The organism is Brevibacillus porteri (genome assembly GCF_003013475.1).
Classification (GTDB): Bacteria; Bacillota; Bacilli; order Brevibacillales; family Brevibacillaceae; genus Brevibacillus; species Brevibacillus porteri.
In genome coordinates, this window is record NZ_PXZO01000021.1 from 56,278 (window position 1) to 100,854 (window position 44,577).

Consider the following 44,577-nt stretch of genomic DNA (forward strand, 5'->3'; position numbering starts at 1 on the left):
CGTTTCTGTGGAAGCTTGTAAAAACGAACGTCTCCAATTCTTTTGAAAATGTTCGTCTAAATATGGCTCATGGGGACTGAAATCGATCTCAACCTTTCGACTATCTTTGTCTCCGAACCAACCGTGCAAATGACCGATTGTAGCGTTTAATAAAGGCAATTCGGGGGGGACAGGTCCTTCGGTCGCAACATCCTCTGATGGACGCGTTGCATACGTCCATTCGCTCACTCTAGTCCCGCCGCGACGTGAGGTTACCGTGTATCCGCGGCTGAATAACTCCTCATAAACAATCTGTATGGTGGAACGGGAAACGCCAATTAAAGAAGCGAGTTCGCGGGAGGGGAGCAGCAATTCACCTGGCTGCCATTTTCCAGTGGTAATATTATGGATCGCTTGGTCCAGCAGTTGCTGCCAGATTGGACGCTCGTCATCTCGGTTTACTGTTAGCATTCATTCACCTTCAGTGTTTTTGTTGGAATGATAGATTTGGCTGATATGCTATCATGGCAATCGTTTCTTTTGCAACAAGAGAGTTGGGGGACGACTTTTTCTTATGGTCTTTTGCAGTTGTCACAAATCGTTTCTATTTCCTGTGACCAGAATCACATGTGTAATTCTGAACCTCCCGTACACTTGAAATATAGAAAGAACGAAGCACTTCAAGGAGGTTCTACGATGTTAAGCCCAAAAACCATTGAAATCATAAAATCAACCGTTCCTGTGCTAGAGGTACACGGAACTGCCATTACAAAACGTTTTTATCAAATGATGTTTGCTAAGCACCCTGAGCTTCTCAATATTTTCAACCACGCCAATCAAAAGCAGGGAAGACAGCAAACAGCTCTGGCAAATGCGGTGTATGCTGCGGCTTTGTATATTGATAAGCTGGAAACGATTTTGCCTGTAGTGAAGCAGATTGGACACAAGCATCGCAGCCTGGGAGTGAAGGCTGAACACTACCCAATCGTCGGGGAAAACCTGCTTGCTGCGATCAAAGACGTACTTGGCGATGCCGCTACAGACGAGATTTTACAAGCATGGGCGGAAGCGTATGGCGTCATTGCGGATGCTTTTATTGGTGTAGAACATGAAATGTATGAAGAGGCGAGCGGGCAGCCTGGAGGATGGGTAGATTTCAGAGAGTTTATCGTCCAGCGCAAGGTGAAGGAAAGCGACGTGATCACTTCCTTTTATCTGGTTCCGGCGGATGGCCAATCGATTTCCAGCTATGAGCCAGGGCAGTATGTCAGCGTCAAGGTAGAATTACCGGGCGAGCAATTTACGCACATTCGCCAGTACAGTCTCTCAGATGCGCCAGGGAATGCGTACTACCGCATTTCTGTCAAACGCGAGGACGCGATGCAAGATAAGCCAGCAGGAAAAGTATCCGTTTATTTGTCAGAGGAAGTGAAGGAAGGAGATAGCCTGCAGCTGTCTGCTCCGGCTGGAGATTTTACCTTACAGCAAGAGGACAGCCGTCCGGTTGTGCTGCTCAGTGGTGGTGTAGGATTGACCCCCATGATCAGCATGCTAAACACACTGATCAAATCGGGAACAGACCGTCCGATCACCTTCATTCACGCAGTCAAAAACGGAAATGTGCATGCCATGAAGCCGGCAGTAGAGGAGCTGGCCGCAAAACATCCGCAGCTCTCTGTTCACTGGTGCTATACACAGCCGACCGAGCAAGATCGAGTGAACGGTGCATATCAAAAAGAAGGCTATATCGACTTGCCGTGGCTGCAAAAGGTCATCGATACAAAAGAGGCAAGCTACTATTTCTGTGGTCCAATTCCATTCATGAAGACGATCAACGGTGCTCTGTTGGAATGGGGAGTGCCAGCTGACGATATTCATTTTGAGTTTTTTGGTCCGGCAGCGACCTTGGCATAAAGAGTCTCTCACGAAAAAAAGCGCAAGCTTACTCGCGATTCGCAGCTTGAGCGCGCAGCAACCGATTTACCGTCTCGCGGCGAAGCCCGATGAGCTGACCGATTTCATCCTGAGTCAGCAAGTCTGAAAGCGAGGCGACAGGAATGAATGTCTGAAACCAAAGCTGGAGCTTGCGCAGCTTTTCAGCAGGAGAGACTTCGGTCAGTTGGTCGATACGCTGCTGCATCATCCGCAGCTTCCCTTGCAGCTGTAGCGCGATATCACGACACTTTTCAGGATTGTCATCCAGACGGCGATACCAATCCGGGGCAGACAACACTTCGACCTCACAGGTCACGAGAGCGATTGCTGTCCCGTAATAGGGATTCGGGCTCATCAACGAATGATGCGGGATGATCTCATCCGGAACGATGATGTTGACCAGCGTCAATGCTCCGTCTGCATGTACCCGAACGATTTTTAACAGACCGCTCTTCAAATGATAGAGCGGTCCAGATTCTCCTTGTCGAAACAGGACTTCTCCCTTGTGCAGGATCATGGGTTTCTCCTCGATTCTCTACGTTTTTCTCTAGCAATTATAGCAAGCTCGGCAGGAGGAAGTAAGCAAGTGTAAAAAGCAGTTTGCCGCTTTTTTAGGCTTGCTACAGCAAGGATGCCTTTTGCTATAATGGGGAAATCACAGCTAGATAAAGGGAGTTGTCTGATGCTCAACTTTGTTACATGGGTAGGCTTCATAGTGGGGGGACTCCTCATCGGATTGATTGGCTATGTGGCTTACCGCTACTGGTACCATATGGGGCAGCTTCCGAAGCCGGAGTTTCGTCATCTGGATACAAAAAAGCCAATGCCTGCCGACTGGAGTCATGATGAGGTTACATTTACATGGATCGGTCACTCGACGATTCTGTTGAATATGTTTGGTACGAAAATACTGACGGATCCGGTTTTGGGCGAGAAGCTGGGGATTAAGCTTGCAGGTGTCCATTTTGGTCCCAAACGCTTCACACCTCCTGCCCTCGACTTTGCTGAAATTGGCGAGGTAGATATCATCTTGCTATCGCATGCCCATTTGGATCATGTCGATCTGCCTACCTTGCAGAAAATAGCGAATCGCTCCACACATGTCATTACGGCGTACCAGACGAGCAAGCTGTTCAAGCATATGCCGTTTGGTTCGTATGAGGAAATGCAGCCGGGAGAAGCGATTACAACCAAAGAAGGAATGACGGTTACTGCGATTCCTGTTCGCCATTGGGGCAACCGCTTTCCATGGAATCATGAGTATGGCTACAACGGCTATATGATTGAGAAAAATGGCGTGCGCATTCTCTATCCAGGGGATACCGCTTATATCTCCATGGAAAATTTGCCGAAGCAATTCGGGCCGATCGATCTGGTGTTCATGCCGATTGGCGCCTACAAGCCAGACGCGTATCAAGCAGCGCATTGTACGCCAGAGCAAGCATGGCAAATGTTCAAGGAGACCCAAGCCAAGTGGCTGGTTCCTATTCATTGGAATACGTTTGTGCTATCGCGTGAGCCAGTTGATGAGCCGTTCGAGCGTCTGTTGGCAGCAGCGGGGGACGAGAGGGACAGGATCGTTGTTGAAAAACAAGGGGAGACGTTTTCGATCCCTGTTCAATCGATGTGAAAAGCTGGCGACTGCATACATGGCAGTCGCTTTTTACGTTGATATGAATAAACGGGGAAGGAATAGCTACCTTATTATAGAAATATTTTTATCGAAGGAGTTTTTGGAGGAGGGGTACATATGTCAAAAGCATTGCCACAACGCTGGGATATGGATGTGATTTTTCCTGGTGGTAGTGAATCGGAGGATTTTCTGGCGTTTTTAGGGACGTTGGAAGGGGATATTGCGAACCTGAAGGCACGGTTGGAGCAATCTGGCGCAGGTTTGCGTGAAACAGCGGCTTTTAAGGAAGTTATTACTCATGTCCAAAGCATTGCCGTGCGGGTGAGACAAGCAGGTGCATTCATTTCCTGCCTGACAGCTCAAAATGTAAAGGATGAGCCAGCCAAACTGCTGGGTGGGCGTGTAAAGAGCATCTCGGCTGCGTTTGGTGCAGTATTGACGCGCTGGGAAGAACAGCTGCTGGCTGTCGACGAGGCTGCATGGGAGAAGCTGTTAGCAGACGAAGAATTGCAACCGCTTGCTTTTGTGCTGAATGAGCGCCGCCGCCGTGCACAGGAAAAGCTGTCCCCTGAACAAGAAGTGCTGGCAAACGATTTAGCCGTAGACGGGTATCACGCTTGGCAAGATTTGTACAATACCGTCGTGGGACGTATGACCATTGAGGTTGAGGTCAATGGAGAGACGAAGCAGTTGTCCGTCGGGCAAGCTTCTAACCTGATGAGCAGTCCTGATCGTGCTGTTCGTGCCCATGTTTTTGAAAAGTGGAAAGAAGCTTGGGGCAAGGAAGCGGAGTTGTGCGCGCAGGCGCTGAATCACTTGGGTGGTTTCCGTCTCTCTCTGTACCGTCATCGCGGCTGGGATTCTGTCCTGCGTGAACCGCTGGATATTGGACGGATGCAGGAAAAAACACTCGACGCGATGTGGCAGGCCATCGACAATCGCAAGGATCGCCTGGTTGCCTACCTGGAGCGCAAGGCAAAGCTGCTCGGTGTAAACAAACTGAGCTGGTACGATGTAGGAGCTCCAGTCGGTAAGGTACATAAAGAAGTGTCTTACGATGAAGCAGCTGCCCTGATCGTTGAGCACTTCAACCGCTTCAATCCGAGCATGGCTGAGTTTGCGCAAAAGGCATTCGATGAGGGCTGGATCGAGGCAGAGGATCGTCCTGGCAAGCGCCCAGGCGGATTCTGCACGAGCTTCCCGGTCAGCAAGCAGTCCCGTGTGTTCATGACGTATGCTGGAAGCGCAAGCAATGTATCCACACTGGCACATGAGCTGGGGCATGCGTATCATCAGCAAGTCATGTGGGATTTGCCAGCACTTAACCAAAACTACGCGATGAACGTAGCGGAGACAGCATCGACCTTTGCAGAGATGATCCTCGCTGACGCTGCTGTGAAAAATGCAGCCAATGAAGATGAAAAACTGGTGCTCTTGGAAGATAAGCTGCAATCTATCATCGCGTTTTTCATGAACATCCACGCTCGCTTTATTTTCGAGAAAAACTTCTACGAGAAGCGCAAAGAAGGTCTCGTTAGCGCGGCTGATCTCGACCGAATCATGGAAGAGGCGCAAAAGCAAGCGTACAATGGAGCTTTGGCAGATTATGAGCCGCACTTCTGGGCATCGAAGCTGCATTTCTATATCACGTCGTATCCGTTCTACAACTTCCCGTACACATTCGGGTACTTGTTCAGCATGAGTGTCTATGCGCGTGCGCTTGAAGAAGGCGAGAGCTTTGCGCCGAAATACGATGCACTGCTCCAAGATACGGGCCGCCTGATGGTAGAGGACTTGGCGAAGAAGCATCTCGGTGAGGATATGACGACAGTTGAGTTCTGGCAAAAAGCTGTTGATCTGGCTGTGGCAGACATCGACGAATTCCTGCGCCTGACAGAAGAAGCATAAATCACGAATAAATAAGCTCCAATCAGCCTGTCGCTTTTCTGACAGGCTGCTTTTTCGTTGAGAGATTGTTAACATCGCAGACGAAATCTTCGGATAACCTTTACCTGCGGTTTATAGAATCCTCGCTATTTTTTCGTACAGTAAAAGAGAAGGGAGTACTTGCAAAGGGAGGCATCGTAATGGACACTGGCAGTCATCTTTTGTTGGGTGTCACACTGGCGGGCTTAGCTCATATCACGCCGGCAGTGGCACATGATCCGGCACTTGCTCAGGCGCTGATGGTCGCAACGGTAGTGGGCTCTCATGCCCCGGATTTCGACACTGTGGCCAGACTTCGCGGTATTTCTTTTTACATTCGTTTTCATCGGGGAATTACTCATTCGATTCCCGCCTTGTTTCTGTGGCCCCTCATCATCAGTCTTGCTCTTGCCTGGGGTTTTGGTCTCATCGGGCAGTTCGGGATTTTGTATGGTTGGACGCTGCTGGCTGTTGTGCTGCATGTTTTTCTCGATATGCTAAACGCCTATGGGGTCCAGTGTCTTCGCCCTATTAACAAGCGCTGGGTGCATTTGGATGTACTCGCGATTTTTGAGCCACTGGTGTTCGCGGTTCATCTAGCAGCGGCGATATGGTGGATAGCTTTTAACGGAGATGCCAGTGTGCTATTTCCGATAGCATATGGCATGACGTTCGTGTATATTGGTGTGCGGGCTTGGCAGCATCACCGTAACGTCAGACGGGTAGAAAGGGTATTGGAAACAAGGGGCATAACCCATGTTTTCCCTAGCATACATCCTTTTCACTGGCGATTCGTCGTAGAGACGGAGGAACTGTTTTACACAGGGAGAATCGAGTATGCACGTGTGATACTGGAGGATGTGTATCCGAAGCAGCAGCGTGATGCAATCATTCAGGCTACTGTCGGTGTGGACGGAGTTCGTGCTTTTCTCGGATTCGCTCAACGAATCCACGTCACGTGGAAGGAGATTGCCGACGGTTATGAAGTCACGTGGAGTGATGTGCGTTTTTGGTACAACCGCAAGCTGCCATTTGGCGTAGATGTTGTCTTGGACCGTGATTTGAATGTCGTTGATCATCGGTTGGGCTGGCGAAAAAAAGCGTGGGACCCGCCGTTTGTATAAAAAGGCTGTTAGCAATGCCCCGTCAGTGAATCTGGCGGGGTTTTACTGTTTTTTACAAAAGTAGCTTTGCAAGCTCCGGAAAGAATGATACACTGAAAAAAACTAAACGTTCGATGGTGATAGAATGAATGATATGTATTCGATCAGAGTAGAATGGTCTCCTGCGTATGAATGTATCATTAGCCTTTACACTTACATTTACGAAAAGGAGCGCAAGCATTATTTGCTTGGTACGGCTTGGAAAGAGGAGACAAAACGAATGCTTCCGGCGTCTTTTGCAGATGAACTCGCAGATGAACGCTGGGAGGTACTCCACCGTTTAGTTCTGCTTGTAGCGCAATCGCCCCAGACCAAATCCGTCGAAGAATTTCTTGGGTGGCTGGAAAGCATCCCTCCCGGTGAAATTTATGAGCGTCTCGCGCCATGGGTGGAGACAATCCCGCTGAACCTTGGGGAAATCCGTGATCACAGCTTGTCGCTGCTTACCAGGTGGAATGAACATTATTTTTCGAAACTGGAACCACGCATTTTACAGAGTTTGCAAAGGAGTGCCGATGAGCTGACGGCCCGCGTCAAAGAAATGCCTCCGATAGATTTGGTCGATCAAGTAACGAACGGTATCTGGATTGAGCCGATGGCAGATTTGCGAGAGGTTGTACTGATCCCGCAATATCATAGCGCCCATTCTTCTGTGCTCGACTTTTATCGGGGGCTTGCCACTTGCATGTATCCTGTCAAAGATGCGGCAATGACCAGACCACAGCCGCTCCTGGAGCTGTTACCCATCACACAGTGCCTGGCGGATGAGAAACGCCTGCAAATCTTGCGTTGTCTAGCGAAAAAGACTTGCACTCTCGGGGAATTGCAAAAGCAAGTATCACTGGCAAAAAGCACCGTCCATCATCATGTAACGGCGTTGCGCAGAGCGGGGGTGATTCGAGCTCATTATACAGGCAGTACGACGATTTCCTACTACAGTCTGCGCGAATCGTTCGTCGAGCGTCTTCCCGTCTTGCTTCGTTCCTTTTTTCATACACCAGAGTAAATTTGCTTACGGAAATGGCATGATTCTGTTGAGAGGGTAGGTTGAATCAGTATGAGCAAAATGAGGCAAGTGTGGGAGGCGTATCACCCGATTGTTCATTTGTTGATGGCAGGGACGGTGTTTGTTCAGCTCACGCAATCCATGAGCATTCCGTTTTTGGCCATCTATCTCGGTGAAACGACGAAGCTCTCTCATGCCTATATTGGACTTATTATCGGTGCAGGTCCCTTGGCTGGAACAGTCGGGGGATTTGCTGGTGGGATTCTCTCGGATTTATTTGGCAGACAAAAGCTGATGTTTTTTTCCTTGCTTGCTATGGCGTGCTCGATTATCGGATTCATCACAGTAGCGTATCCGATCGGTTTGCTTTTGATCAGTATGATAATGGGATTGTCGGCCTCGATATTTGCGACGGTTTCAAAAGCATTGATGGGAGACTTGACTCCCGAGCATAAGCGTTTTCGTGTATTCTCGAACCGATATCTTGCGAACAATCTTGGCTTTGCGATTGGTCCTATGCTCGGTGCTTTTTTGGGAATTTCCGGCAGCAACTTGGCGTTTTTTCTGACTGCGGTATCCTTGGTGAGCTTTGCCATCATTTTAGTAGTGGCATGTCGGAGATGTGGGGTAACCGATGATGGCGGGGGGAACAAAGAGGTAGAGAGGGCCAGTTTGGCTGAGATTTGGCAAGTGCTCAGAAAGGATGTCGTTCTTCTTACCTTTGTCACAGGTGGAGTCCTGTTAGTGACGGTTTACGGTCAGATGTCTGTTACGCTCTCCCAATACTTGCGGGAAAACTTTTCAGAGGGAGTCGCCTTGTTTGGAACATTGATGAGCGTCAACGGATTTACCGTCTTGCTTTTACAAATTCCAGTGACGAGGCTGGTTGAGCGTTATTCCTTGTTTGCGCGGATAGCAGGTGGCGCTGTGCTGATGGCCATAGGAGAAATCGGCTTTGCTTTTTCGCCAGACTGGGCTTGGTTTATTACGGCGATGATCATATTTACATTAGGGGAAATTCTGATTGTACCTGCGGAGTATGCGCAAATCGACGAGATCAGTCCCGCGAATATGAGAGGGACTTACTATGGGGCACAAAGCGCAACGATGCTGGGTAGCTTTCTCGGACCATGGGCAGGAGGTATGGTGCTCACCGCATATGGTGGTCCAGTGATGTTTTTGGTCATGGCAGTATTGGCGCTGGTTAGCTTGATCTTTTATTGGCTAGGGCGCAGGCTGCATGAAAAGCGGAAGCAGCCTAGTAATGCGATCGTAGAGACTGTCATGTAGCTTCTTGCCGATTGATTGCGAGTGCCGTATAATAGAAAGTATCTTTTCAAAAGGGGACGTTTTGATGTCGGTGTGTGTTCTTAACTAAGCAATTGGATAGGGTACTCCCATTCTTTTTGGCAAAAACCTCATTTTATGTGAGTTTATTTGCTATGGAATAGAGGAGGCCTTGATTGGTTAAGAACTTACGGTCATCCATCTACCCATTTGCTCGACTACGGGAACCGTGCTCTTACGCACGGTTTTTTTGCGTGACTATCCACGCGCACGTAGCGAACGTATGCCCTCAAGGCGGAGATGAACGAATGTTCATGCTCTGCCTTTTTGTGTGCATCGATGGGTCCATCCCTTTTGAAAAGAGGTTCTCTACATGAAAAATTATATCGAAGACACCTATAAACAAGTGCGTTTACAAGAAGGTCAACGAGTGATCGAACAGTTTCTGCTTGCGTGTTATTTTCATCCGGGTTTGCCTACGAAAGAGCTGGCAAGAAAGCTACTCTTGCCTATACCTGTGGCGACTGCCATTAAAAAAGAGCTGATCAAGGCAGGTGCCATACAGCAGGGGAGCGGGGTAAGATGCACCGCAGAAGGGGAAGCGTTCATTGAGCAAAAGCTAGGGTTTGGTGGGCTGGATCGAGAGTTGTACGAAAAGCTGATGAAAGACGACGAAGCTTGGAAAACCGAGCTGGTTGACTTAAAAACGGAGATGGAGACGATTTTTGCTGGGCGTCCGCAAGTCGATGTACAGATTGATCAGTCCAAATGCACAGTCGAAACGAGCTTGCGCAGGGCAATCTTATGCTTGCGGTATCAGAGCTTGGTGGGCAAAAAAATATTATGCGTCGGGGATGATGATTTAGTCAGCATCTCGCTGGGGCTTTTACTCAAGCGTTTGTTTCCAGGGAATCAACAACGACCAGAGCAAATTGACGTAGTCGATATCGATGAACGCTTTCTCCAGTACATTACGGATGTGTCCAAGCAAAAAGCATTGACCGTAGCCTGCCATCAGGCTGATTTGCGGCAGCCGCTGCCGAAGAAGCTACAGGGTGGGTACGATTGCTTTTTTACTGATCCACCTTACACGCTGCAAGGAATGGCTTTGTTTTTATCCCGCGGAATCAGTGGGCTGCAAAAGCAAAAGGGACTGTCCATCTTCCTGTCCTTTGCGCATAAATCCCCGGATTTCACGCTGAATATGCAACGGGAGTTCGTGCTGGCAGGCTTGACCGTACGAGAGGTGCTCAGTCATTTCAATGAATACGAAGCGGCGCAAATGATTGGCAATAAGGGACAGATGATCGTGCTCACCACTACAGAGATGACGGCTCAGACGATCAAGCATTCGTTTCTGGAGTCGCTATACACAGGTGAAGAGACTCCTTCCAAGCGTGAGTATCAATGCAAGCGTTGCAAAAGGTCGATCCAGGTAGGGGCACAGGCAAAAATAGTGACGATTGAACAATTGAAAAAACGCGGCTGCCCTCGTTGCAAGCATCAGAGCTTTGAGCTGTTGTCCCGCCGGAGAGCACAAGACTGATTGTACGCAAGTGGGCATATGGTAGTGGTGGAGGGGAGGGAGAATAAGAGAAGATGGCATACGAAAAAGCGTTTGTTTTATTACGGATCGGGACGGGAATCTTGTTTTTCATCCATGGCATAGCCAAGCTGCAAAAAGGGATGGCTGCTGTTGTGACGACGTTTGGTGATCTCGGCTTGCCGGGGTGGCTGGCGTATCTGGTTATGATCGTAGAACTGATCGGCGGTCTCGCGCTGATCATCGGAATCGGGGCGAGATATGCTGCCTGGGGATTAGCTGCGATCATGGCAGGGGCGATTGTGACGGTGAAATGGGCGAAAGGCTTTGTGGGCGGTTATGAGTTCAACTTGATCCTGTTGCTTGTCACGATTTGTGTGGGTCTAAAAAGGTGAAAAAGAGATCCGGCTGAACCAGTAAGCGGTCAGCTGGATCTCTTTTTTAAACAAACAGCTCGTAATACTCAGGAGAAACGTTCTCTAAAAATGGACTTTTTTCACCCGGATAGTAAAGATGCAGCTCGTGCATGGCTCGTGTGCATGCTGTGTAAAAAAGCTTGCGTTCGCTTTCTTCGCCATAGCATGCGGCGGAAGCATCATAAAGGATGACCGCATCGAACTCGACCCCTTTTGCCAAGTAAGCGGGAATAATCAAGATTCCTTTTTCGAAGGAAAGAGTGGCGGGCTTGATCAAGCGAATCGGCAATCTCTCTTGTAAAGCGTCATGAACGACTTGGGCTTCCTCTAGCGTTTTTGTGATAACAGCGATCGTCTGATGACCACGATCGGCGAGCTCACGTATGCGCGTTTCGATTTGATCGGTATGAGCTTGGGGTGATGTCACTTTGGTTAGAGTTGGCAAGCGACCGTCGCGCATAAAAGGCTCAATCATATCTCCGTTTCGCAAAAGTTGTCGTGTAAACAAGACGATGGGATAGGTGGAGCGGTAGCTTTTGGTCAGGACAAAGGTCTCCGTCTCTTCAGGCTCAAACAGGGATGTGACAGCCTCAAAGCTATTCTGGTGATACGCATGAGCGTAAATCGCCTGATTCCAGTCTCCCAGCACGGTCATTTTGGCACGGGGAAACAAGCTCTTGATGAGAGCGAACTGAAAGGCGGAGTAGTCCTGGGCTTCATCGAGAAATACATGACGGACGAGATTGTTCGTCTGCTTGCCCTCCAATCGTTCCTGCAAATACAAATAAGGAGGGATGTCTTCACATGCCAAATACTGTTGCTCTAAACGCTCTGCCGTCTGTTCGCACACGGCGGGCCAATTGTTCAATACATCGTGGTGGAGAGTATTTGGCGCAAGCGTCCCGAGCAAGTCAGGTGACAAGAAAAGCTGACGGTAAATAGCGCGAGTATCAATAAATTGAAGTTCCCGGATAAAATCGCGCAGAGGCTGAAACTGCTTTTTGACGATCCAGTTGGCTAAGAGCTCCTGCTCGCGTTCGAAGTCATCGAACGTATCCTCCCGAAACTGCTTTTTGCGGCGCAGCGATTGATAGGCAGCTACATAAGCGTCTCGGTCAAGTAGCTCCATTTCATCTTCGACCCATGGTTTAGAGCGTTCTCGCTGTTCCATTTTTTTCAGCTCTGTCAGCAGTGATTTGGCAACGAGTACCATCCGATTGGGGATCGGCAGACTCGTATCGAGAGAATAAAACAGCTCATGGATGTGGGCAGCACTGATTAGTGTCTGGTTTCTAAATGTAACGGGGCGAAACATGATACCAGATTCCTTCAGGTTATTCGCGTATTCGTCCATGGCTTGCAAAAACAAGGCGCTTGATTTGAAACGGATTCCTTCCAGACGCGCCTCGTATCCAGATTGATCACTTGCTGTCAGTACATACTCCATCTGTTCAAGCGGGTTTTCCAGGCGGAAGTTGTCACCGAGACGATGCTCCGCATATTCCTGAAAAGTCGTTTGCTGCATATTTTCCTCGCCAAGCTCAGGAAGAACGGTCGATACGTAGCTATTAAACAAGGAGTTGGGCGAAAACAAGACGATTTGCTCCGCAGTCAATGTCTTGCGATAACGGTATAACAAATAAGCGATTCGTTGCAAAGCCGCAGACGTTTTTCCGCTACCGGCAGCTCCGGAGACGATGACGAGTCGGCTGCGTTCGTTGCGGATGATGCGGTTTTGATCCCGTTGGATCGTGGCCACGATGCTTTTCATCTGCGAGTCAGCCTGTTTGCCGAGTACCTCCTGAAGCAGCTCGTCGCCAATCGTCACGCCCGTATCGAACAGGTGCAACAATTTGCCGTCGCGAATGATGTATTGTCTTTTGCACGCAATCTCTCCATTTACGATTCCACTTGGGGTATTGTACTCTGCTGGCCCCGGCGAATAGTCGTAATACAGACTGGAGATAGGTGCGCGCCAGTCGTAGACGAGAAACTCCTCGTCGTTTTTATCCAGCAAGGAAGCAATGCCGAGATAGATGGCTTCTGGCTTCGATTCTAGCTCTTCTTGAAAATCAATCCTGCCAAAATAGGGAGAGTGCAACAATCGCTGTAGCGTACGCAACTGATTTTGGGCATGGCGATGGATGCGTTCACGCTCGGACAGGACTTCTGCTTGCTGCTTGATACTGGCGTAAGTCTCGACAGCTTCGATGGCATCTTCGAAGTTGACTGTCACATCGTCCCAAAAATGCTTGCGAATTCCGATGATATCCTCGCTCACGACATTCACATGCTCTTTGAGGTCATCTATTCGGTTCTTTATCTCTGAGATGACTCGTTCAACACGTTGTTGTTCGTTTTGCCGATCTTGATCAGTCACGCTCATGGTACCGCTCCTTTTTCGTTCCCCATTTTTGATCTGATGGTTTGACAATCGAAAGTGAATGTGGTACTATTATATTGGAGATAAAATAGATACATATTAACAATTGACCAACAGACCAATTCTCATTGTATCACGTGAAAATTGGCTTTTCAACATGGTGTAGGAAAAATACGAATTGAAATGATAGGGAACTCCTTTGGGGGTTCCCTTTTTTGTTGCGACTAGACTTGTCCGTCAAGCGTTCCAGTGAGAGCTACCCATATACGGGTTGTTCCCACCAGTCTATTGAAAGGTAAAAGGCTGTCTTCTCACCAGTGTTTGGAACGCGAACGATGAGCGCCATTCCTGGTCCGAGAATCCACTGTCCGCCAGGGGTTGCCTCAACGGTGGAGGACGCCGGAATGATTCGCGTGGCGGTCTGAATGTGATCAGAAAAGGTATCCGTCATACCGGCGCCATGCAAAACTTGCCCTTGAGCGGCGGGACAAGAGGGGAGTTGAATATAACCAGAAGTCACTTGACGTGAGAGAGTTGCACCAGTGAGGGAGGAGCCTTTGCCAAACAAGAAATGTGCTTCTATCGGGTGCGGGGATGGATTGGTGACCATCCAGTGATGGACAAACAAATGAACACCGGAGCGTAAGGGATTCGACAAGGCAGCGATCCCGATAGCCCCATCGCTCACGATCATTTTTTCCGATTGCCCCATGAAGTATTTACATTGATCCGCCATCGACATCGCATACGGAATGTGAACACTCCGACTCAGCTGTTCCGTAGCAGAAGGAGTGGGAAACGGATAGTACCCCATCTGCATGTAGACATCCGGTATTCCACCATAAAAGTACGAGGGGCGTGTATAGGAGGGCTTTGTCATGATTTCCTCTCCTTGTGAGTGGGGTAACTGCTAACCCTACAGCATATGGCAATCGTCCATGGAGGGTGTCAGGAGCTGGCGTTATTGGCAGGCAAAGTTCCGCTGAAGTCATGGCGTGACGGATAGAAAAAAGGCTGGGAATGAAAATCCCAACCTTTTGCAAGCTTTTGTCTACGATACGGTTTTCCAGGCATGAATGGCAAGTAGCGCCCATCCTGCGAGGAACAAAACTCCGCCAATCGGCGTAATCGCACCGAGAACCTTAATTCCGGTCATCGCCAGCGTGTAGAGACTGCCGGAGAAGATCAACGAACCAGCTGCAAAGCACCAGCCCGCCCAGACGAGGCCAGAAGAATCCGGGTACCATTTGAGCAACAGGGCAACCAGCACCAGAGCCAGTGCATGTGTCGTCTGATAGGTCACGCCCGTATGGAAAATGCCCAGCGAATACTCGTCCAGTTTTTCCTTCAGTGCATGTGCTCCGAATGCTCCTAACGCAACCGAAAGAAATCCACTGATACTGCCAAGCATCAAAAACAGCTTCATGAGTGCGTCACTCCTTTTTTCGCATAACCTGTACACTTGTCTGTTCTCTATTCTAACTTAAAAATCCAAGTTCAAAAAGTCGACTTTTCAGCACCGAGAAAGTGGCGAGAACCTGAAGAAGGAGGAGCGGAGTGTAGGTATACTACATGAGCACCGGACTTTGAAGGTGAACGTCACTTTCGATGTCGAATAAGCATGCAGAATTACTTCGTGATCAAAAGTCGATTTTTTGAACAACCGCTAAAGCCCAATTGTAATTTGGTGAACATGCCTTGGACTACCGTACAGACCGCTTGTCAACCTCTAACATAAAGTAAAGTATCGCAGTGGCAACGCTTACAGGCTGCTGCGACGGGAGGTGACGTAATATGAACAAATGGATTTCCAACGTTGGAGGTCTCCTTGGTGGTTACGCATTGCTGAAAGCACCAGTGGATGGTTCCTTCCTGAATGGATTGGACCCGCTGGTAGATGGGGTTGGTCTCATCGCTGTGACTGTATTCGCGGGAGCTCTTATTTATTCTGGTGTACGCGACTGGTTTAAGGGTTAAGAAGTAAGATGGAAAACAAATCAAGGGTGTCTCCAATCGGGGATGCCTTTTTTTCTGGAGGAATAACAGAGCAAATTTACGGAAACAGCCTTAGTCCGAACTACTACCGGACTAAGGCTGTTTAGATAAATCCTATTTGTGCTTTACTTGATTACTCTTTTTATTCGAGATTAAATCCATTATAACGATCAAGGCCACTATAAAAATAGACTGCAATAGAGGTTTTACATAGCTGGATTGATCGTATATAAAGTAAGCTACTATCAAGTTGAGTATGAAAGTAATTAAGTACCCAAAAGTTTTAATTATCTCACCTCATCTCAGAACCAAGGGTCTATTAAAATGCGGATATACAACGTTAAGGAAGGATGAAGAGAAAAGAGACCCCTTCTCGAGGGACTCTCTTATTTTTATTAGTTCCAATTTACTTTTGATATTTTCCATTTAAAAGCCGCAGATATGAAATACAAAATTGAGGAAACAAAAAATAAAGTAAACATATCTCCTGTCAACAATAAGTAAAGACTTAGAGGTAAGGAGACCACAAAAGAAATAATGATAAGCGGTTGTTTTAGGAACGAGGCAATTAAACCAAATATCGCGGGAAGTAACAAACAAAGGGCGGTAAATACAGAGACAGTTGGTTTGTCGTAAAGCAAAATGTACCAAAGAATAATTGTTCCTACAGAAGCAAGCAAACCACATATCAGCGATAGACTAAACATAGAACTAGATTTCACGTTGCTCACCCTCTTTTCAAAAAAATGTAAATACCCCTTCTCTTTCCCAAGATATATATTATAATATATTGCTAAAATGTTAAAAAATAGTGAATAGGGAGAGGGAATCAAATGTCAAAAAAGTGGATAGTAGTTCCAGTAGTCTTATCACTTTCTTTTTTAAGCGCATTTACTGCTCTTGGTAAAGAGAACAAAGTCATGAGATTGGATGCTGAATCAGGAAGTGAAATCATCTTAAAAAAAGTAGAGTATCGTGAAACCGGAGATGGAGAAGGTCAAGTCACTATTGAAGGAAGAGCTACAGCAGACGGGATAATTGAGGCTTATCAAATTCAAATTGATACAGAAAATGGAACTTATATAACCAAACCATTAGATTACAAGCCAAGTGAAGAAGAGTTGATGGAAGAAGAATCAGAAGAGGAATTATCTAATGACGAAGTAGGTTCTTCTGAAAACCAACTTCTCGCTGCTAAAAGTTACTACAAGGGATGGTTGAGAGCTTCAACAGAAGATCCAGTTCGAATTGAAACCGCTGCATCCAAAATTTCGATGTCCTGGAGTGAAGATATTGACGGCCTGTTGGAGTGTTCGAGTAGTACCTTTAACACATGGGCAGCCAATCCTTCGGAGTTTGATACACACTGGTATAAAAATGGGCAATCGTTCCCTAAATATAAATACAACTCGGATAACTCAAAAATTACACAAACCGCTTGGGCTGCGTATTATAACTACGATTTTGGTAATGACGACCTCCGAACAGATGTAAAACACAACATGACAATGATCCCCGTTAATAAGGACATTGGTAGTGGCCAGTTTGATTATAAAGTAACAATGGATAAGTCCGGAGAATCTTCTGCATTACTTGAACTTAATGTAACAACGAATTAAAAAGTTCTTCCAAAACAGGAAGATTGGGTGACAATATAGTTATTATGTAAAGTAACGCTCGAATCCTCAAATTCGGGCGTTTTTCGCTATTATGAGTAATTAGCGTTTAGAGAGGTACCTCCAGAAAAATGGATTTAGTGGCTTCAGGAGGAACTTTTAAAGGATATATCACCTCTTGGTGGGAGCATATCAACTTTTTGGGCGAATACCAATATTATACGTTGTATTATGCTACATTATGATGGAGCTGACCTTAGAGGATTGACTCTTATGGAGCGTAAAGCTGTCCTGGACCGGGCAATAACGGACACTCCGACAATCAGCAAAATCGCGTACATTGACGGTCGCGGCGAAGACTTATGGGACGCAATTGTTGCTCGAAACATGGAGGGTATCGTTGCCAAGCGCAAGGACGGGAGATACCACACAGATAAGCGTACAAACGATTTCATAAAGGTAATCTACTACACGTATGCTGACGTCCATATTGCCGGCTGGCATAAAGGTGACTTCGGTTGATTGGCACATTACAACAGTCGACTAGTGGGCGTGATCGAACTGGGCGTATCCTTTACTCACAAGCAGGCGTTTTATGGAGTGGCGAAACAGTTGATTACTGGTGAGGATCGTGAGTATGTTTACATTCAGCAGCAAATAAAAGCACGTGTCAAAATGCGAAACTGGACAAAGAGCGGCATGCTTCGTTCACCAGTATTTGTCGACTTTATTTTAGCTGGATAGTAAATAACCAGTCTCCTCAACAGAGACGGGTTTTTCTCATTTCTTGATTATTGGCACTGTAACAGTAAAGCGAGTGACACCCTCTTGAGAATATACTTTTACTGTACCGTAATATTTTTAATGGACGTATCCCTAAAAGCAGTAGAGGAATTTCGCGCTGTTAACAAAAAAGATTTTTGAGACAAAAAGCAGATGAGTCAAATAAATCAATTGACATAAATTACCCATCAAAACGTGCCATATGAAGAACGACATCTTTTCTAAAAGGTGGCGTCTTTTGGCTGTTTCCCCCATATACATAAAGTAGACCGACGGCAAAAGGGGGAGGCGAAACGATTGACCAACGACGAGCGAAAAGAACTGGAGCGATCCATTGACGAAATTACCGAGATCGCCAAAGGGTTCAATCTCGATTTTTACCCGATGCGATACGAGATATGCCCGTCTGACATCATTTATACATTTGGCGCGTATGGAATGCCCACACGATTTTCGCATTGGAGTTTTGGAAAGGCAAAGCGTCAACTGTATGAAAAAACTACTCCATAACGTTCCACGTAATATTGACGGTTTTGTTTTTATTCAATGTCACTTTCTTAATTATTTTCCTCACCATCACTTTTTGTTCCTCAAACGTCAGATAGTCCCAGTCCTCACCGATTTGCTGAATCAAAGACTGAAACTCCTCCACATTCCTCTCCGGTACTTCCTCACCTATTAAATCCAATAACTGCGTTTCAATTAACTCCTGTTCTTTTTCAAGAGTTGCAATCCGATCGCTTACGGCATTAGCTTTAATTGCACCGGACTGAATAGCATCATAGAGATTGTCCAAACCACTGAGTACTTGCTTCTTTCGTTCCTTTAAGGCATCGATAGCTTCTTGATGATTTTGTCTGGATAGGCTCTCTTCCGAAACCTCTAAAACAATCTGTGGATCAAGAGCAATGCTTTTAATTTTGCTAATCACATAGTCCTCAATTGCATGTCGCTGACGGTAACCTAGCCAGCAACGTAATTCTTGTGAGCGCTCTTTAGGGCGGACATGTTGATTTTTACAAGCATAAAGCTCATACAAATATTCACGTCCACCACGTTTTTGTTTGCGCTTTACATGTACAACAATGCTTTGACATACGCCACATTCTAATAGACCAGTTAAAAGGTAATCACCGATTGGTGTTAGTCCCTTCCTGCGTCGCGATGTTTCGCGTTGCACTGCATACCAGATATCAGGATCAATTATGCCTTCAAATTTTCCGTCAACTAGCGCCCCATTGTTAATTAGTTTACCTACGTAGATTGGCCTTGCTAGGATGTCGCGTATTGCCCTGTGAGAAAATTTTCTTGCACTACTTCTTTGTGCAGCCCAATCCGCAATTGACAACGTGGATTGACCTTCAAGATAAAGTCGATATATCTCACGGATAAGGTGAGCTTCATCTGGGACGATTTCCATTATCGAATTTTCTGGACTCCAGGTGTAACCGAAGGGAATTCTTCCACCATGCCAAAGGCCCTGCTTAACACGCTGCCGACGTCCCTCGACCATGCGTTCAACGATCATATCGCGTTCCAATTGAGCAAATACAGCCAGTATTCCGAGCATAGCTTTTCCGAGCGGGGTAGAGGTATCAAATGGTTCTGTTGCAGATTTAAAGGCAACGTTATTCCTTTCGAACACGTCTTCAAGTAAATGCAAAACGTCTTTTTGTTTGCGGCCCAGCCGGTCGAGCTTATATACAAGGACTGTCTGAATTTCATTGGCTTCAATATGTCTTATAAGGCGTTTAAGTGCTGGGCGGTTCATGTTTGTGCCAGTATATCCATCATCCATGTATAGGATGTGTTCATCCCAGCCTTGTGACTTACAGAAGGCTATCAGCCTTTCCTTTTGAGCGTCTAATGAGTAACCTTGCTGGGCTTGTTCTTCTGTACTAACGCGTATATAAATTGCTACTCTCACGGTGTTCACCCTTCCCAAAAATAGCTCATTCACAATCGTTTAACATGTTATAATATTCCAAGTACAATAGAATCGGCTCCTCAAGGGTGGTCGGCTCACTCTCTCACATTTTATAGGGAGGGGGTGAGGCTGATGGAGGTTTATCAGGCGTTGACGCTGATGTTCATGTTTGGCATGTTCATCCTCGCTTTGCTGACATACCTCAAAAAGAAATAGACCGCCCTTGAGCTTGGAAGGCCAGGCGGTCTATTCCCCATAAATATTGAGCCGCCCCTTTGCGGGAACGTCTATTGTGCTTGACCGTTCGGTTGCAGCCGAACGGTCTCTTTTTAATATATGCTTATGTTTATAGATTACCACAAAAAGGGTGCTGTAAACACTTTTTTAGGGGGTAAATAACACCCAAAATGTATGTGAAAACCATACATGTGAAATATACAAGAATGCTTGTAGTGTAATTACACGGAGCTTTATACTGATTAAAACTGGATAGGTACAGGTGCAAACATGGATGAATTTCTTTTCGTTGTCTTTTCGTTCCTTGAATTCTTCGCCATATTTTATTTTATTTGTTCACTATTCCGTTTGAATCACATCGAATTCTTGTACGAAGCAATATTTGCAAGTTCTTTACTCACTTTTGTTTCCTATTTTTTAAGATTTGTTTCGCAGTTAGAAGTGATCGCACCATTTATTCAACTTGCTTGCTTAATTATCACTATAGCCGTAGTTTTCAGGTTCCATTTTTATTATTCAACGGTCATGTCTATAACGGGTTATGTAGGCTATGGTGTGTTACAAATGCTATATCTTATATTGGGAAACTGGATTTTTTCCACTGATGTTGCTACTCATGATGTATTAAAATTCTTTTTACAAGGAACTTCAGTCGTAACCATATTTCTTATTGGATGGATAATTGACCGAAAAGATGTAGGTTTTGATTATGTTATTTACGGGAAGTCAGTAACAATAAGATTTTCCAAAACTAAATTGTATCTAATAGGAGCAATATCTTCTTTTTTAGCGCTTTTTGGTTTTGTATATTTATTGGTTTCTGGACTTGTGTCAGATAATGGTCTGATGTTGCTGTTTTTGGTTGCAGTGCAAATATTTATGTTGTACAAGTTTTTTAAGAAAACAGGAGAATAAAATGATTGAATCATTAGCAGAAAAAATTGCTATAGCTATGAAGAGCGTCAATTCTGATCAAACAGCAAGTATTCCAACTTTAAAGTTCGGATTGATCATAGTCATAAATGGATTTTTAATAGTATTAGTTTCAATGGTGCTTGGGTCATTAACCGGAAAAGCAATGGAAACAGCTGTGACAATAATTGCATTTGTTGTGCTTCGTCTAACATCCGGTGGGATCCATTTACACTCTTCAACTGCTTGCACAGTTGTTTCTATTGGTACAATGTCAGTTCTTCCACACATCGCTATATCTGATAAGGTCAATGTTATTTTACTGGTGGTCGCAGCTCTTTTAGTTCTTATCTTTGCTCCTTCCAGAATCGAAGGACATAGCAACATAGACAAAAAATACTATCCAACATTAAAATGGATATCAATAGCAATCGTTTCGATTAACTTTTTCTTGCTGTCGCCAACGGTGTCAAAAGCTTTCTTTGTACAAGCTATGTCATTAATCCATATCAGGAGGCAATCAAAGTGAATCTTAAAAAGTACATCCTCGTACCAGTAGTAATGGCTTCATCTTCATTCTTATCTTTAATAGCCACGATGCAAGTTAATGTTGCGTCTGCGTGGTTTGTTCATCAGCCAGAAGTTCCTGAGGAGCTTCGCAAAAAGAAGTAATGAAAAGGGGCGCAAATTGCGCTCTTTTTTTTAGGGAGGCAGAACATCAAGATGAGCAACCGTTTGAAACTGCTGGTAATTGAGGATAACAAGGGGCATCAAAAGTCGATGCAGCTTGTCTTAGACAAATATAAAGACTCTATCCATAGTGTTGTTTATGCCTCGAATTCAGTAGAGGCATTTCATTTTCTTGAGAACCAGTACTTCAATGCGATCATTACAGACTTTGATTTGAATGAGAAGGCATCTGGTGTAGACTTTCTCCGCACCATCCATGAAAAAGGAATTAGGGTGCCTAGTCTTTTGCTTACGATTAATGACAACTTGGTCAATGCTGTACTTTTAAAGAAATATGGCTGTGTAGACGTGGTATCGAAATTTGGTTACGCAGAAACAGGGGCTCTAGATAAAGCGATATCCTTGTTAAAGAGACGTGCGCTATATTGTGATTTTGAAACAGCAGGGGGTTTTTTTGTACCAGCAATGTCTGAGGGTACATTTAGGCAGATTCCTTATTTTGAAGTCATCATGATTGAAAGTAAGATGCGCGGAGCCATTATTTATACTGATAGCGAGGAAGTGCGAACTGAAGGAGGACTATCAGAATTTGAGAAATATCTTTCAGATCGAAACTTTGCACGCTGTGGCCGATCACACTTAGCCAACTTGGAGAAAGTGGAGTCATTTGATGGCAAGAAGCTGTTCCTAAAACCTAACATACACAATCTTAATACAATTGCTATAAGCACCAAGAAGGCTATCCAGGATGATATACAGGCCCAATGGGATAGATACAGAGCTCTCCACGGCTAAAAGTGTCAATTGCAAATATTCGACAGATATTTTGCGTTTCGTCCCGACGAAATGCTTTTTTTATGCGTAAAATACTCTAAATAGTGAACTATTGGCAGAAATCGACAAATTTCATCCCGACAAAATGCCTTCTGATTCTGGAGTACTGGTAAGATGGACCCAGACAGCTACCAGCGAGAAAAACGAATGAGTTTATAGAAGGGGATGCTTCATGAATACTACAGAGAAGATCAAACAGGATAAAGGTTCAATTTCTAAAGAACACATCGACAAGATCACTTTTTTAATAATGCACATGAATAAGGATGAGAATGTAAAAAAACTCATAGATATGATCAAAAGCCGTTCAGCTTCATTGTGAACGGCTTTTTTCGTATTTGCGTTTTACTATCTCAGCTAAGGTATCGACTTGATCAAGGAATGATTTCCGTTCTGCTTCTGGAATGGATTCTAATATCTCTACGATTTGATCAACTTCAGCGCGAATATCCACATTTGTACTGGCGTATAAAGAGGTATCTTCGGCTTCTTTGCCTGTGATAAGCCAGTTTAGAGTAACACTATATTCCTCTGCTAGTTGCAAGAGAGTGTCATTGTCAGGTTCTGAGTGATTGTTTTCATACTTGGAAATCGTTGAAATATCGACACCAAGTCTGGTAGCCACTTGTTTTTGTGTTTTCTTTGCATTTTTTCTCGCTTGTTTTAGTCGTTGACCAAAGGACACAAGATCACCCTCATTTCCTATAGTCAATTATAGGATAGTTGAATAATGTTCAAAAGGTAGTTGAAAAAACTTCAAATAATCAGTTGACAAGTTGAATAAACTTCAATTATCATTGCATTAACAAGTTGAAGAAACTTCAACAAAAGGTGGTGAACTACAATGCCTAATCCAATGGTCATTGAAAATTATCGAAAAAAGCGAAACCTTTCTGTTAAAGAGCTAACAAAACTAATGAAGAGAACCCCGGGATGGTACTCAAAAATTAAGAACGGGCACTTTACATTGCCAAGTTACCATATCGAGCATATGGCAGAAATCTTTGGAGTTAAGCCTGCTACACTGGCAAAAGAGTATTTTTCTGATTCTAAAGTTGAAGAAACGTCAACATCTGATGGTGTAAAACAACAGCCTGCTTAAGTGGTAACAACAAGACGAGCAAGTTGAACAAGCCGTATGTCATACATTGTCAACAAGGGAGGGGATGACATGCAACCACAACCGCTCAAGCTCAACCTAAATCCGGTAGACGTGAAGTGGATTGTTAGAACCTTGATGGCTGCGAGAGAAAGAGCAAAGCAAAATGGCACTTATAAAGAACCCCAAACTCCTATCACCGAACAAACAGTGGCGTCTCTCTAACGAGGGATTGCCTTGATGGACAAGCTTCACACAACTGCATAGAGCGCCGAAGAGCGGGAGCGAGCGATTTGATCTGCGAAAGCAGGGAGCCGCGCCATAATACATTCCACCATTTCGCCGGGTAAGGGTGAAACAAGGTCAGGTGGAGGTCACTGCCAAGACTCGACGCTGCATGCAGTTGTGTGAAAGGAAAGTGAGGTGATCAATTTGTTAGATGAACTCGATCATTTGGTTAAACGCATTTGCTGGTACACAAAGAAAGTGAAGCAATTGGCAACATGGCCACGAGAGAAGAGAGAACGTAGGCGTCCAAAGCTTCTGGCTTACAAAGAAAGATTGCATGAGCTGATCAGAAAAAGAAAGCCCTCGGCTCATATGGCTGCCGAGGGAGAGTCTGGAAAGTGAGCTTAGGTTCATTGTACATCGAAAATCGAATAACGAAGGTAAGGATGGTGCGAACAAATGAGCGACTTTGGTAGACAGTTAGGCCAGTCACTTCATGAGGCTGGCATGACGCAGTTAGCTTTCGGTTTTGAAGCTAATGTAAGCCGGGAGGCAGTTTCTTCATACACCACAGGTCGGGCAGTGACGCCTCCAGATATCAAATCTAAATCGGTGTTAATAACGGATAACCCGTACCTTGCAATGGCGGCTGCCCAAGAGTCGACAGCTGGGACAAGCCCCGGAATCCTCGACGGCGATCGAATAGAAGTGAACCGCCACACCATACTGGATCGGACAGAACACGAAATGAACGAGCTGTTGAAAGTGATCCGAGAGGCTGAGGAAAGCCTTATCAGCGCGCCGCCGCGATCCTTAACAACACAGGAAAAGCAAGCAATTGAGACCTTAATCCAAGAGACATTGGATGTCGTCACTGCAAGCACCAATCTCGCAGCAATCCTTTGTAGGGAGTACAAGGTGTCATGGATTAAACAATGGGCTATCCACAAATCAAAGTGGATGAAAAACGGACTCATGAAAATGATGAAAGGGGTAGGGCTACATGAATAAACAGTTCATGGTATTTGATCAAGACCAGTTGCTTCTTGTAATCGGAGCATTAGTCGAAGAGAAGGTCAGGGTTCAGCAAGAGGGTAATGCCTGGCAAGCAAAACGGCTTATCATCACGGCAAATACTCTTATCGAAATGTGTGGTGGAAATCCTGGTTACTTGGATGAGGAACAATTGGAGCAAGCTGCCGGAGCGTTGGAAAGAGCGGTCGAAAGCCGGAGAGGACTGGCAAACAACAAGGCTTCACAGGCGTTATGGCTAGCTGCTCGTCTACGAGAGGTAAAGGCAAAGCGTGAGCGACGATTTCTTAAAGCGCCGTATGTAATGGTGAAGGGTAAGCGGCTAGCTGTCCTTCTGAAAGCAAGAGAAGTTGCAGCTTATTTGAAAATAGAAAAAACCGCCTGCAGCGAACAGACGGCTTAGAAAAAACTGTATTGGAAGAATACCATATCTTACCGAGGAGGACAAGCCCTATGAAGCCAGCACACATCCGTATTCAAGAATTGCAAAAAGAAGTAGCGAATTTGGCTGAACTACGTGAAGAAGCCCAATCAGAAATGAATAGCAATATGGACGAAGCATTGTACTACCGAAAAAAAGCAGATGAAGCAGAAGTTCGAATGTATGCGCGTCAGGAAGAAATTGACGCACGCCTTGCAAAAATCACCGAGTTGGAGGAACAGGAGGTGTTGGTGCATGCAGCAACTGCTTGATTTTCCGGAGCATGTGGAGAAAACGGAACCGATTCGACAAAAACAAATGGATACTTTGGCCTTTGATCAGGATTCCGAAACGTTGGAGAAACAAGTTCGTGACTTGATGCAGGAGCTTGAAGACATTCAAGAGGAAGTCCGAGGTATTTGGGAGTTTAGGCGACATTACTCCAACAGGGACAACCTTGAGGCTCTACAGGAGCAGAAGCGGAGGCTAACCAAATGGGTGAAGCAAAACGAATTGCCGAGTTAGATTTGAGCCTCTGCCAAGCTTCGGGAGAAATTGATTTGCCTGATAAGCTCATAGATGCAGCAAAGGCTTTCCGGGCAAGAGAGGCACTTCCCCATTGGATTCATCGAGCAGTTGAGGCAGAAGAAAAGCTCGAAAGAGTGAAGGGGAAACTTCAAGCTATTGCAAGTTTAGTCTCAAGGTCATCAAGTCAGGCAAGGATTGCGATGGATGCTCTTAAAGAAATGCAGTAACGCGGGCTTCGGCCCTGCGTGGAAAATTCGGTCGACCTTTCAAAATCTGAGAGTCGCACGTGAACTGAGTTTTCCACGGAGGTTCGAACCTCCAAGTAATACATAGCGAGGTCAAGACGTGGCGTAGGCAAGGAACTACAACGGCTGCCGTAGAGGTTGGGACGGCGGCGCCTCGCGATCAAAGTGAAAGGGGGTGTAGATAGTGGGGCAAGTGGCTGAATCGATGCTATCAGGGTTGCTTTGCCAAGTATGCGGTGCATATATGGACGACTTTGAAGAACCTGGACATCCAAGAACTTGCGAAGATTGCGAAGAAGAAAAGTAAAAGACCCAGCGTTGCAGCGCTGAGTCGTCGGTCTTGAAGCACGATTGGGAATCAAATTAATCGTAGCTGATAGACCCCCAAAAAACAAGTGGAGGTATATTCATGAAGCAAATCAGCTTGATGAAACTGGTTCTGCTCAACTTCAAAGGCATCAGAGAATTTGTCTTAGAGGTGAATGGTAAGAGTGTGAAAGTGTATGGTGACAACGCTGTAGGAAAGACGACCATCTTTGATGCTTTCACATGGGTGTTATTCGATAAAGACAGCCAGAACAAACAGGATTTTGGCATTAAAACACTTGATGCAGAAGGCAAGGAGCTACACCGTTTGTCCCATGAAGTTGAAGCAATCCTGCTGGTTGACGGGAAACGTAAAAGCTTGCGAAAAGTGCTGAATGAAAAATGGGTCAAAAAACGCGGCTTAGCAAGAGAAGAGTTTTCAGGTCACACTACTGAGTATTTTATCGATGGAGTTCCTGTGAAGCTCAAAGAATACAAGGAGCAAGTAGAAAGTATCATGAGCGAAGACTTGTTTAAACTCCTGACGAATCCGAGCTACTTTAACGAACAGCTTCACTGGGAATCTCGTAGAAAGGTTTTGCTCCAGGTATGCGGTGATGTGATTGATGAGGAAGTAATCAAGAGTGAAAAGAGCTTGGCACCTCTTATGAAAATCCTGAATGAACGGAGCATTGAGCAGCATCGAAAGGTGATTGACGGGAAATGCTCAGAGATCAGCAAAGAGCTCGACCAGATACCAGTACGAATTGATGAAGCAACCCGGTCCATGCCAGATACATCGGGCTTGAATGAAAATGAGCTTGGGGAAAGTATTAACGCTCTTCAAGAACAGATAACCAGCAAGGAAGCTGAGGCATTCCGACTGCGATCCGGTGGAGAAATTGCGGTAAAACAAAACCGCATAAGAGAGATTGAAGGAGAGCTACTACAAATTAAGAACGATGTGCAGGCTGGGACATTAGAAAAGGTAGCCGCAAAACGCCAGGAACTATCTAACCTCAATGGTCAACTCACTAAATTAAATCAACAAATCAGTGATGCGAAACGGGCGGTGGCTAGAAATGAACAACTAGCTTCTGACGAGTTAGCGGAAGCAGATAGACTTCGCCATCAGTGGCATAAGGTAAACGATGAGGTCTTGGAATATAGACATGATGACAATTGCCCCACATGCGGGCAAACATTGCCAGAAGAAAATATAGAAGCAGCACGAACAAAAGCGCTATCTGATTTTAATTACAGCAAAGCAGAGCGATTAGAGAAAATCTCAGCAAAAGGACGGGCTGCAAAAGAAGAAGCAACACGATTGAGCCAAGACAGTAAAGCAAAACAACAGAAGATTGCAGAGCTAGAACAATTGTTAGAGGAAAAATCGAATGAGATTCAAAAGGCAGAATCCGAGTTAGAAGCATCGCAAGCAAGCATAATCGATGTGGAAATGGACCCGAATTACATCACTAAACAAATGGAGATTTCCGTGATTCAAGAAGACATCGAACAGATACGTAAATCTGTCCAAGAAGCTGCTGCAAAGGTGGCTGGCGAAATCCAGAGTTTGAAAGCGCAGAAAGAAGCGCTGGAACAAGATAAAGCAAAATTCTCCTTGGCTCAGACCGTCTCTCAACGCATTGAGCAGTTGAAGACAGAAGAAAAAGAACTCGTAACCAAATATGAGGAGTTGCAGCACGAGCTATACCTAACAGAAGAGTTTATTCGGGCCAAGGTCAGCCTGCTCGAAACGAAAATTAATAGTAAGTTTCAGCATGCACGTTTCAAGTTGTTTGAACAACAAATCAATGGTGGATTGAAAGAACGTTGCGACACACTTTACCGAGGAGTTCCTTACGGCAGCGGCCTTAACAATGCAGCGCGAATCAATGTCGGACTGGACATCATCAATACGCTTTCCGAACACTACGGCATTACAGCTCCGATTTTTGTCGATAACGCAGAAGCCGTGACAAAGATGATTGAAATATCCACTCAGGTCATTAGCTTGATCGTTAGCGAAAAAGACAAGCAATTACGGGTTGTGGTTCCAGTCAATATCAAGGAGGCGGTTTAGTTGGTTGAAAATCAAAATGAGTTGGTAAAGAAAGAGATTTCGCAATCTGAGAGGTTCATGAACAAGGTTGTGTCTGAGTTTAATACCAATGTTGGAACGGTTGCATTAACGGATTTCCAAAAGCGTCTTGCTCAGAATTACTTCATTTCGCTGGATTCTGTTCTGAGGTCAACGGAAGAGAAGAGGCTGAAAAAGAGCGAGAAATACCGTGACCCCCTGCCAGTGACATGGGCGAACGTGAACATGGATAAGCTGGCTCGTGATGTTGTCTCTATGGCAAGAGTCGGTTTTGATCCGGCCCAACCAAACCATATCAACCTTATCCCCTTCAAGAACAACAACACGAACAAGTATGATATTGGATTCATTGAAGGGTATCGGGGAATCGAGTTAAAAGCCACTAAATATGGTTTGAACGTACCAGATCACGTCACGGTTGAACTTGTATTTAATACGGATAAATTCAAACCAATCAAGAAAGATCGGACAAACCAACATGAAGCATATGAGTTTGAGATAACGAATCCATTTGAACGCGGAGAGATCATAGGGGGATTTTATTATCACTCGTATACGCAAAATCCTACGAAAAATAAATTAGTAACTATGAGCATCAAGGATATTTTGAAACGAAAGCCAACCCATGCAAGCGTTGAGTTTTGGGGTGGCGAGAAAGACAAATGGGAAGACGGTAAAAAGGTTGGGAAAGAGCAAGTAGAGGGTTGGCATGAACAAATGTGCTGGAAAACCATTTATAGAGCTGCTTACAGCGATATCACAATCGACAGCCAGAAAATTGACGACGATTACTTACGTCTGAAACAAATGGAATCTGAGTTTGCAGATGCTGAGCTTGCCCAAGAGATAAACGATAACGCCAATCGGAAAACAATTGATATCGATCTGGACACACCCCCTATAAATCACCCTGTAAATACGGATACAGAACCACTCATGAACGGACAGGGTGCCGAACAACCTGACATGAACCACGGGCAACCTCCAAGCGAAGGACCCGATTTCTAATGATAGAGATAACCCCCCTGGCATCCAGCAGCCATGGAAACTGCTACCACATAACAGATGGCACAACCGCATTGTTGCTGGAGTGCGGCATCCGTTTTAAGGACATTCAACGCGCATTGCACTTCCAGACATCGAGTATAGCAGGCTGCCTAGTAACTCACGAGCACGGAGACCATGTGAAGGGCATAGCCGAAGTTATGAAGGCTGGCATCGACGTATACGCGTCCAGAGGGACACTGGAGACTTTGCAGGTTACAGGTCATCGGGCAGTTATTATTCAGGCCCAGAAACAATTCACATTAGGCTCATGGACGATCCTGCCGTTTGATGTACAGCATGACGTTACGGAACCACTCGGATTTCTTCTCGCGAATAGCTTAGGTGAGAAGCTGGTTTTCATCACAGATAGTTACTACTGCAAATACAAATTCAATGGACTAACGCACATCATGTTGGAGTGTAACTACAGCTTAAAAATTCTGGACGAAAACATAGCTGCAGGTCGAGTGCCACCCGTCATGAGAAAGCGCCTCTTACGCTCACACTTTAGTCTTGAAAACTGCAAAGACTTCCTACGAGCCAATGATCTGTCAAAGGTTCAAAGCATATGGTTGTTACACCTCAGCGACAGTAATAGTGATGAAGCACTTTTCAAAAGGGAGATACAAGAGCTTACTGGCAAGCCTGTGATTGTTGCACAAAAGCTATAAGTAACAAAGGCAACACAAGAGGGGGCAGGGGATGGGCATAGCAGAATACGGGACAACGGGGTTTTACGTCCTTCCCCGTTTAACCTTTCGGTGCAAAAGGGACAAATGGATCTTCCAAGAGATTATGAGCGAAGCGAATTTCAAGGACAACGAAAAGTGTAAACGTGGACAAGTTGTATTCATCATGAAGGACTACGCCAAAGAGACAAACTGGTCCGAGGATCAAATCAAATACTCGCTTAATCAACTAAAGACAATGGGATTGATCCAGTGGCAGCTCTACCGAGGGAACACCAAAAACGGATTGCTGATTACCGTCAACCACTATGATGAATTTCAAAATCTCGGTAGCTATAGCCGTCAAAAAGGGTCAAATTTTCCCGAAGAGAATCCCGAAGAGTTTCCACCTGAATTCCCGAAGAGGGAGGATGCTGAAAACCTTAATGTATCAAGGGATGAAGGGGTTACTGATGAACGGAATTCCCGAAGAGATTCGGAAGAGAATCCCGAAGAGATTCCCGAAGTATATAAGAACAGCAGTAAAGAACAGCATGTAAAACATAAAAAAGATTCTTGTCCCAAACGCAATAAGCGCGTTTATGACGAGTCAACAGACGCGTTCATTTTGGCAAGGTATCTCCGTGACCGTATCCTTCGTTGGAAACCTGACGCTAAGGTTCCTGAAGCCACACCAGTTGCACTCGCTTCATGGGCAGATGACATGCGAAAGATGATCGAGTTGGACAAGCGTAGCAAATATGACATACAGCTTGTCATCAAATGGGCAACAGACGATTCTTTTTGGCAAGTAAATATCCTGTCGGCTGGGACATTACGAAAACAGTACGACAAACTGGATGGAAATATGCGCAAGAAAGTTGTTCCCATGCCTCAGACTCGTGTGGATCAGCCATCAACAAATGCCCCAACAGGACATGGGTCAGACCATACCCATGCTGGATTTGAAAGGCGCGCTGCAAATGACTTGGCCTTCCAAGAAATGCTTTTCGGGAAAGGAGAGAGTACATGATTGATCGTCTACAGAACCTGCCAGCAGAAAAGGCAACGCTTGGCAGCATAATCATGGAGCCGATGATCCTCGACGAAATTGAATTGATTTTGTCGCCAGAAGATTTTTCACACTCAGGACACCAAGATATATACAAATCTTTGCTCGACCTTCGAGACAGAGGTGAAAAGATAGACCTCGTAGCACTAACCACCGAATTGAGTAATAAAAAACAACTAGATGCCATTGGTGGCGTACCGTACTTGACTAGTCTCGGTAGTGTCGTTGCCTCAGCCGCGGCAGTAGACCACCACGCTGAATTGGTCAAGGAAGCAGCAACGACAAGGAAAGTATTCCGATACGCGGAGTCACTCCGATCAAGAGTATTGAACGGGGATTATGATTCTGCTGAAGAGCTGCTGAACTTGGCAGAGGAGAGGGTCGCTGAAATTCGACCAAGTAAACGTGGAGGATTGCAAGCGGTAAAGGACTTTATCCTCGATCACATTTCCGTAATCGAAAACACTCGAACAGATAGCGGTTCCCTTCTTGGTAAGTCGTGGGGCATACAAAAAGCAGACATGCTTACAAGCGGAGCGTGCGGCGGTCAATTAATCATCCTGGGTGCAAGACCATCCGTTGGGAAAACAGCGTTCGCATTGAAGATGGCACGAACAACTGGCATTCAGCCTGATAGCGATCCGGTAGCGATATTCTCGCTAGAGATGAGAAAGGGAGACTTGTTAAACCGGATGCTCTCAGCAGAGGCCAAGATACCGCTTTTAAAAATTCGCCACAACAAGATGAGCGAGGGCGAATGGCATGTATTCACGCAGGCAAGTGACAAGTTTTATCGCTCTAACATTTACATGGAGGACAAGGGAAGACAGGCATTAAATGAAATTGTCGCAGAGTCTCGGGCATTAAAACGAAAGCACGGCAAGGTGGGAATGATTCTAATTGATTATCTTGGGCTGATCGGAAACAAAGGGAGAGGACGCCGTAACCGTAACGTAAACCGCGACCAAGAGATCGGGGAATACACCGGCACGCTTAAAGAATTAGCCAAGGAATTGAATTGCCCAGTTGTACTTCTTGCTCAGTTGAACCGGGATATTGATAAAGGGATTGTAAAGCGGCCGAACCTTTCGAGCCTTCGTGAAAGTGGAAATATCGAGCAAGACGCTGATGTGGTTGCTTTTCTACATAGGGATGACAGCGAAGAGTACGTAAATTTTGCAACAGGAGAACCAATCAGCAAGGTTGAGCTCATCATTGCTAAGAATCGAGATGGATCAGTTGGTACAGTGAACCTTGCCTTTCGGCGTGTGTTTCAGGAATTTATCGACTGGGATATGGCTCCAGGGCGACAGGTACAAGAATCGTTGAATACAGGTTCCTAAACCGGGAGGAGAGCAGACATGAAGCAAGGCAAACGACCAAATAGACGGCAAATAAAAGAATTGGAAGCATACAGATTAAACCCTGCGAATTGGCTTGTAGAACGTGACAGCACAACAGAATTCGTTTTGATTCATCGATTCACTGGTACGAAAAAGACGATCAAGAAAGGTGCATAACATGAAGCGTAGAGCCAGAGTTGCCACACAAGAATCAGATAAACCAAAGCTGCCCAAATATAAAAACAAGATCACCATTGTTGATGGTATCAAGTTCGATTCCAAAGCTGAGTCAGAGTATTACGTTGTTCTAAAAGAAAAGCTGGCTGCTGGTGAAATCCGGGACATGCGACTGCAACCCGTTTACGTACTTCAGGAAAAATGCCAACGGAATGGCAAGAATCTTCAAGCGATAACGTACAAAGCGGACTTTGAAGTCCTTCACCTGAATGGATCGCTGGAGGTCATTGATATCAAGGGTGAAGAGACGGAAGCCTTCAAAATCAAGGCAAAGATGTTCATGTACAAATATCCGAATCTGAAATTGACATTACTTAAAAAGGTTCAAAAATACGGCGGTTGGATCACCACTGACGAGTGGAAAGAGAAAAAACGCGAAGAGAAAAAAGCTATATAAACCAAGGGAGAGTGTGGAAAATGAGCAATCAAGCACAATTTACGGCAATGGTAAAGAAAATGGCAACGGATGATAAAAAAATGGTTTTGAGCTTGGAGTTGGTAGGGAACATCGAGCCAACTTCGCTAGTGAAATTGGTAGATATGATCGGTGACAAAGTGACTGTAAATCTTGGTAACCCACAAATGGCTATGGAGTTTGACGAGAATGAAAGAGAAGAACGTCGCGGTTTATCTGTCACAACCGATCCGTCTGGCGTGGTAACACAAGTTAGCGGAGACACTGGGGATGAGTATGACACTGATTACGAAGATACCGATGACCTAGAGAAAGATGGGGATGAGAGTGAAGGCCCTGAACACAATGAACAGGCTGGAGAAGAAGGAGACAAATCTCCGGAAGACGGGGAAGGTTCTGAAAACACTCCAATAGTGCAACCCGAAGAATTTGAGGAAGAACAGCAAAGCAATGATGAATCCAAAGACAATGAAAATGACGGTGATCAAGGACCTGATAATCAGGAAGATGCTGCTGCAACAATCGACAAAGAAGCGCTGGAAGCCTTCATCTTGAGCGGACAAGCTCCAGTATTCGATGAATTTACGTTTGATTTCCCGGAATTGCTACAGCGCAAAAAGAGTGGGGAAACATGGGTCATAATTGCTAAGAGTCTGGGTGTAAGCTCCACCAAAGTAGCATCCGAATTACGTGAATATAAAAAGCTGGTCGCAGAACATATGGCGAAGCAAAACGGTGAGGAACCGGGGGCAGCGTAAAGCTGCTCCTCTCCCCTAGAAAGGCGGGATCATATGACAGCCGTTAAGCCAGCACCAAACCATCCTTGGAGACGAAAATTTATAGCCACAAGTCAGGAAAACGAATATATCAAGCAGTCCATCGTTAATCCACAGGTTAACAACTGGAAAGTAGGCGGAGCATTGCCGACTTGGAACGGGAGGAAATAGCATGGTTGAACATACAGCAGCCGTTCTCTTTGGCGGAATCGGCGGGGCATCCGTTGGATATATGCGTTCGAAAATTGAATATGGCGGTAAGATTCATAAATTCCGTTTACTTTGCTCAATTGATTACGACCCTGTTGCTTGCAAGAATCACGACAACATAACGGGCGAAAATACCGCTGTCGTAATGGACCTTTTCACAAGAGAACAGTACATCGACTGGCACGGGCAAGAACCACCACCAGAATGGCAGGAAGCAACGCCATGGGATATGTGGGTTGCGTTCGGAAACCAAATTCCATATTTCCTCTTTACCTCTCCACCATGTAAGGGCCTGAGTGCTCTACTACCCAAAGAATCCGCTGAATCGAAGAAATATCAGGCTTTAAACCAGCTAACCTTACGCGGCATTGAGTTGTCCCTTCGAGCATGCTTGGAGTATGGCGGTGGGGTGCCAGCATTCATCCAAATGGAAAACGTTCCACGTATTCTAACGCGGGGCAAGGCTCTGCTCAAAAAAATTGAGAAGTTGCTCAAAAAATTCGGATACGAAGTGAATATGCGAGCTGACCACAACCTCGGGGAGATCGGCGGGTTGGGACAGAACCGAGTCAGATTCTTGATTCTGGCGCGGCATGAAGTACAAGTTCCGAATTTCGTCTACATTCCACCGAAGAAGGCGCTGAAAACAATAGGCGATATTATCGGGCCTCTCCCGATGCCAGGGGATACGGAAACGGGCGGGCCATTGCATAGACTGCCTCGCCTCGAATGGAAAACATGGGTACGCCTTGCACTGATTAAAGCAGGCGGAGACTGGCGAGACCTACAGAACATCCCATATGAGCAATACAGAATCATTCACGAGCCACGTAGTGGAGCTTGGGGAGTTGAAGACTGGAACGACACGGGGCGGACAGTAACAAGCACAGCAGGCCCCGGTAGAAGCAACGGTGTGTCTGCGTTATCTGACCCGAGGCTTTCGATTAACGGGGCGGGGAAGGCGAATCTATATCGAGTGCAATCGTTTGAGCAACCAGCGGATTGCATCACCGGAGCTGTGGGGCCATCAAACGGAGCTGCAAGCATTTCCGATCCAAAGCTCAAACATCGAGAAGGGCGACACCCGGGCGTATACCGAATTGTCGGGCCAAACGAAACGGCTCCATGCGTGACAGGGACAAGGTTTGGCAGTGGCGCGATAGCAGTCGCTGACCCGAAGGTACTTACAAAATTGCACCCCGACAGCTACGGAGTGCAGGAGTGGGATAGTGCTTCAAAAACGATTCGTTCTGCATCCCGAATTATGCAATCGGCTGCCAGCATTAACGATCCAAGAGTTGTTAATCAATATCACGATGGAGCCTATAAAGTGAACGAATGGGAAACAACTTCACCCACTGTTACAACGGGAAGTCCTTCAGCCGGCAGTGGCAAAATTATCAGCGATCCACGTATCTCCGATCGACCAGGACGTTATACGGATAAGTACCGCATGCAATCTATGGATCAGCCAGCGGCAACAGTGACAGGCGTAACGGATGTGCAGAGCGGCGCACAGCTCGTAGCGGACGTCCGGATGAATTGCAGCCCACGGTCAGGAACGATGGGAGTAACCGCTTGGGAAGAGACATCCCCAACGGTTACGGGCAGCAGTGACATACATTCAGGTTCCTCCGCCGTTGCTGATCCGCGACCAGTTCCAGTCGATACCGATAGAGGTGTCTGGATCATCATTGCCGGGGATGGGACATGGCATAGACCACTTACAACCTATGAGCTGGCTATGCTCCAAGGATTCGATACACACTTGCCTGATGGTCGTCCGTTCCAGTTGGAGGGGTGCAGCGATGCAAAGGCTCGGGAATATATCGGGAACGCAGTACCGCCAGCATCGGCAGAGGCTATGGGAATGGTAATCCTGTTGGCAGCAGCGAAGGCAGAAGCAAACATTGGGTTCGAATTGAGTTGGGAAGATATTTGGGTTGATTCTGACAGAGTAGAAGTCCCAGCATTAGTTCACTAAGGATATCGGCGTCCATGACTACCAAACAGTTCGTGGACGCCTCCATACACACGAACAGGAAGGTCTGGAAACACGATGGCAACATGGCCAGCATCGAGCTGTAGACGGTCAGAATCTTGTTCAATCACATAAGGTATCTCCATTGCATTCAGGGCCTCTTTTAGATAGCTGACCTCGGACCATTCGACTGAGTAATAAAACGACTTTTCCATAAGACCAACTCCTTTGTGGTCATTATGACATACGGAGTTGGGACAAAAAAGGAGACGGGAGAAATGCATCCGTTTGTGGCTGGTGATAAAGTGGACCACCCGGAATTAGGCCGGGGAGTGGTCATACAATGGCAGCCTGCCAAGCTACTTGTTAAGTGGGAGTTATCCGGGAAGGTGTCGCTAGTACCTAAGACAGAGGTACAACTGATTACGGAATAGGTCGCACGAGGTCAATTATGTTAAATGGTCAGAGCTGATATCTAATAGAATATGAGCAGATAAATAGAAAAACGACCATCCCTCAGCCACATTAGGGCTTTTGAGACAGTCGCTGTGGAATTATTTATGACCCCACGGGCAGAAGCATCCGTTTATTGTGTCAATGCACCAAGGAGGCAGGCAAGTGGAATATGGTTGCTTTGATCCTAACGCTTGAAGAAATCGCTTAAACATAGTTATTCACCTCCAAAAAAGGTAATTATTACCAATAATTAAAGCTTAACATATACAGAAAAATATATAAATACTAATTTTCACAATATTTTCGGACTGTGATTTAACAAAATGCTCATTATATTAAATTCATAATAAACAAGGTCAAACCCTTGGTATATATAGTTCTTTATATAATGTATAACATTATATAGCCATTTCTTTGCTAATAACAGCAAGGCAGCCATAAAGAACAACTAGCAATGGTTCTTTGTGCGATCCGTAACATACCAAATACCCACTAGTATGGGGTACCGCCAACAAAGTGCGGATTTTGTACGCTAAGCTCCGATTTCCAGAAAAAACACCGGTACCTGTACGATACAGGATACCGGCGTTTTCGTACCAAAAAGTTCCTTAGCGTATATTTTCGTTAAAATGTTGGCGCTCCCCCTTATATAAATAGTTCTTCTTGAAGACGTTGTATAGGGCGTTGTCTTTGTTGCCATAATGATAAAAATCATCTTCGAAAGGAATAAGTACCTATGTATTTTTTTTCTCGTTTTTACAAAAAATACCCCTCACAAAAAAGAATAAAAATGGGAAAAATGAATCAAATTCACGAGGAAACGGCTGAAGATCGTCTCATTAGCATCGAATTATTTCAGAATATCAAAGAAATAAAACAAAAATTCCCAGCATCTCCTGACTTAGTCATTCACCAATTTACAACTGGTTTAAAGCAGACACGAGTTGCCCTGGTCTATCTTGACGGGTTAACAGATAAAAATTCACTGAATAATAACATTTTGCGTCCGATGATGTACGACTCCAGAGAAGTAAATGAAACTCCGTTACCAACGATCAGCAGTTGTCGTACGGTTTCATCTTGGCGTGATGTGGAAAACGCTATCTTGCAGGGAGAAAGTGTGCTTTTTTTTGAAGGGCAGGTTGAAGTTCGGGTTTTCGATACAACAGGTTGGCCGCAACGTTCCATTGAAGACCCACAGTTGGAAAGCTCGTTAAAAGGGGCGCATCAAGGATTTGTTGAGACAGGCGTGCAAAATATAGCCCTGCTTCGAAGATATATTCCGAATCTCGAACTACGTATCAAGGAACATATAGTAGGGCGTCGGGGAAAAACGAACGTCTGGATCATGTATTTAGAAGACATTGCGCATCCAGAAGTTCTTAAAGAACTAGAAAAACGAATAGAACAAATTGATATTGATGCTGTGATCAATACGGGGGAACTCGCCGAATACATCGAGGATAATCGGTATTCACCTTTCCCGCAATTCATCTTGACAGAGCGTCCGGATTCAGCAGTTTCCCAGTTATTACAAGGCCGCTTTGTCGTTGTCGTTGATCGTTCCCCCAGCGTAATCATTGCACCAGCCACGTTTATCTCTTTCTTCCAAAGCGTGGACGATTACAGCATGCGTTGGCTAATCGCCTCGTTTATTCGTCTACTTCGTTTTTTGGCTTTCATGATTGCCTTGCTTTTGCCGGCCGTTTACATCGCCTTCCTCTCCTTTAATTACGAGGTTGTACCGCTTCAATTGTTCCTATCGATAGCCGAGTCAAGGGCACGAGTACCGTTTCCTCCGCTGTTGGAAGCCATGATGATGGAAATCATGCTGGAAATGATGCGAGAAGCTGGAATCCGGCTTCCTGCTCCCGTTGGACAAACAATCGGTATCGTGGGGGGCATCGTTGTCGGTCAAGCAGCCGTACAAGCAGGTATAGTCAGCAACATCATGGTTATTGTAGTGGCCTCTACCGCTATCGCTTCGTTCATTCTACCCAGCTACGATATGGGAACGGCTGTCAGACTGCTGCGTTTTCCAATGATGCTGATTGCTTCGCTGTTTGGAATTATTGGGATCGTCATCGGCTTTATGACTCTACTTGCCCATCTAGTTGCCTTGGAATCTCTTGGAACTCCATACGGTAGCCCTCTGGCTCCATTCCGTTGGCAAGACATGAGGGATACGTTCGTTCGGTTCCCATTATGGTCAATGTTTCGGCGTCCGGAAAGTACCAGAGCGATCCAAGAGATCAGGATGGGCCGAAAACGATCAAAGGAGAAGGATTCGTGAGTAAATATGCCATGAACGGAATCACCTTGATGCAGTATATTATTCTGATCCATGCTTCTCAAGTGGGAACCGGAATATTCTCGCTTCCGAGGCAGTTGGCTGAAACAAGTGGAACGGATGGATGGATGACAGTTTTGTTAGCTTGGATTATCAATTGTTTGGCGGGATGGATCATGCTGCTGACACTTAGAAAGTATCCGGACTTCACGCTTTTAGACCTGTTGTCCCACTTATTCGGGAAATGGTTGGGCAAACTATTAGCCCTCCCTTTGATTATCTACTTCGCTTCTTTTGGCTTGGTCATCATGGTCAATTCGATGCTCTACATCAAGTCATGGTTTTTGACGAAAACGCCAGCTTACTTGGTGGTGCTTCTGTTCGCTATTCCTAGTTATCTTGTTGTTCGCAATGGTTTACGCGTTCAAGCTCGATATATTGAGTTGGTCTTTTACATGACGATGTGGATGCCGCTTTTCATGTTGATTCCAGTAGGGGAAGGAAATACGCTTTTTCTGCTTCCCTTTCTCAAGGAAGGGTGGTTACCAGTGTTGCAAGGATTGCAGAAAACGGTTTTCGCTTACGCTGGTTTCGAGATCCTCTTTATTATTTATCCATTTCTGCAAAAAAAAAAATACGCCATACACGGATTTTTAATCGGGAATACACTAACGCTGCTTTATTATTTGTTTATTACCATCGTTTGTTTTATTTTTTATACACCTGACGGAATCACAACCTTAAATCAACCAGTGCTGAGCTTGCTAAAGAATATCGAGTTTCGTTTTCTGGAGCGATTCGATATGATTTTTCTGGCGATTTATTTGCTGGTGGTGTCAAAAGCCTGGATCATCTACATTTCCTGTGCGGTTTTCTCTACCGCTCAAATATTTAAGAAACAAGATCACAGCATTTTCAGTGGCATCTATTTTTTGTTTGCTGTCGCGTCTGTTTATGTCATGAACCCTACATGGAATCAAAGCGAGGAATGGACAAAGCTGCTAAGCAAGGCGGCATTTGGTGTCATGTACATGTTTCCTGTTGTTCTTTATATCTATGTACGAGGTTTTGAAATGTTGCGGAGGGGAAAAACTGGATGAAAAAGCTGTTGTTTGCACTCTTATCTCTGACTCTTTTTACGACAGGGTGCATGGACAAGATGAATATCGAAGATGTATCCCTGTCGCTCTTGATTGGTATTGACCTCGATGAAAATAACAACCTCATCTTTTCGACATCAAGCCCTGTATTTAGCCAGGAAGCAAAAATCAAGGAGGAAGTTTACATATCGCCAGCGATAACGATGCGGGAATCGCGGGAAGAAGACGACAAAACCTTTATGGCGCTGACAGTCGGCGGTAAAGTTCAGGCAATTTTGGTCGGGAAACGTGTGATGCAACACAAGGGCTGGTTAAAGTTGTTGGAGCCTTTACTCCGCGACCCAAAAAACTCGATCACTGGAAGAATCGTGATGGTGGACGGGAACGCATACGATGTGATAAGTTATTTGCCGAAAGATAAACCACGCCTCCCCCTTTACTTGACAAAACTGATTGATACCGCTCACCTTCGCAATATATGCACGAAAACAACCCTGCAAGATTTGCGTCGGGCTACATACGAGAGCGGGATCACCGCAAATGTAACCGAGATAAAAAAAGAGAAGAGGCTGTTTGTAACCGGAACCGCGCTGCTTGGTGAGGAAGGCGAGTACAAGTTCTCCCTCGCTCCCACGGAGAACAAGCTACTCCGCATTTTGCAGCATGACACCAAAGGGGAGTTTTCTTTTACATTTAAAAACCCTAACCAACCCGTCGGGGAGATTTTTCCGGCGACTGCCTACAGTTTTTCGACCAGTGGCATTTCCGTCAAAACAAAAACCGATTATGTGTCGGACAAGTTCAAGTTTGACATTAACGTACAAATGAGAGTAGTTCTAACCGAACGGCTTTTCAAATTGGATATCAGAAAAGAAGCGAAAAAATTGGAGCAGGAGATCGAACAGGAAATGACGAAACGAATGAAGAAGCTTATTCACAAGATTCAAACAGCTAAAATTGACCCTATCGGGCTCGGAATATATGCTCGTGCTTATGAGTATGAACATTGGAAACCAGTGAAGGAACGGTGGGGAGAAACATTAGCGAAAGCAGATGTGAAGGTAAGCGTAAAAGTAATTATTGCAGGTATGGGAATCAGTAAATAATCGGTTTTTATCATTGGGCAATTAGAAAAAAAGCTCACCACTCAAAATATAAAAACAGGTAACGCGGAGAACAGTGGTCAGCGGTATCTGAACATACTCTTGTCAAGTAGATAGATTTAAAAAGAGCTCCATAAAATTATTAAGTGCTTTGTTCCCCCCTAATACTTTAACAAAAATAAAGTCGGTGATTCCCATAAATGGGGGAAACCGGCTTTTTTTTCGTATAAAAAGTTCCTTAGCGTACAAAATCCGCACTTTGTTGGCGGTACCCCATACTAGTGGGTATTTGGTATGTTACGGATCGCACAAAGAACCATTGCTAGTTGTTCTTTATGGCTGCCTTGCTGTTATTAGCAAAGAAATGGCTATATAATGTTATACATTATATAAAGAACTATATATACCAAGGGTTTGACCTTGTTTATTATGAATTTAATATAATGTGTAGAGAGATAAATGCCGCTGCAGGAGTGGCCATGATGAGAAAAATATTTGTGCTTTCGGTGAAGTCCAACGTAGTCTTTACATTCAAGGCGATTGGTAAGAGCTTCTAAAGACGATGTCCTTTACCATACTCCCTTGCTACAAACGGTCCACCCATGAGCAGTTCTTCCAGCGGATCGTCAGCCGCGTTTTGAAGGTCACATTCGGAGATTTCGGCGGCATAAGCTTCGGCATTATCGCGGGGCTCGTAGCCCAATCGCTCAGCATCAGAGTTGATAAACCATGAGCGTTCATTGTCAGATACACCGTACAAAATGGAAAAATCGACCGTTTCGGCCAGGATGCAGCGGCGAAAAAGCCGGACCGCGTCGTCATAGCTGAGCCAGGTACTGAGGTGGCGCAGGTCTTGTGGGCGATCTTCAAAGCTACAGATGCGAATACAAACAGACTCTACGCCGTGTTTGTCAAAGTAAAGTCGCGCAAGATTTTCGCCAAATGCTTTACTCACGCCATACAGCGTATCGGGACGTTGCATGACAGAAGAGTCAATGGTCTCACTCCGCGGATAAAAACCGACTGCATGTATGCTGCTGGCGAAAATAACCCGCTGAACGCCGGCCTTTCTGGCAGCTTCGAAAACGTTGTATGTACCGGCAATATTCGCCTGAAGAATACGGGAAAACTCGCTTTCGTCAGGAATTCCGCCCAAATGAACTACAGTATCAATCCCTTGCATGGCGGCTTCCATTCCTTCTGTATCCGCCAGATCCAAGTGGATAAACTCCTCATCAGGCTGTAAGTCTTGAATCGGATTGATGTCGGTAAGACGCAAGCGGAATTCATCCCGTAAACGAGTTCTCAAAACTGTGCCAATGCGCCCAGCTGCTCCTGTAATCAACACCTGTTTCACCTAAATCCCCCCTAAAAGCTTTTTAAAATTACTATTCTCGCATAATCTGCGGAAAACCTTTTTCATGATGAAATCATCGTATACAGGTATCCGTCTTTTGTATATCTGCTTGCACGGCCGTTGTAAGTGTAGCTAATATCACAAATCGGTAATTAAGAAAAGAGAGGATGATTTACATGATAACAATTGAAAAGTATAACGCTGAAAAAGAGGACAATTATCGAGATATTCTCCGCAAAGGCGGATATCCAGAAGAAGTCCTATCGAAATTGACTGATGAAGAATGTGAAGCTGAATATGATGCGGTTGAAGTGATTGGCGGGTAGTTATCACAACACACGATTTGTTAAATAGGAGGCGCACACATGGAATTGACCAAGGAGCAGCTTGACGAGCTTCCAGACAACAGCATTGTTGTGATGGGGTGCCGAGACTGCGAGGGTGCAGAAGAACATAAAAAAGTAAATGGAACATGGATATGCCAATGGTGCAATTGACACAACAATCGATTTGTAAAAAGGGAGGCGAGGACATGGAAGGAAATCACATTTTCGATTGGATAAAGGATGTCATTGAGGGCTCTGGTGGTTTACTCGATTATGAACGTCATGAATGGGCGGTACGGAACTATTCGGACGAAATGACGGCTGCTATCTGGATAATTAAATGCCTAGGAAATCCAAAATGCGCGGGATCAGCCGAGGTACTGAAAGCAATCATGGATAGACGCAAGGAAATGGGTGAAACGACTACAATTTAACATTTCATTACTTGTGATAAAAATAACGGGAAACTGGCCGAGCTACAGCTAGATCCCCGTTTATTCTAATACTAGTAACATTGGGCGTTTATCATGTGTTATCAAAAAGGACCGTTTTAGTACCACTTCCCAAGGTAGCAAACAAGTTAAAATAGTAATTAGAGGAAGTGTCTAGCGTAAGTGGACCGTTCCAAGTAATGGAACCAAACTGGCTGCTGAATATGCCTGTTGGGCGGACATCCGAAAAAGCAGAGTTTACCGTAACATTGCCATTGATGTACGTACTTGTAATATTTGAATAACCGGCTACGTTAATTATCCCATCAGATCGGCTATCTACCATGCGTTGAATTCTCAGTCCAGTGTGTGTCATGTCATGAATCAGAGAGCCATACATGTAGGTGTTGAGAATACCCTGATGCCCCGCTTGAATGATACTGCCGACAACTTGTGTATTCAGCAGTTGAAATTCAATAGTGGTGAAGGGATCAGGAGGATTTAATGTAGTGAAGGAAATATTTCCGCTTATGATCGCACCGTTTGTGTAATTGGTATGGGTACTCACAGAAGTTCCGTTGTCAAAAGTGCCTATAACGGTAACGGGGCGGACATCTAGAGTGGTGGGATTTGGAATGATGTAGACATTTTCTGCCGCCTGACTAGTTTGGATGGTGACATTTCTCGGAACCGTTGAGACGAAGTTCGACAAAGCACCGTCTCCCAAAACCCAAGGACCGAGTCCGAGCAGTTGTACATGTCTAGCAGGTGGAATAGTAATATCTTCATCAAACGCTGAATTGGCTGCGATCAGGATGATGAGACGAGCTTTCATGCCGATCGCGACTGCCAAAGGGCTATTTGTTGCTGCATCTATAGCTGCTTGCAGGGAATTGAATGGATCAGCTGGCGTTCCATCACCCGGACCAGGAGCACTTGAGTCTGCCCAAAAGATACTATTTTCTCCCCAGATGAAGTTACTTGGCCCCGGAGGTCCCGGAGGTCCCGGAGGTCCCGGAGGTCCTGGAGGTCCCGGAGGTCCCGGAGGCCCCGGAGGTCCTGGAGGTCCCGGAGGTCCCGGTGGTCCAGGGATTAGCCGCCCTGGAAAAATATCTGGACATCCCCGAGGAAAATCCCAAGGGGGATAACAATTCTCCATACTAACTCCTCCCCTTAAATGAACATTACATTATTTTAATTACATGTAGTGGGAAAGGTGCGGAGAATGGAAATGATTGGGCTATAGACATGGCGCATTAGATGCCGTATGAGATAAGTTTTGTTGACCCTTTGCTGTCGAAACACTACTCCTTAACAAGGCGGGTGCCCCAAGCTTGCCGCTTGCGCTCTTGAAAACCGTGGGACGAACTACTTAACAAAAGAGAAAAAAGTGATTCCATTCAGAATCACTCAGCAAAAACCAATGGTACATTCTTCTGATTAGCAAGATGCATGAACTTCCCCAATTCAACAGGGTTACGAGAGATTCGCTCAGCACTATGGCAGATTACCTTGTTTACCAATCCAGCCTCTATGT

At 45.4% G+C, this 44,577-nt stretch carries 50 protein-coding genes and 1 pseudogene (1 of these 51 only partly in view); 41 read left to right on the forward strand and 10 right to left on the reverse strand.

The annotated features are described in order from the left end of the window. Nucleotides 1-450, reverse strand: partial view of a MocR-like pyridoxine biosynthesis transcription factor PdxR gene (pdxR, locus tag C7R92_RS13075; RefSeq protein WP_106834536.1) — the start only. It extends 1,011 nt beyond the left edge of the window; the window shows 450 of its 1,461 coding nt (coding positions 1-450); it begins with the start codon at nucleotides 448-450; its stop codon lies beyond the left edge, outside the window. Between the two features lie 225 nt (nucleotides 451-675). Here pdxR and hmpA point away from each other — a divergent pair, with 225 nt between their 5' ends. Further along, on the forward strand, nucleotides 676-1,893 hold the full coding sequence (gene hmpA, locus C7R92_RS13080; RefSeq protein WP_106834537.1) for an NO-inducible flavohemoprotein: 1,218 nt from the start codon (nucleotides 676-678) through the stop codon (nucleotides 1,891-1,893). A gap of 28 nt (nucleotides 1,894-1,921) precedes the next feature. Here hmpA and C7R92_RS13085 read toward each other — a convergent pair whose 3' ends face one another. Continuing rightward, complete coding sequence (locus tag C7R92_RS13085) at nucleotides 1,922-2,431, reverse strand: Crp/Fnr family transcriptional regulator (RefSeq protein ID WP_106834538.1); 510 nt, start codon at nucleotides 2,429-2,431, stop codon at nucleotides 1,922-1,924. 165 nt (nucleotides 2,432-2,596) lie between these two features. On the opposite strand from C7R92_RS13085, the gene C7R92_RS13090 reads away from it, so the two are divergent. The 7 genes from C7R92_RS13090 (at nucleotide 2,597) to C7R92_RS13120 (ending at nucleotide 10,867) form a co-directional block, all read left to right on the forward strand. Beyond that, nucleotides 2,597-3,544 carry an MBL fold metallo-hydrolase gene (locus tag C7R92_RS13090; RefSeq protein WP_106834539.1) on the forward strand — a complete coding sequence of 316 codons (948 nt, stop codon included), beginning with the start codon at nucleotides 2,597-2,599 and terminating at the stop codon, nucleotides 3,542-3,544. 120 nt (nucleotides 3,545-3,664) lie between these two features. Continuing rightward, a complete protein-coding gene (locus tag C7R92_RS13095) occupies nucleotides 3,665-5,455 on the forward strand; it encodes a M3 family oligoendopeptidase (RefSeq protein WP_106834540.1) in 1,791 nt (596 codons plus the stop codon). A gap of 179 nt (nucleotides 5,456-5,634) precedes the next feature. Then, nucleotides 5,635-6,597: a metal-dependent hydrolase gene (locus C7R92_RS13100; RefSeq protein ID WP_106834541.1), complete on the forward strand. Its 963-nt coding sequence runs from the start codon at nucleotides 5,635-5,637 to the stop codon at nucleotides 6,595-6,597. A 124-nt stretch (nucleotides 6,598-6,721) separates the two neighbouring features. Continuing rightward, nucleotides 6,722-7,642 (forward strand): ArsR/SmtB family transcription factor, encoded by a 921-nt coding sequence (locus C7R92_RS13105; protein ID WP_106834542.1) that lies wholly within the window; start codon nucleotides 6,722-6,724, stop codon nucleotides 7,640-7,642. A gap of 51 nt (nucleotides 7,643-7,693) precedes the next feature. Beyond that, nucleotides 7,694-8,932 carry an MDR family MFS transporter gene (locus tag C7R92_RS13110; RefSeq protein WP_106834543.1) on the forward strand — a complete coding sequence of 413 codons (1,239 nt, stop codon included), beginning with the start codon at nucleotides 7,694-7,696 and terminating at the stop codon, nucleotides 8,930-8,932. Nucleotides 8,933-9,302: 370 nt separating this feature from the next. After that, nucleotides 9,303-10,475, forward strand: a complete 1,173-nt coding sequence (locus C7R92_RS13115) for a bis-aminopropyl spermidine synthase family protein (protein WP_106834544.1) — start codon at nucleotides 9,303-9,305, stop codon at nucleotides 10,473-10,475. Between the two features lie 53 nt (nucleotides 10,476-10,528). Continuing rightward, the gene (locus C7R92_RS13120) at nucleotides 10,529-10,867 is read left to right on the forward strand and encodes a DoxX family protein (protein WP_106834545.1); all 339 of its coding nucleotides are present in this window, start codon (nucleotides 10,529-10,531) and stop codon (nucleotides 10,865-10,867) included. Nucleotides 10,868-10,913: 46 nt separating this feature from the next. Here C7R92_RS13120 and helD read toward each other — a convergent pair whose 3' ends face one another. The 3 genes from helD to C7R92_RS13135 form a co-directional block, all read right to left on the reverse strand. Continuing rightward, nucleotides 10,914-13,274, reverse strand: a complete 2,361-nt coding sequence (helD, locus tag C7R92_RS13125) for an RNA polymerase recycling motor HelD (protein ID WP_106834546.1) — start codon at nucleotides 13,272-13,274, stop codon at nucleotides 10,914-10,916. A gap of 253 nt (nucleotides 13,275-13,527) precedes the next feature. Continuing rightward, nucleotides 13,528-14,151, reverse strand: coding sequence for a DUF6143 family protein (locus C7R92_RS13130; RefSeq protein ID WP_106834547.1), 624 nt, complete (start codon nucleotides 14,149-14,151; stop codon nucleotides 13,528-13,530). 171 nt (nucleotides 14,152-14,322) lie between these two features. Beyond that, the gene (locus C7R92_RS13135) at nucleotides 14,323-14,697 is read right to left on the reverse strand and encodes a DUF423 domain-containing protein (protein ID WP_106834548.1); all 375 of its coding nucleotides are present in this window, start codon (nucleotides 14,695-14,697) and stop codon (nucleotides 14,323-14,325) included. Between the two features lie 368 nt (nucleotides 14,698-15,065). Between C7R92_RS13135 and C7R92_RS13140 the strand changes: the two genes are divergently transcribed. The 5 genes and pseudogenes from C7R92_RS13140 to C7R92_RS13160 all read left to right on the forward strand — a co-directional run. Further along, nucleotides 15,066-15,248 carry a hypothetical protein gene (locus C7R92_RS13140; RefSeq protein WP_106834549.1) on the forward strand — a complete coding sequence of 61 codons (183 nt, stop codon included), beginning with the start codon at nucleotides 15,066-15,068 and terminating at the stop codon, nucleotides 15,246-15,248. 851 nt (nucleotides 15,249-16,099) lie between these two features. Further along, nucleotides 16,100-16,885: a hypothetical protein gene (locus tag C7R92_RS13150; protein ID WP_106834551.1), complete on the forward strand. Its 786-nt coding sequence runs from the start codon at nucleotides 16,100-16,102 to the stop codon at nucleotides 16,883-16,885. Between the two features lie 228 nt (nucleotides 16,886-17,113). Further along, nucleotides 17,114-17,404 (forward strand): ATP-dependent DNA ligase, encoded by a 291-nt coding sequence (locus C7R92_RS32875; protein WP_412678993.1) that lies wholly within the window; start codon nucleotides 17,114-17,116, stop codon nucleotides 17,402-17,404. Continuing rightward, nucleotides 17,405-17,626, forward strand: coding sequence for a hypothetical protein (locus tag C7R92_RS32880; RefSeq protein WP_244195740.1), 222 nt, complete (start codon nucleotides 17,405-17,407; stop codon nucleotides 17,624-17,626). Between the two features lie 336 nt (nucleotides 17,627-17,962). Beyond that, nucleotides 17,963-18,139 (forward strand): annotated as a pseudogene (locus C7R92_RS13160) (SpoVR family protein); the annotation flags it as partial. A 25-nt stretch (nucleotides 18,140-18,164) separates the two neighbouring features. Here the strand turns inward: C7R92_RS13160 and C7R92_RS13165 are convergent. After that, complete coding sequence (locus C7R92_RS13165) at nucleotides 18,165-19,592, reverse strand: recombinase family protein (RefSeq protein WP_106834552.1); 1,428 nt, start codon at nucleotides 19,590-19,592, stop codon at nucleotides 18,165-18,167. A gap of 132 nt (nucleotides 19,593-19,724) precedes the next feature. Between C7R92_RS13165 and C7R92_RS33140 the strand changes: the two genes are divergently transcribed. The 5 genes from C7R92_RS33140 (at nucleotide 19,725) to C7R92_RS13190 (ending at nucleotide 22,226) form a co-directional block, all read left to right on the forward strand. After that, a complete protein-coding gene (locus C7R92_RS33140) occupies nucleotides 19,725-19,808 on the forward strand; it encodes a putative holin-like toxin (protein WP_016738816.1) in 84 nt (27 codons plus the stop codon). A 291-nt stretch (nucleotides 19,809-20,099) separates the two neighbouring features. Continuing rightward, nucleotides 20,100-20,744 carry a hypothetical protein gene (locus C7R92_RS13175; RefSeq protein ID WP_106834554.1) on the forward strand — a complete coding sequence of 215 codons (645 nt, stop codon included), beginning with the start codon at nucleotides 20,100-20,102 and terminating at the stop codon, nucleotides 20,742-20,744. A gap of 1 nt (nucleotide 20,745) precedes the next feature. Beyond that, nucleotides 20,746-21,270, forward strand: coding sequence for an accessory gene regulator ArgB-like protein (locus C7R92_RS13180; RefSeq protein ID WP_106834555.1), 525 nt, complete (start codon nucleotides 20,746-20,748; stop codon nucleotides 21,268-21,270). Next, nucleotides 21,267-21,413 carry a cyclic lactone autoinducer peptide gene (locus tag C7R92_RS13185; protein ID WP_208636202.1) on the forward strand — a complete coding sequence of 49 codons (147 nt, stop codon included), beginning with the start codon at nucleotides 21,267-21,269 and terminating at the stop codon, nucleotides 21,411-21,413. The genes C7R92_RS13180 and C7R92_RS13185 overlap by 4 nt, the downstream gene beginning before the upstream one ends. A 51-nt stretch (nucleotides 21,414-21,464) precedes the next feature. Then, nucleotides 21,465-22,226, forward strand: a complete 762-nt coding sequence (locus C7R92_RS13190; protein ID WP_106834556.1) for a LytR/AlgR family response regulator transcription factor — start codon at nucleotides 21,465-21,467, stop codon at nucleotides 22,224-22,226. A gap of 352 nt (nucleotides 22,227-22,578) precedes the next feature. Here the strand turns inward: C7R92_RS13190 and C7R92_RS13195 are convergent, their stop codons facing one another. Beyond that, on the reverse strand, nucleotides 22,579-22,950 hold the full coding sequence (locus tag C7R92_RS13195) for a helix-turn-helix domain-containing protein (protein ID WP_244195741.1): 372 nt from the start codon (nucleotides 22,948-22,950) through the stop codon (nucleotides 22,579-22,581). A 159-nt stretch (nucleotides 22,951-23,109) separates the two neighbouring features. Between C7R92_RS13195 and C7R92_RS13200 the strand changes: the two genes are divergently transcribed. From C7R92_RS13200 to C7R92_RS13270, 16 genes are all read left to right on the forward strand, one after another. Then, nucleotides 23,110-23,367, forward strand: a complete 258-nt coding sequence (locus tag C7R92_RS13200; RefSeq protein ID WP_106834557.1) for a helix-turn-helix domain-containing protein — start codon at nucleotides 23,110-23,112, stop codon at nucleotides 23,365-23,367. A gap of 69 nt (nucleotides 23,368-23,436) precedes the next feature. After that, the gene (locus C7R92_RS32020) at nucleotides 23,437-23,589 is read left to right on the forward strand and encodes a hypothetical protein (RefSeq protein ID WP_158265750.1); all 153 of its coding nucleotides are present in this window, start codon (nucleotides 23,437-23,439) and stop codon (nucleotides 23,587-23,589) included. Between the two features lie 462 nt (nucleotides 23,590-24,051). Further along, nucleotides 24,052-24,603 carry a hypothetical protein gene (locus C7R92_RS13210; protein WP_106834558.1) on the forward strand — a complete coding sequence of 184 codons (552 nt, stop codon included), beginning with the start codon at nucleotides 24,052-24,054 and terminating at the stop codon, nucleotides 24,601-24,603. After that, the gene (locus C7R92_RS13215; RefSeq protein ID WP_106834559.1) at nucleotides 24,596-25,027 is read left to right on the forward strand and encodes a hypothetical protein; all 432 of its coding nucleotides are present in this window, start codon (nucleotides 24,596-24,598) and stop codon (nucleotides 25,025-25,027) included. The genes C7R92_RS13210 and C7R92_RS13215 overlap by 8 nt, the downstream gene beginning before the upstream one ends. Nucleotides 25,028-25,077: 50 nt before the next feature. Continuing rightward, a complete protein-coding gene (locus C7R92_RS13220; protein WP_106834560.1) occupies nucleotides 25,078-25,317 on the forward strand; it encodes a hypothetical protein in 240 nt (79 codons plus the stop codon). Next, nucleotides 25,301-25,570 (forward strand): hypothetical protein, encoded by a 270-nt coding sequence (locus tag C7R92_RS13225; protein WP_106834561.1) that lies wholly within the window; start codon nucleotides 25,301-25,303, stop codon nucleotides 25,568-25,570. The genes C7R92_RS13220 and C7R92_RS13225 overlap by 17 nt, the downstream gene beginning before the upstream one ends. Beyond that, a complete protein-coding gene (locus tag C7R92_RS13230) occupies nucleotides 25,540-25,800 on the forward strand; it encodes a hypothetical protein (RefSeq protein ID WP_106834562.1) in 261 nt (86 codons plus the stop codon). Before C7R92_RS13225 ends, C7R92_RS13230 begins: the two co-directional genes overlap by 31 nt. Before the next feature lie 427 nt (nucleotides 25,801-26,227). Next, nucleotides 26,228-28,210, forward strand: a complete 1,983-nt coding sequence (locus C7R92_RS13235) for an AAA family ATPase (protein ID WP_106834563.1) — start codon at nucleotides 26,228-26,230, stop codon at nucleotides 28,208-28,210. Further along, complete coding sequence (locus C7R92_RS13240) at nucleotides 28,211-29,236, forward strand: recombinase RecT (RefSeq protein WP_244195742.1); 1,026 nt, start codon at nucleotides 28,211-28,213, stop codon at nucleotides 29,234-29,236. Beyond that, nucleotides 29,236-29,946 (forward strand): MBL fold metallo-hydrolase, encoded by a 711-nt coding sequence (locus C7R92_RS13245; protein WP_106834564.1) that lies wholly within the window; start codon nucleotides 29,236-29,238, stop codon nucleotides 29,944-29,946. The genes C7R92_RS13240 and C7R92_RS13245 overlap by 1 nt, the downstream gene beginning before the upstream one ends. Before the next feature lie 31 nt (nucleotides 29,947-29,977). After that, nucleotides 29,978-30,976, forward strand: a complete 999-nt coding sequence (locus tag C7R92_RS13250; protein WP_106834565.1) for a hypothetical protein — start codon at nucleotides 29,978-29,980, stop codon at nucleotides 30,974-30,976. Continuing rightward, a complete protein-coding gene (gene dnaB / locus C7R92_RS13255; RefSeq protein WP_106834566.1) occupies nucleotides 30,973-32,358 on the forward strand; it encodes a replicative DNA helicase in 1,386 nt (461 codons plus the stop codon). Before C7R92_RS13250 ends, dnaB begins: the two co-directional genes overlap by 4 nt. Nucleotides 32,359-32,376: 18 nt before the next feature. Further along, on the forward strand, nucleotides 32,377-32,535 hold the full coding sequence (locus C7R92_RS32330; RefSeq protein ID WP_167403207.1) for a DUF6906 family protein: 159 nt from the start codon (nucleotides 32,377-32,379) through the stop codon (nucleotides 32,533-32,535). A gap of 1 nt (nucleotide 32,536) precedes the next feature. Further along, nucleotides 32,537-32,992: a DUF1064 domain-containing protein gene (locus tag C7R92_RS13260; RefSeq protein WP_208636203.1), complete on the forward strand. Its 456-nt coding sequence runs from the start codon at nucleotides 32,537-32,539 to the stop codon at nucleotides 32,990-32,992. Nucleotides 32,993-33,012: 20 nt separating this feature from the next. Beyond that, on the forward strand, nucleotides 33,013-33,768 hold the full coding sequence (locus C7R92_RS13265; RefSeq protein WP_106834567.1) for a hypothetical protein: 756 nt from the start codon (nucleotides 33,013-33,015) through the stop codon (nucleotides 33,766-33,768). A gap of 190 nt (nucleotides 33,769-33,958) precedes the next feature. Further along, complete coding sequence (locus tag C7R92_RS13270; protein ID WP_158265751.1) at nucleotides 33,959-35,980, forward strand: DNA cytosine methyltransferase; 2,022 nt, start codon at nucleotides 33,959-33,961, stop codon at nucleotides 35,978-35,980. Here the strand turns inward: C7R92_RS13270 and C7R92_RS13275 are convergent. Beyond that, a complete protein-coding gene (locus C7R92_RS13275) occupies nucleotides 35,977-36,192 on the reverse strand; it encodes a hypothetical protein (protein ID WP_106834568.1) in 216 nt (71 codons plus the stop codon). The two genes, C7R92_RS13270 and C7R92_RS13275, sit on opposite strands and share 4 nt — an antisense overlap. A 63-nt stretch (nucleotides 36,193-36,255) precedes the next feature. Here C7R92_RS13275 and C7R92_RS32025 point away from each other — a divergent pair, with 63 nt between their 5' ends. The 4 genes from C7R92_RS32025 to C7R92_RS13290 all read left to right on the forward strand — a co-directional run bounded on the left by C7R92_RS32025 (nucleotide 36,256) and on the right by C7R92_RS13290 (nucleotide 40,929). Beyond that, the gene (locus tag C7R92_RS32025; protein ID WP_158265752.1) at nucleotides 36,256-36,411 is read left to right on the forward strand and encodes a hypothetical protein; all 156 of its coding nucleotides are present in this window, start codon (nucleotides 36,256-36,258) and stop codon (nucleotides 36,409-36,411) included. A 758-nt stretch (nucleotides 36,412-37,169) separates the two neighbouring features. Further along, nucleotides 37,170-38,726 carry a spore germination protein gene (locus C7R92_RS13280; RefSeq protein ID WP_106834569.1) on the forward strand — a complete coding sequence of 519 codons (1,557 nt, stop codon included), beginning with the start codon at nucleotides 37,170-37,172 and terminating at the stop codon, nucleotides 38,724-38,726. Then, nucleotides 38,723-39,823: a GerAB/ArcD/ProY family transporter gene (locus C7R92_RS13285; RefSeq protein ID WP_106834570.1), complete on the forward strand. Its 1,101-nt coding sequence runs from the start codon at nucleotides 38,723-38,725 to the stop codon at nucleotides 39,821-39,823. The genes C7R92_RS13280 and C7R92_RS13285 overlap by 4 nt, the downstream gene beginning before the upstream one ends. Continuing rightward, a complete protein-coding gene (locus C7R92_RS13290; protein ID WP_106834571.1) occupies nucleotides 39,820-40,929 on the forward strand; it encodes a Ger(x)C family spore germination protein in 1,110 nt (369 codons plus the stop codon). The genes C7R92_RS13285 and C7R92_RS13290 overlap by 4 nt, the downstream gene beginning before the upstream one ends. A 550-nt stretch (nucleotides 40,930-41,479) precedes the next feature. On the opposite strand, the gene C7R92_RS13300 is transcribed toward C7R92_RS13290, so the two are convergent. After that, nucleotides 41,480-42,283: an NAD-dependent epimerase/dehydratase family protein gene (locus C7R92_RS13300; RefSeq protein WP_106834573.1), complete on the reverse strand. Its 804-nt coding sequence runs from the start codon at nucleotides 42,281-42,283 to the stop codon at nucleotides 41,480-41,482. A gap of 176 nt (nucleotides 42,284-42,459) precedes the next feature. Here C7R92_RS13300 and C7R92_RS32030 point away from each other — a divergent pair, with 176 nt between their 5' ends. The 3 genes from C7R92_RS32030 to C7R92_RS13305 are packed head-to-tail and all read left to right on the forward strand — an operon-like array spanning nucleotide 42,460 to nucleotide 43,043. After that, nucleotides 42,460-42,609: a hypothetical protein gene (locus tag C7R92_RS32030; RefSeq protein WP_158265753.1), complete on the forward strand. Its 150-nt coding sequence runs from the start codon at nucleotides 42,460-42,462 to the stop codon at nucleotides 42,607-42,609. 39 nt (nucleotides 42,610-42,648) lie between these two features. Next, nucleotides 42,649-42,780, forward strand: coding sequence for a hypothetical protein (locus C7R92_RS33145; RefSeq protein WP_279629819.1), 132 nt, complete (start codon nucleotides 42,649-42,651; stop codon nucleotides 42,778-42,780). A gap of 35 nt (nucleotides 42,781-42,815) precedes the next feature. Continuing rightward, nucleotides 42,816-43,043 (forward strand): hypothetical protein, encoded by a 228-nt coding sequence (locus C7R92_RS13305; RefSeq protein WP_106834574.1) that lies wholly within the window; start codon nucleotides 42,816-42,818, stop codon nucleotides 43,041-43,043. Between the two features lie 91 nt (nucleotides 43,044-43,134). Here the strand turns inward: C7R92_RS13305 and C7R92_RS32585 are convergent, their stop codons facing one another. Further along, nucleotides 43,135-44,199, reverse strand: a complete 1,065-nt coding sequence (locus C7R92_RS32585; RefSeq protein ID WP_208636204.1) for a collagen-like triple helix repeat-containing protein — start codon at nucleotides 44,197-44,199, stop codon at nucleotides 43,135-43,137. Between the last annotated feature and the right edge of the window lie 378 nt (nucleotides 44,200-44,577).

Excerpts from the sequence above, each read along its gene's own strand:
- C7R92_RS32585 (WP_208636204.1), bottom strand. The coding sequence starts at position 44,199 with ATGGAGAATTGTTATCCCCCTTGGGATTTTCCTCGGGGATGTCCAGAT.
- C7R92_RS13280 (WP_106834569.1), top strand. The coding sequence starts at position 37,170 with ATGTATTTTTTTTCTCGTTTTTACAAAAAATACCCCTCACAAAAAAGA.
- C7R92_RS13120 (WP_106834545.1), top strand. The coding sequence starts at position 10,529 with ATGGCATACGAAAAAGCGTTTGTTTTATTACGGATCGGGACGGGAATC.
- C7R92_RS13265 (WP_106834567.1), top strand. The coding sequence starts at position 33,013 with ATGAGCAATCAAGCACAATTTACGGCAATGGTAAAGAAAATGGCAACG.
- C7R92_RS13305 (WP_106834574.1), top strand. The coding sequence starts at position 42,816 with ATGGAAGGAAATCACATTTTCGATTGGATAAAGGATGTCATTGAGGGC.
- C7R92_RS13200 (WP_106834557.1), top strand. The coding sequence starts at position 23,110 with ATGCCTAATCCAATGGTCATTGAAAATTATCGAAAAAAGCGAAACCTT.
- C7R92_RS13115 (WP_106834544.1), top strand. The coding sequence starts at position 9,303 with ATGAAAAATTATATCGAAGACACCTATAAACAAGTGCGTTTACAAGAA.
- C7R92_RS13105 (WP_106834542.1), top strand. The coding sequence starts at position 6,722 with ATGAATGATATGTATTCGATCAGAGTAGAATGGTCTCCTGCGTATGAA.
- C7R92_RS13090 (WP_106834539.1), top strand. The coding sequence starts at position 2,597 with ATGCTCAACTTTGTTACATGGGTAGGCTTCATAGTGGGGGGACTCCTC.
- C7R92_RS13290 (WP_106834571.1), top strand. The coding sequence starts at position 39,820 with ATGAAAAAGCTGTTGTTTGCACTCTTATCTCTGACTCTTTTTACGACA.
- C7R92_RS32330 (WP_167403207.1), top strand. The coding sequence starts at position 32,377 with ATGAAGCAAGGCAAACGACCAAATAGACGGCAAATAAAAGAATTGGAA.
- C7R92_RS13150 (WP_106834551.1), top strand. The coding sequence starts at position 16,100 with ATGTCAAAAAAGTGGATAGTAGTTCCAGTAGTCTTATCACTTTCTTTT.
- C7R92_RS13085 (WP_106834538.1), bottom strand. The coding sequence starts at position 2,431 with ATGATCCTGCACAAGGGAGAAGTCCTGTTTCGACAAGGAGAATCTGGA.
- dnaB (WP_106834566.1), top strand. The coding sequence starts at position 30,973 with ATGATTGATCGTCTACAGAACCTGCCAGCAGAAAAGGCAACGCTTGGC.
- C7R92_RS13140 (WP_106834549.1), top strand. The coding sequence starts at position 15,066 with ATGAACAAATGGATTTCCAACGTTGGAGGTCTCCTTGGTGGTTACGCA.
- C7R92_RS13230 (WP_106834562.1), top strand. The coding sequence starts at position 25,540 with ATGGGTGAAGCAAAACGAATTGCCGAGTTAGATTTGAGCCTCTGCCAA.
- C7R92_RS13235 (WP_106834563.1), top strand. The coding sequence starts at position 26,228 with ATGAAGCAAATCAGCTTGATGAAACTGGTTCTGCTCAACTTCAAAGGC.
- C7R92_RS13135 (WP_106834548.1), bottom strand. The coding sequence starts at position 14,697 with ATGAAGCTGTTTTTGATGCTTGGCAGTATCAGTGGATTTCTTTCGGTT.
- hmpA (WP_106834537.1), top strand. The coding sequence starts at position 676 with ATGTTAAGCCCAAAAACCATTGAAATCATAAAATCAACCGTTCCTGTG.
- C7R92_RS13270 (WP_158265751.1), top strand. The coding sequence starts at position 33,959 with ATGGTTGAACATACAGCAGCCGTTCTCTTTGGCGGAATCGGCGGGGCA.
- C7R92_RS13190 (WP_106834556.1), top strand. The coding sequence starts at position 21,465 with ATGAGCAACCGTTTGAAACTGCTGGTAATTGAGGATAACAAGGGGCAT.
- C7R92_RS13130 (WP_106834547.1), bottom strand. The coding sequence starts at position 14,151 with ATGACAAAGCCCTCCTATACACGCCCCTCGTACTTTTATGGTGGAATA.
- C7R92_RS13220 (WP_106834560.1), top strand. The coding sequence starts at position 25,078 with ATGAAGCCAGCACACATCCGTATTCAAGAATTGCAAAAAGAAGTAGCG.
- C7R92_RS13275 (WP_106834568.1), bottom strand. The coding sequence starts at position 36,192 with ATGGAAAAGTCGTTTTATTACTCAGTCGAATGGTCCGAGGTCAGCTAT.
- C7R92_RS32030 (WP_158265753.1), top strand. The coding sequence starts at position 42,460 with ATGATAACAATTGAAAAGTATAACGCTGAAAAAGAGGACAATTATCGA.
- C7R92_RS13225 (WP_106834561.1), top strand. The coding sequence starts at position 25,301 with ATGCAGCAACTGCTTGATTTTCCGGAGCATGTGGAGAAAACGGAACCG.
- C7R92_RS32025 (WP_158265752.1), top strand. The coding sequence starts at position 36,256 with ATGCATCCGTTTGTGGCTGGTGATAAAGTGGACCACCCGGAATTAGGC.
- C7R92_RS32875 (WP_412678993.1), top strand. The coding sequence starts at position 17,114 with ATGCTACATTATGATGGAGCTGACCTTAGAGGATTGACTCTTATGGAG.
- C7R92_RS13095 (WP_106834540.1), top strand. The coding sequence starts at position 3,665 with ATGTCAAAAGCATTGCCACAACGCTGGGATATGGATGTGATTTTTCCT.
- C7R92_RS13180 (WP_106834555.1), top strand. The coding sequence starts at position 20,746 with ATGATTGAATCATTAGCAGAAAAAATTGCTATAGCTATGAAGAGCGTC.
- C7R92_RS13175 (WP_106834554.1), top strand. The coding sequence starts at position 20,100 with ATGGATGAATTTCTTTTCGTTGTCTTTTCGTTCCTTGAATTCTTCGCC.
- C7R92_RS13110 (WP_106834543.1), top strand. The coding sequence starts at position 7,694 with ATGAGCAAAATGAGGCAAGTGTGGGAGGCGTATCACCCGATTGTTCAT.
- C7R92_RS13260 (WP_208636203.1), top strand. The coding sequence starts at position 32,537 with ATGAAGCGTAGAGCCAGAGTTGCCACACAAGAATCAGATAAACCAAAG.
- C7R92_RS33145 (WP_279629819.1), top strand. The coding sequence starts at position 42,649 with ATGGAATTGACCAAGGAGCAGCTTGACGAGCTTCCAGACAACAGCATT.
- C7R92_RS13250 (WP_106834565.1), top strand. The coding sequence starts at position 29,978 with ATGGGCATAGCAGAATACGGGACAACGGGGTTTTACGTCCTTCCCCGT.
- C7R92_RS33140 (WP_016738816.1), top strand. The coding sequence starts at position 19,725 with ATGGAGGTTTATCAGGCGTTGACGCTGATGTTCATGTTTGGCATGTTC.
- C7R92_RS32020 (WP_158265750.1), top strand. The coding sequence starts at position 23,437 with ATGCAACCACAACCGCTCAAGCTCAACCTAAATCCGGTAGACGTGAAG.
- C7R92_RS13215 (WP_106834559.1), top strand. The coding sequence starts at position 24,596 with ATGAATAAACAGTTCATGGTATTTGATCAAGACCAGTTGCTTCTTGTA.
- helD (WP_106834546.1), bottom strand. The coding sequence starts at position 13,274 with ATGAGCGTGACTGATCAAGATCGGCAAAACGAACAACAACGTGTTGAA.
- C7R92_RS13210 (WP_106834558.1), top strand. The coding sequence starts at position 24,052 with ATGAGCGACTTTGGTAGACAGTTAGGCCAGTCACTTCATGAGGCTGGC.
- C7R92_RS13245 (WP_106834564.1), top strand. The coding sequence starts at position 29,236 with ATGATAGAGATAACCCCCCTGGCATCCAGCAGCCATGGAAACTGCTAC.
- C7R92_RS13100 (WP_106834541.1), top strand. The coding sequence starts at position 5,635 with ATGGACACTGGCAGTCATCTTTTGTTGGGTGTCACACTGGCGGGCTTA.